We start from the raw sequence: 57671 nt of genomic DNA on the forward strand, positions 1-57671 counted from the left end.
TAAGAAAAGGGAAATACTCAATATCAAAGTTATCAGAAAGGTTTAAAAAAGCATCATTACCAAATCATGAAATTATTAATTTAAATAAAGTAAAACTCGATAAAAATTCTTGGTTATCAAACGCAGTTGTTCAAAAAGTGAATGATCATTTAAATAAAAAAGACCAAGTTTTATTTTTTTTAAATAGAAGGGGTTTTTCTCCCCACGTATTTTGTAAAAAATGTTTATATAGTTACTCTTGTCCAAATTGTTCAATTAATCTTGTGTTCCACAAAAATAAAAATTTTTTATTATGTCATTACTGTGGTTTTAAAGATCAGCTTGACAGAAAATGTAATAAAATAAGTTTTTGTGAACCTATTTTTTATGGTCCAGGCGTAGAGAGAATTACTGAAGAAGTTAAAAAAAAATTTCCTGATAAAAATATTACAATTTTCTCAAGTGATACAATGAATAAAAAAAATTCATCTGAAATTTTAAAAAAAATTATTAATAATGAAATTCAAATACTTGTTGGAACTCAATTAATATCAAAAGGTTTTCATTTCCCTCATCTCAATTGTATAATAGTGGTTGATATAGACCTTACTACAAAAGGACACGATTTAAGGGGCACCGAAAAAAACTTACAATTGTATCATCAATTATCAGGAAGAGCAGGAAGAGCTGGAAAACCTGCAACAGTTTATTTTCAAACTTATAGCAATGATACAAATTCAATCAAGACTTTGACGGATAGTGATCCAGATATCTTTTTATCAAAAGAACTTCAACTTAGGAAGTTAAATAATCTTCCTCCATTTCAAAGATTTATTTCAATTATAATAACTGGTAAAAATGAAAAAATAATTGAGCAAGAATCTAATAAATTTAAAAGTTTTGCACAAACTTATATTAAAGATAAAATTCTAGGTCCGGTAAACGCTCCAATTTTTCGGTTAAAAAGAAAATATAGGGTAAGATTATTAATTCGAGGGAGAAAATCAATGAAACTTCAAAATTCCTTATCTGAAGTAATATCAAAATATAAGTTTCCATACGGAATAAAACTGACAGTTGATGTTGACCCAATAAACTTCAATTAATCAGTAAAATAAGAACCATTTTGACAATCAGTTACTTGAACAGATTTTTATCATATGTTAATTAATCTCAACTTTTTAAATAATTCTTCATATACAAAGGTTTAAAATTGACAAAAAACAAAAACTTTTCTGAAACTTCAGTTGGAAGATATTCTCTCGCACTTTATGAGCTAGCGGACGAAACAAATATAGTCAGCGAAATTGAGAAACAGGTTGAGGCTTTGCTATCTACTATAATAAAAAGCCCAGATCTAGATTTTTTCATTAAAAATCCAACTACCAAAAAAGAGGACCAAGAAAATATTATAAAACAAATTTCAAATAAATTTAATTTGAATGAACTCCTCTCAAAATTTTTATGCTACCTCATTCATAAAAGAAGATTTTTTTATGTAGAGAAAATATTAAGTGATTTTATTGAAACATGCTCCAAAAAAAGAGGAGAAATAAAAGCAGAACTAATTGCAGCAAAAGATTTGAGCAAAGATGAGATCAAAAAAATTGAAGGTAATTTGTTAAGTACTTTTGATGCTAAAATAAAATTAAATTTTAAAAAAGATCCGAGTTTAATTGGAGGTCTAATAATTCAAGTAAATAGTACAATGATTGATACTTCAATAAGAAGCAAATTACAAAAAATAGAAAATAAAATGTTAGAGGCATAAATGGATATAAACCCTTCAGAAGTAACAAAAATATTAAAAGAGCAGATAAAAAAATTTGGAGATAAAGCTGAAATAAGTGAAATAGGTCAAGTTCTATCGGTTGGAGACGGTATTGCTCGTGTATATGGTTTAGACAATGTTCAGGCAGGTGAGATGGTTGAATTTTCAGATGGTTCTAGAGGTATGGCTTTAAACTTAGAGAGCGAGAATGTAGGAGTAGTAATTTTTGGCGATGATAAAGCTATTAAAGAGGGAGATACAGTTAAGAGAACAGGAGCAATTGTTGACACACCTGTTGGTAAAGAACTATTGGGAAGAGTTGTTGATGGATTAGGAAATCCAATTGATGGCAAAGGTGCATTAGATAAATCAATCAAAAAAAGTAGAGTAGAGATAAAAGCTCCAGGAATTATACCACGTCAATCAGTTAACGAACCAATGCAATCTGGTTTAAAAGCAATAGATAGTTTAGTTCCTATTGGAAGGGGTCAAAGGGAATTGATTATTGGAGACAGACAAACAGGTAAAACTGCAGTTGCAGTTGATACTATTATTAACCAAAAAAAAATTAATGAAAGCGGTGATGAAAAACAAAAACTTTATTGCATTTATGTTGCAATAGGTCAAAAGCGATCAACTGTTAGACAAATACAAAAAACTTTAGAAGAAGCTGGAGCAATGGATTATACAACTATTGTTGCAGCTACAGCGTCTGATGCAGCACCATTACAGTTCCTTGCTCCTTATACAGGTTGTGCAATGGGTGAATTCTTTAGAGATAATGGCATGCATGCTCTAATTATTTATGATGATTTATCCAAACAAGCTGTAGCCTATAGGCAAATGTCATTATTATTAAGAAGACCTCCAGGAAGAGAAGCTTATCCTGGTGATGTTTTTTATTTACACAGCAGACTTTTAGAGAGAGCAGCAAAACTAAGCAACGAACATGGAGGTGGATCGTTAACTGCACTTCCAATAATCGAAACACAGGCTGGAGACGTTTCAGCTTATATACCTACTAATGTAATTTCAATTACCGACGGTCAAATTTTTTTAGAAACTAATTTATTCAATCAAGGTATAAGACCGGCGATTAATGTTGGACTATCTGTATCAAGAGTTGGATCTGCAGCACAAACAAAAGCAATGAAAAAAGTTTCTGGTTCGATGAAACTAGAATTAGCTCAATATAGAGAGATGGCAGCTTTTGCACAGTTTGGTTCTGATTTGGATGCATCAACACAGAAGTTACTAAATAGAGGTTCCAAACTTACGGAATTATTAAAGCAAAAGCAATATTCTCCAATGACTGTTGCAGAACAAGTTATATCTGTTTTTTGTGGTGTGAGAGGCTATTTAGATGATGTTGAACTTAAAGATATTTCAGATTTTGAAAAAAAAATAATAGAAAAATGTAAATCTGATAAGCCTGAGATATTAGATAATATTTCAAGCGATGGTAAATTAGAGGAGAATACAGAAAAATTACTTATAGATTTAATCAAAGATTTAAAAAACAGTTTAAAATAATTATGCCAAGTTTAGATGATTTAAAAAAAAGAATAGTAAGTGTAAAATCAACACAGAAAATAACTAAGGCTATGAAAATGGTAGCTGCAGCTAAATTAAAAAGAGCTCAGGACAGCGCTGAAAAGGGAAGACCTTATTCTGAAAAAATGAATAAAATCATTTTAAATTTATCTGAAAATATTTCAGATAAAGAAAATGCACCGAAATTACTTACCGGTACTGGGTCAGAAAAAGTACATTTATGTATTATATTAACTTCAGATAGAGGCTTATGTGGTGGATTTAACTCAAATATTATTAAAAAGGCCAAGAGTTTCTTTGAAAAGATTACAAAAGAAGGAAAAACACTTAAAATAATTACAGTAGGCTCAAAAGGTTACGATCAACTCAAACGTCTATATAAAGATAAGATAATTGAAAAAATTTCTTTTAAAGAATCAAAAAATACAAACTATTTCGATGCAGAAAAAGTAGGCAACATGATTATAGAACTATTTTTAAAAAATGAATTTGATGTGTGTACAATTTTTTACAATAAGTTTAAAAATGTGATCACTCAAATACCACAAGAGCAGCAAATAATACCACTCAAGTCATCAGAGCCAGATAACTCATCATCTGAGAGTAATTATGAATTTGAGCCAGAGGAAGACGAAATTTTAGGCAATCTTTTACCAAAGAACATTTCAACTCAAATCTTCAAAGCAATGCTAGAAAATTCAGCAAGTGAGCAAGGTTCGAGAATGAGTGCTATGGATAATGCTACTCGAAATGCAGGCGAGATGGTTGATAAATTAACAATTGAATATAATAGAAGCCGTCAAGCCGCTATAACTAAGGAACTAATAGAAATAATATCAGGAGCAGAAAGTTTATAATGAGAAAAGGAAAAATTACACAAATTATTGGTGCAGTTGTCGATGTAAAATTTGAAGGTGAATTACCTGAAATTTTAACGGCATTAGAATGTAAAAATGGTGATAACAGATTAGTTTTAGAGGTTGCACAACATTTAGGTGAAACAAGTGTGAGGACTATTGCAATGGATGCGACTGAGGGATTAAAAAGAGGCGATGAAGTTGTAGACACTGGTGCACCGATCCAAGTGCCAGTAGGACCTGAGACTTTGGGAAGAATTATAAATGTAATTGGAGATCCAATCGATGAAAAAGGCTCTGTAAAAACTAAAGAGACCTGGCCAATTCACAGGCCGGCTCCAGTGTTTAATGACCAATCTACTGAAACAGAAATTCTAGTAACAGGTATAAAGGTTATTGATCTACTAGCTCCATATGCAAAAGGTGGAAAGATAGGATTATTTGGAGGAGCAGGTGTTGGAAAAACAGTTTTGATTATGGAACTTATTAATAACGTAGCAAAAGCTCATGGTGGCTTTTCTGTTTTTGCGGGTGTTGGAGAGAGAACAAGAGAAGGGAATGACCTTTATCATGAAATGATAGACTCAGGAGTAATTAAGCCTGATGGAGATGGTTCTAAAGCTGCATTAGTATATGGACAAATGAATGAGCCCCCAGGTGCAAGGGCTAGAGTTGCGCTAACAGGTCTTACTGTAGCGGAGTATTTTAGAGATCAAGAAGGCCAAGATGTATTATTTTTTGTTGATAACATTTTTAGATTTACGCAAGCGGGGTCTGAAGTTTCAGCATTATTGGGACGGATACCCTCAGCTGTGGGATACCAGCCTACTTTAGCAACAGATATGGGAAACTTACAAGAAAGAATAACAACAACTAATAAAGGATCAATTACGTCTGTCCAAGCTATTTACGTACCTGCAGACGATTTAACAGATCCTGCGCCAGCAACCTCATTTTCACACTTAGATGCTACTACTGTATTATCTAGACAAATAGCAGAATTAGGAATTTATCCAGCTGTTGATCCGTTAGACTCCACTTCACGGATTCTTGATCCAAGAATAGTAGGAGATGAGCATTATAGAGTAGCTAGAGAAGTTCAAAAAGTTTTACAAACTTACAAATCTCTTCAAGACATTATAGCAATTTTAGGAATGGATGAACTTTCTGAGGAGGACAAACTTACAGTCGCAAGGGCACGAAAAATACAAAGATTTCTATCTCAACCATTTTTTGTTGCAGAGGTTTTTACTGGATCACCCGGTAAACTTGTTGATCTTCAGGCAACAATAAAAGGTTTTGATGCGATTTGTAAAGGTGAATATGATCATTTACCTGAGGCAGCATTTTATATGGTTGGAACTATTGAGGAAGCAATTGAGAAGGCTGAAAAAATGGCAAAAGATGCGGCGTGATGAGTGAATTGTTTAATTTAGAAATTGTAAATCCTGAAAAATCTTTTTTATCAGCAGATGATGTTAAAGAGGTTGTTGTTCCTGCTTATGAGGGAGAAATGGGTATTTTGAAAAATCATATTTCAATAATTTCTTTTTTAAAACCTGGTATTATGAAAATCTATCGTAATAATGCCGAAGAAAAATTTTATATTGAAGATGGTATTTTAGAATTCAAAGATGATACTCTATCTATATTAACGAGCAAAGTTATAAAGCTTGATAAATTAGATAAGAGCTTTATTGACAATTCGATCCAAGAGGCCGAAAAAAGTCTTTTAAAAGAGGGAATAACCGATCAACAGAGATTTTTGATTTCACAAAAAATTGATAGTTTAAAGTCTATTGGTGCTAATTAGATAAAACCTTGTTTAATTCAACCTGAATTTTTTTATAAACTTCTATTTTAAAATCTACTACATTTTTTGTGATAGAATTAGATTCAATCCATCGCCACTCTAAAAACTCTGGCTTCTTTGTTTTAATATTAATTTCCGAATCATGTCCTAAGAATTTCATGATAAACCATTTTTGTTTCTGACCTTTATATTTTCCTTTCCAAATTATTCCTAATAAACGTTTAGGCAAGTTATATACGGTGTAATCATCTATCTCTTTAATTAGTTTAACACTTTTTATACTTGTCTCCTCATATAATTCTCTTATAGCAGCCTCATGATGAGTTTCTCCTGGATCCATTCCACCTTGTGGCATTTGCCAATAGTTATTCGGATTATCAATTCTTTTTGCGACAAAAACTTTGTTATCTTTATTGAGTAATACGATGCCTACGCCTTCACGCAATGGAAGATTTTTAAAATCTTTTACTGCCTTATCCATTTAATAATTTTATTGCGTAAGTTAATTGATTATCACTATCAGTATCTATTCTAAAATTATCATTATCCTCTGCTATGACTATATCAGGCGAAACACCAACTTCAGAAATAGATTCACCCGAAGGCAAATAATACTTGGAAATTGTTAATCTGATCGCTCCTTTATTTCTTAAAGGTATTATTGATTGCACAGATCCTTTTCCGTAACTATTTTCACCAACTAAAATTGCTCTTTTATGGTCTTTTAAAGCTCCAGCAACTATTTCTGATGCAGAGGCAGATCCGTTATTGATTAAAACTACTAAAGTTTCTCCATTTAATATGTCGCCAGCTTGTGCAAACCATTTTCTATTTTCATTTTCTTGTCGAGATTTAGTTGAAACGATTTCACCACTTGAAAGAAAAAAATCAGTTATTTTGATTGCTTGAGAAAGCAGTCCTCCTGGATTATTCCTTAGATCTAAAATAAATTTTTCAATATTTTCATTTTTATTAAATTCGTTAATTTTTTTTTTAATTTGATTACTACTATTTTCGTTAAATGCTGTTAGCCTTATATAACCTATATTGTTGTCAATTATTTTTGATTTGACTGATCTTACTTTTATAATTTTTCTAGTTATATTAAAAACTAGAGCCTTTTTAACTCCTTTGCGCCTCACCGTGATTTCAATATCTGATCCAACTGGTCCTCTCATTATTTCAACAGCTTCATTAAGAGTTTTTCCTTGAACCTGAATATCATTTATTTTTACAATATAATCTCCAGCTTTAACACCAGCCTCGTAAGCAGGAGAGTCGTCCAATGGAGATATAACTTTTACAACTCCTGCCTCCATGCTCACCTCAATACCTAAACCACCAAATTCTCCGCTGGTTTCAGTTTGCATATTTTCAAAAGACTCAGGTGACATATATGCAGAATATGGATCTAAGGATTGCAAAACTCCGTTTATTGCTGCATCCATTGCCTCAGATTGATCAATCTCCTCAACATATTCTTTATTTATCTTATTTAAAACTTCTCCAAACAAATCAATCTTGTCGTAAATATTTTCTTCAGACGCGGATAAAAAATTTTTAACTAAAAATAAATTCAATAAGATAAAAAATATTATGATTTTAACTCTTATCATATTAAGACTTTCTCTTTAGGTATTAACTCTGACCACATTTTTTCAAGTTCATAAAACTTTCTTTTTTCAGGGTTAAAAATATGAATTATTACATCTATGCCATCAATTAATTTCCAGTCGTTACTTTCACTCCCCTCAATTTTACAATGCTTTAAACCATTTAACTTAAGCTTTTGTAAAACCTGTTCTGAAAGAGCTTGTATGTGTCGAGATGATGTACCGCTAGCAATAATCATATGATCTGCAATTGAGCTTTTATCAGTCAAATCAATACTAACTATATCTAAAGCCTTGTTATTATCTAATGTTTTTAAGATTATTGTTTTTAAATCTGAAATTTTATCCATTAATTAAATTAAGACTATCAAATTTTTCTTAATTTAGAAGATGAAATATTTACCTTTTTAAAGTTAATAAACCTAAGCCCCTTATTAGCTAATTTTTTGTATGATTTTGATTTTAAAGATTTAGATTTATATTTTGTTCTGTCAAAAACTAGGATTTCGCATAATTTTGTGAGTTGACTCCATTTTTCCCACTTATGAAGATTTATTAAATTATCGGCCCCCATTATAAAATAGATTTTTTTTTTATTATTTTTCTTTTTAAAATATTTAATAAGATCAATTGTTCTATTAGAGTTAATTTTATTTTCGTAACATTTAATAGATATAAATTTATTTTTTTTATTAATTTTTTTTGCGTAATTTATCCTATCATTTAAACTTTTTTTGCTTTTGCTTTTAAATGGATTTTTATTGGTAACTGCCCAATAAACTTTTTCTAATTTAAACTTTTTTTTTGCTTCTTTAGATATTTTTATATGCCCTAAGTGCGCGGGATCAAACGTTCCACCCAATATTCCAATTTTTTTTATTATACTATTCAATTTATTTTCTTATTTGTCCTGAACCATAAACTTCATATTTGTAGGTAACAAGCTCATTTAAACCAACTGGTCCACGTGGAGGTATTTTATTTGTTGAAATACCAACCTCACTACCAAAACCGAACTCCTCTCCATCTGCAAATTGTGTCGAAGAATTGTGAATTGCAATTGAACTTTTTACGTTTTTAACAAAAAGTACAGCTTCTGACTTTTTGGAGGTTACTATTGCATCTGTATGCATAGTACCATACTTATTAATATGATTTATAGCTTCCCAAGTATTTTGAACTACTTTTACAGATATTTTTGGACCTAAGTATTCTCTTGACCAGTCTGACGGACTAGCTATTTTTAATTTTCCTTTGTAAATTTTTCTGATTTTATCATCAGCATAAATTTCACATCCATTTTTTTGCAAAAAACTCAAAATTGGATTGATAAAAGTTTTAATTATTTTTTCATGAAATAAAACAGTTTCAGTAGCACCACAAATTGCTGTATTTCTTAACTTTGCATTATAAATAATTTTTTTAGCCATCTCTAATTTTGCAAATTTATCAATATAGGTATGACATATACCTTCTAAGTGACCTATATACGGTACTGTCGATCTTTTTTGAACCTCTTTAACTAAGTTTTTTCCACCTCTTGGTATTATAACATCAATATACTTGCTCATTTTAGTGAGCATATAAGATACTGATTTTCTACTTTTATTTTCAATTAGTTGAACATAATTAGGATCAACACTATTTTTCTTTAAAGCTTTTTTAAATAAATAGACTAGTATTTTGTTACTATTAAATGCTTCTGATCCACCTTTTAGAATGACTGGATTACCAGATTTAAAACAAAGACTTGAAACGTCAGAAGTGACATTGGGCCTACTTTCATAAATTATTCCTATAACACCGATAGGTATTGTAACTTTTTTTATTTTAAGTCCATTAGGTCTTTTCCACATCAAAAGAGTTTTATCTACAGGATCCTTTAAATTCGCAATTTTAACAACTGATTTTTCAATTTGTTTTAATCTTGTTGAGTTTAAAATTAATCTTTCGATCATATTATTTTTAATACCTTTTTTTATCGCGTACTTTTGATCTTTTTTATTTTGATATATTATTTTTGTTCTATTTTTTTTTATTAGATTTGCAAAATCGATCAAAACTTTGTTTTTCTTAGTTGTTGTTACCGATTTAATAGATGCTTTTTTTGAATTTTTACCAATTTTATCTAAATACTTTTTCATCAGATTTCCACCATATCATCTTTATGAACAACCTCAGATTTCGAAACATATCCTAACAAACTTTGAATTTTATTAGAGTGTTTACCCTTTATTTTTAATATTTCTGAGGATGAAAATGAACTTAAGCCTCTAGCATGTTCCTTCATATTTTTATCTAGTATTTTTATATGGTCTCCCTTGTTAAAATTTCCTTTAATATCAGTTATACCAGCTGCCAATAAACTTTTACCCTTTTTTAGGGCAGAAATTGCTCCTTCATCTATAATCAAATGACCTTTAGGAGATATCGAGCTTACAATCCATTTTTTTCTCGCATCTAGTTTTGATACCTTAGGCAAAAACCAAGTACAGTTATTTTTTTCTATAATTTTCTTTATTGGTCTTAAATACAAACCATTAGCAATTGCCATGGAACAGCCTGATAATTGACAGACCCTTGCTGCATCAATTTTAGTTTTCATGCCACCCTTACCATAAATGTTAACAGTTTTGGTAGCAAAATTTTCTATTTTATAATCAATATCCTGAATTTCCTTTATTAATTTTGCATCTTTAAATAATTTAGGATTTTTATCATGAAGTCCATCTACATCTGATAAAAGTATTAAAGAATCAGCATTTGAAATTTGAGCAACTCTTGATGCAAGTCTATCATTGTCCCCATATTTTATTTCTGAGGTGGCTATACTATCATTCTCATTTACAATTGGTACAAAACTCATTTGTAACAAATTATCAATAGTTCTTTTTGCATTAATAGCTCTCCTTCGTTGCTCAGTATCCTCTAGAGTTAAAAGTATCTGAGAGAAATTTATTTTCATTTTATTGAAAATTTTCTTAAATAAATTCATCAACTCAATTTGGCCCACTGATGCGATAGCTTGGCTTTTATCAAGTTTTAAGTTTCTCATGGTTAAATTTAGCTTTTTGCAACCCAGAGCGATTGCTCCGGAGCTGACCAAAATTACTTTTTTATTTTGTTTAATTAGTTCTTTTACATCTTTAGAAAACTCTGTAAGCCATTTATTTCTAATATTCATTTTATCATCGATTAGTAAGGATGAACCTATTTTTATAACTATAATTTCTGAATTTTTAAGATACATGTTTCACTAATTTTGATTTTATAAAAGATATAAGTTTTTTATCTAAAGTCGATATAGCTATAACTTTCTTTTTTACTTTTTTCTCGAATTCTTTTACTTTGTCATTTAAATTTTTATTATCAATTAAATCTATTTTATTAAAAACAATTAATTCATCTTTTTTAATTAATTCACTGCTATATTTTTTTAACTCATTTCTTATATTTTTATAATTTTTTACCAAGTTTTCCTCATTTACATCAATTAGATGCAATAATGTTTTACATCTTTCTATATGCTTTAGAAATTTAATTCCTAAACCAACTCCACTATGTGCGCCTTCAATTAATCCAGGGATATCTGCAAGTGTAATCTCTTTATCATCATATGATGCTACACCTAGATTTGGATTAAGAGTTGTAAACCTGTAATTTGCAATTTTTGGTGTTGCACTAGTAATTGAGGCTAGTAAGCTTGATTTCCCTGCATTAGGCATTCCTATAATACCAATATCAGCAATAGTCTTTAGTTGTAACCATATCCAATATTCTTCACCTTTTGCACCTTTTGTGAATTTCCTTGGAGCCCTATTTGTTGAGGATTTAAATCTTGTGTTTCCAAAGCCTCCTTTACCACCACTAGCAGCAACAAATTCTTCATCTTCTTTTTTAAAGTCAAAAATAAGTGTTTTATTGTCTTCCTCAAAAACTTGGGTACCCAATGGAACTTTTAACAATAAATTTTTTCCACCTTTTCCAGTTTGATTTTTTCCTTTTCCATCACCACCTCGTTCTGCTTTAAAATGTTGCTGATAACGATAATCTATTAAAGTATTAAGGTTTCTCTCTGACTTTAGAATTATTGAACCACCTTTACCACCGTCACCACCATCCGGTCCTCCAAATTCTATAAATTTTTCCCGTCTGAAACTTGGCGACCCTGATCCTCCATCACCAGCTTTTATAAATATCTTTACTTGATCTAAAAATTTCATAATACAACGTTTTTATTTTTAGTTGTATTGATTAATTGGGTTTTACAGAAACAAAAGTTCTGTCTGATTTACTTTTTTTAAACTTAACTGTTCCTTTTATTTTTGAGAATATCGAATGATCTTTTCCCATGCCAACGTGCTCGCCAGGGAAAATCTTAGTTCCTCTTTGTCTTACAATTATATTACCAGGAATTACTTGCTGACCACCATACTTCTTAACACCTAGCCTTCTGCCGGCGCTGTCTCTTCCATTTCTCGATGATCCACCTGCTTTTTTTGTTGCCATAAATTACCTAATTACTTTGTCTTTGCCTCTTTCTTAATTTCTTTTTTTTTTGTATCTGCAACACTCTCTTTAACTTCAGAAAATACTTTCCCATCTTTTGAGAAAATTTTATTAATCTTAATTAATGAAAATTCCTGTCTGTGTCCATTCTTTCTTCTAGAATTTTTTCTTCTTCTTTTTTTAAAAATTAAAACAGTTCTATTTTTTCCATTCTTTACTAAGTTTGCTTCAACCTTAGCACCATCTATTTTTGGAGATCCAATTTCAGCAGTCTTATCATCTCCATAAGCAAGAACATCTTTAAACTCAATTTTTGGGCTTGTCGATTTTTTATCCAGCCTTTCTACCTTAAGTATTTCTCCAGCTCTTACTTTATACTGTTTACCACCTGTTTTAATTATTGCAAAAGACATATTTACTTTCTAATTTTTATAGGAGCAATATAGTTCTAGACCTATTTTAGTCAAGGCTAATAAACTAAAAATTATCCTTTAAATCTCTTAGTTTTGAAAACTCCGCAAGTGTTTTTGCTCTTAGGAAAATATTGCATTCTAATTCATCTTTAATTGTTGAGGGAATTGTAGGTTCTTTTTTTCTTAACTTTTTTTCAATTTCGATTATTTTTTTTTTTAACATAATATTTTCACTATCATACTTAATACAAAATAATGAATTATTATAAGTATATTCATGACCACAGTAAACTTTAGTACTTGGTGGTAAACTTTTGAATTTAGATAAAGAGTTATACATATCTTCATGCGTTCCCTCAAATACTCTACCACATCCTAAAGAAAAAAGAGTATCACCAGAAAATAAAATTTCATTCTTATAAAAATAGAAAGCAATATGACCCGATGTATGTCCTGGTATATAAATAATTTTAGCTTCAAAATTTCCCGATTTCCATACTTCGTTGTCAGAAACAGAAATATCTATACCAGGTATTCTATCCTTATCTTTTTTAAAACCCACAATCTCTGACGAATATTTCTTTTTTAATTCATCATTTCCACCAATATGATCAAAATGATGGTGTGTATTTAATATAAATTTTAAATTTAATTTTTTTTTTTCTATAATTTTTATTATTGGATCTGATTCACTAGGATCAATTACAATACTATTTCTATCACTATCAGTAATTAGATAAGAATAATTATCCTTCAAACATTTTATAATTTCGACATTCATCTATTTTTCAATAATAAAAATTCCGAGTTCTGAAAATAAATTTACATAAAATAAGTTTGGACAATCAATTTTTATTTTTTTTTTGTTACAAAAATTTACAAAGTCTCTTATCGTACACATATGTAAATTAGGTGTGTTATACCATTCATTTGGCAGATTTTCTGTGATAGGCATTTGGCCTTTAAAAAGAAGATTTAATCTGACTCTCCAATGACCAAAATTTGGTATAGATACAATAGCTTTTTTTCCAACTCTCAAGAGTTCATTTATAACATTCTCTGGGTCAAGAAAAGCTTGAAGTGTTTGGCTCAATATCACAAAATCATATGAAGAATTTGGGAATTGTCGTAAATCTTTTTCTGCATCCCCTTCTATTACCGTAAGCCCTTTTGCGATGCATTTTTGAATATTATTTTTAGAAATTTCAAGACCTCTTACGTTTTCTGTTATATTTTCAGTTATATATTTCATTAATTCGCCATCACCGCATCCAACATCTAATACCTTAGAGTTTTTTTTTAATAACTTTGATATTTCAAAAAATTCTTTTTTCATTTTAATTTTTGATATGAGGTTTCTAAAAAATTTTTTACTGCACTAAGAAAATCTGGAACATCCAATAAAAATGAATCGTGCCCTTTATCTGATGTTATTTCTATAAATCCTACATCTTTACTTATTGAGTTCAAAGCTATAACTATATCTCTATTTTCAGATGTTGGATATAACCAGTCAGATGTAAATGAGATGACAAAAAATTTAGAATTTGTCTTTTCAAAAGCTTTAGATAAGTTACCATTGAATTGTTTTGTTAAATCAAAATAATCCATCGCTCTGGTTATATATAAATAACTATTTGCATCAAATCTATCTACAAAAACAGAGCCTTGATATCTTAGGTAGCTTTCTATTTGAAAATCAGCATCAAAACCAAATTTTAAATCATCTCTTTCTTGAAGCTTTCTTCCAAATTTTTCCTGTAAACCTTTTTTTGACAAATAAGTGATATGAGCAGCCATCCTCGCAACAGCGAGCCCTTTATCAGGAACTTTTTTATTCTCCACATAAAACCCGTCCATCCAATTATGGTCAGCCATAATTGACTGCCTTCCTAATTCATTTAATGCAATATTTTGAGCAGAATGACTTGCAGTACACGCAATTGGAATTGCAGTATGTGATTTTTCGGGAAAATTTGAGACAAATTGAAGTACCTGCATTCCGCCCATAGAACCACCAATGACAGAAAATAACTTGTTAATTTTAAAAAAATCTAAGAGGTTATACTGAGCATTAACCATATCATTAATAGTTATTACTGGAAAATTTGTTCCTAAGGGTTTACCGTTATCACCTATATTGCTTGGACCATATGAGCCCATACATCCACCAATAACATTTGCACAAATCACAAAAAATTTATTAGTATCAATTGCTTTACCTGGCCCAAGAGCATAATTCCACCATCCCTCTTTATTTGTAATTGGGTTTGTACCAGAAGCAAATTGGTCACCTGTTAAAGCATGAAAAACAAGAATTGCATTATCTTTTCTATCATTTAATTTTCCATAAGTTTCATAAGCCAATGGAAAATCTTTGATAGTCTTACCACAATCGAGTTTTAGTGGTTTTTCTACGATAATTTTTTTTACTTTATCAATTTTACTCATTTTTAATATTTGTGAATTGAGAGAGAAAAAAAACTTATTTAGCGGTTTTTTTATCGCGCTCGCAATTCAGTTAAATCAGCGCCCTTTTTATGTACTAAATGATTTTTGTTATGTCAATTTTAAAAAAATATACCTAATTTTGCTATTAAATTTTGTTAATTTATTTATAAGGTTGAACTTATAATTATGAAACAGCTAAAATTTAGAAAAATTGATATAGACACGTATAAACCCGGAAAATCAAGGATTGGAAATATAAAAAATTTGATCAAACTTTCGGCGAATGAATCTGCGTTGGGTTTTAGTTCAAAAATTAAAAAAAACAGTTTCAATAACAAAAAAATAGATAAGTATCCAGATGGTAAATGTAAAATTTTAAGAAAACAAATTTCAAAGACATATAATTGCGACTTTAATAAAATTATTTGTGGATCTGGATCTGATGAAATAATTCAAATGCTTTGCCAATTATTTTTAAACAAAAATGATGAGGTAATAGTTCCAGAATTTAGCTTTTTAATGTACAGAATATATTCAAAAATAGTTGGAGCAAAAGTAGTATTTGCAAAAGAAGAAAATTTTAAAGTTTCAGTGAAAAATATTCTTTCCAAAACAACAAATAAAACTAAAATGGTTTTCATCGCAAACCCCAATAATCCAACTGGAACTTATATTACGATTAAAGAAATTAAATACTTAAGAAAAAAATTAAATAACAAAATCTTGTTGGTAATTGATGATGCTTATTTCGAATATATGAAAAATAAAGACTACCAAAATGGATTAAATTTATTCAAGAACAGTAAAAATGTTTTTATCTTAAGAACTTTTTCAAAAATATACGGCCTTGCTTCAATGAGGGTCGGCTGGGGTTATGGACCAAAAAATATAATTAATGAACTTTTCAAGATAAAGCCACCATTTAACGTTAATAAATTGGCACAACTTTATGCAACAGAAGCATTGAAAGATAAAAAATTTATAATTAAATCAATAAAACATAATTTATACTGGTCTAAAAAACTAAAAAAATTTTTTGAAAGTAAAAAAATCATTTCAAATTCACCTGGTCCAAATTTCTTCTTACTTAATTTTGATTTTTGTAAACTATCTGCTAATTATGTTTTAAAAAAATTAGAAAAAAAAGGTATTATTTTGAGAGATATGAAAATTTATAATATGAAAAATAAACTAAGAGTCAGCATAGGTTCAAGTAGAGAAAATGCACTTTTTATAAAAACTCTCAATCAAATAATATAATGATAAATAATCTTTTAATAATTGGTTGTGGGCTAATCGGGTCATCAATTCTCAGAGCATCATCAAAAAATAAGATAGCGAAAAATATTTTTGTCAAAGAAAAATCCATTGCTAATATAAAAAAATTAAAAAAGATAAAAAGTAAGTTTAAAATTGTCGAAAACTTTAAAAATATAATCTCTGATATGGATCTTATAATAATTGCAACCCACCTGTCAGAATATGAAAAAATTATTGGAAGTATTAATAAAAAATTAAGCCATAAAACAATTCTTACTGATGTTGGATCATCAAAAGAAAATAATTATAAAATTGCAAAAAAAAAATTAAAGAGAGGAATATCATGGATATCTAGTCATCCAATCTCTGGTTCAGAGGTAAGTGGTCCAGAACATGGTGATGCAAATTTATTTAATGATAGGTGGTGTATACTTATTAAAGAAAAAAAAACTGATAAAAATAAATTAAAAGTCTTATCTAAATTTTGGAAAAAGCTTGGTTCAAAAGTTGTTATTATGGATGCAAAAAAGCACGACATAATATTTTCACTAACAAGTCATCTACCCCATCTTATTGCTTATAATTTAATCCAGACCGCTACAGAATTTGAAAAAAGAAAGAGATACAATTTATTAAACTTTAGCGCTGGTGGACTTAGGGATTTCTCTAGAATAGCCGCATCTAACGAGATAATGTGGAGAGACATATTTTTTAGTAACAAAAAAAATATATCTCAAGTTATAGATTTATTTATAAAAAATTTAAAATCGTTCAAACGTAATATTCGGGCTAATAATAATAAAGTCATTATTAGAAAATTGAAAGACGCAAAAAAAGTTCGTCAAAAAATAATTAAATTAAAACAAGATATTAACAAACCAGATTTTGGAAGAAATTAGGTTTTAAGTAACTTTTCAAGTTGATTTAAATGTTTTTTAAACTTACTTGATCCCTTCAAAGAATCTTTGTAAATAGGTTTTCTAGCCTGCATAAAACTAACAGTTTTAATAGATTTTTTATTTTTATAAAATTCTAAACAATTATTTTGCCAATCCAGACCGCAGTAACTAATTATTTCTTTTATTTTATTTTCTGGATCATTAATTAAATCCTCGTAATTTAAGTCAAAAATATTGTCATCAAATTTTTTTTTCCAATAATCCATTAAATTTTTATATAAATTATAAAACTCTGCAATATCTTCGAATGTGTTTGAAAAAAACATACCTCTTTCAAATTCATTTTTAAAGATTGACCAACTACTCTCTAAGGGGTCTCGTTTACAGTGTATAATTTTACAATTCGGAAATAGATATTTTATTATTCCTATCCATCTGAAATTTAAAGGAGCTTTATCAGTTATGATTTTTGATTTTGTTATTTTATTTAAATAATTCAAATATTCTTTTTTAATTAAATTTAAATGTTCATTTATGTCCAGATTTTTATTTTTATTATTAAAAAATCTATCAAGGTAAAATGAGAGTAAACTGATTTCACCACCTCCTTCTACTTCGCTGTGATTTGATATAATTTGTTCAACCATTGATGTTCCTGTTCTTGGCATTCCAAGTATGAATATTACATTCTTCATATTTTCTTTTGAATTGTTATTTAGTTCATTTTTTTCTTGAAAGGAAATTATTTCCTCAAATAATTTTTTATCTTTTTCAATTTGATAATTCGTAATCTCTTTTTTAATGTCATTACCTTTTTTTATATACAAAAAGGATTTATCAAAATCGCCGATATCTTCATAAACTTTTCCTAATGCAAAATATAAATCCTTGTAGCTAGATTTATGTAATTCTTTATTTGTTTTACTTTCCATAATTTTAATATGGTTATTTGAAGAATCGTACTTTTCTAACATTGCTAAACCAAAATCAGCTCTGGTAAAGTTCTCGTTTATATCCAATGTTTTGTTATAAAAATGCTTAGCATCTTCAATTCTACCCACTGATTGTAAAAGTGTAGCTAGATTGTAGTTTGTTTCTATTATTTTATCATTGATTTCTAATGCCTTTTTAAAAAAAAGTTCTGCTTTATCAAAATTATTCAATTCAACATATAAATTTCCCAAATTATTTAAAGTATTTATAAATTTTGGATTCAATTTATTTGCTTCAATTAAACACTCCTCTGCCTTATTAAAATTTTTTATTTTAAGATAACCCAAACCCAAATTATTCCAAAAATTAAAGTTTTTTTTACCTTTTTTTAACGCTTCTTCTAAAATTAATATTGATTTATTGAATTCACCTTTTGCCTGGTAGGAAAGTGATAACAGATTTATAAATACCTCTTGAGCTGGATATTTTTTTGACATTAAAGTAGCCTCAAAAATAACTTCGTCAAACTTACCAAGATTAAATTTTGTTAATAGAATGTTGAATTTTTCTTGTAAATCCATTTAAATTTTCGTGATTTTTTTTACCTTAAGCTTTGCTGTTTTATATATTCTTTCTATTGTTTCATGTGTATTCATAATTATAACTTTTTTCATAGGCCCATAAGCATGTATTAATTTTTCTGAATTTATACATACTGCGACATGTCCTTTCCAATAAATAATATTACCTTTTTGAAATTTAGTTAGACTTTTTTTACCTTTTTTAGTTTTAATTTGATCTTTTGTATCCCTTGGAAAATATTCATTATTATATTGATAATATAGCTGAATTAAAGCAGAACAATCTATACCTTTGTAAGACTTTCCACCCCAAACATATTTAATATTATTAAATTTTTTTAAAATTTTGAAAAAATCTCTTTCTTTATGACCTATTTTTTTTAAATATTTCTTTTTGAGCCATCTGTTTTTTTGGAATTCTACAAATTTCTTTTTAACGCTAATTACTTTAATTCTACTATTAAATGGTAAAAAAAATTTCGTTTTGATAAAATTTTTTGATTTATTAATTTTATAAATCCTTGTTTTCAAATTAAAACATTTATGTGTGTTTTTTACTACTTTTATGTAATTATTATTTCTTATAAATCCTCTATAGTTATCAAAAGAGGAACTAATTTTGAGCCAATTTGCACTTTTTGATATAATTTTAAAATTTTCTCCATATAAAATTTGTGAGGTTATTTCCGATTTTTCAGAATTAGATTTATAAATATTTTTAGTTATTGCTTGAGAACAGTATTTAGTCATTTAAATTTATTTTATCTTTTATTTTGTAAAGTAAGAACAGTGATGGTATTACCATTAAAGCAGTTATAATAAAAAAAGTTCCCCAATCTCCATTCAACCAATCTACTAAAGCACCCGAGGAAGATGCAAGACTCGTCCTCCCAGCGGTACCAATAGATGCTAAAAGTGCATACTGGGTAGCTGTATAATTTCGATCAACTAGAAGAGATATGAAAGCAACAAAAGCAACAGTTGCAAATGCTGCTGCAACATCATCAAGAATTACGGCTAATGCAAATAGGAAATAAGATTTTTCACTCCAGGCAAGTATTGTAAAAAGAAGGTTTGTCGAAGCCATTAATATCCCAGCAAAAAACATTGACTTTATTACACCTGATCTTATTGCAAACAGGCCTCCTAATAATGTGAAAATGACAGTCGTAACCCATCCAAAAGTTTTTGAATACAATGCAATATCAGATTTAGAAAAACCTATTTCTTTATAAAAAATAACCGACATCCTTCCCAAAAATGCCTCACCTATCTTAAATAAAAAAATAAAACATAAAATACTAAGAGCTATTTTAAAACCATTTTTCTTAAAAAAATTGATTAGTGGTCCAGAAATTGTTGATGAAATCCAAGCTGTAATTCTTACAAGTATATTATTTACTTTTAAACTTTTTATTATCTTTTTATCTAACTGGTTTTGATTATTCTTTTTTGAATTAAAATCTTTTTCTTTTATAAAAAGAAGCCCGATATTAAATAATATCACTATTAAACCAAGACCAACAAAGGACATTTGCCAGTAGTTAATGATACCTAGATTTTCAAAATATTCTGCTAAATTTAAAGCTATCACACCTCCGAGTTTGTAACCTGTCCACCAACCCACTACCGCAACAGCAGCACCAGCTGCCATTAATTCTTTCTCATTTTTTGAAATTTGTTCAATTCTTAGAGCATCTACTGTTATATCTTGAGTTGAGGAGGCAATGGCAATTACTAAGCCAATTCCAATAACGAAGGTTAAGTTGTAAGTTGGATCTATTAAACTCCAGAGAAGTAAACAAATCAAAATCATTGTTTGCATCAAAAATATCCAAGATTTTCTATGTCCGATTTTTTTTGTTAAGAATGGAATATATATTCGATCAATTAAAGGAGCCCAGAGATAATTAAAAGCATAAACGGCAAAAATTAAGCCCGCCCATCCAATGGTTGTTCTTGATAGGCCATCTTCTTTTAACCATAAGCTCAAGCTACTTCCAATAATTACCCAAGGAAATCCACTTATCGCACCAAGAAGTAAAATTTTAATCATTCTCTTTTCAAAATAATAGTTAAAAAGATCTGAAAATTTTTTATGCTTTTTAAAAGTGATCATTTTTTCCAAAATGAAGGAAGAAATAGAATTAAAATCGCGAATAATTCCAATCTTCCTAATATCATTCCTATACTTAATACCCATTTAGATAAATCTGGTAAACTTGAAAAATTACCATTAGATCCTATTACAGAACCCAATCCTGGACCAACATTTGATATTGAAGTTGCTGCTCCAGAAATTGAGGTAATAAAATCAAGCCCAGTTAAAGATAATAATGCTGTTATTATAAAAAAAATTATAATGTACAAAAAAATAAAAGAAATTATTGATGCTAAAAACTTATCGTTAACAGTGCTATTTTCATATTTGATAACAAATATACCTCTTGGATAAATAAATTTTTTCAATTGATTAACAACAAATTTATAAAGTATTTGAACTCTGAAAATTTTTATACCACACGTAGTTGATCCAGCGCACCCACCAATAAACATTAAAATTAAAAAATATAGAAGTGGGAAATTTCCCCATTTATCATAATTTCCAGATACATAACCTGTTCCTGTTAATATAGATACAATATTAAAAATAATTGATCGAAAGTCTAAGAATACTACTTTCCCATTTTTTAAAAATAAATAAAGAAATAAGATTAAAATAGATATTAAAATTAATTTTAAAAAAGTCTGAATTTGGGTGTCATTGACAAATATTTTTCGATTTCCATTAATAAATTTCACGTAAGCAATAAATGGAATACTACCCATTAAAATAAAAATAATAGAAGTAAATTCAATTTTAGCACTATTAAAATGACCAATAGATTGGTTGTAATTTGAAAAACCACCAGTCGCTATGGTTGTCATCGAGTGAGTAATACTGTCAAAAATATTCATTCCAAATATCTTATAAGAAAAGCTACAAGCAAATGTTAAACCTAAATAAATCAGAATAAGTTTTATCGATATTTCTTTAGATGATGGCAAAATTTCATTTGAGGAGTCTGTATTAAGAACTTTAAATAATAGCATTCCACCAACGTTCATTATTGGCATAAGAGTTATTGCCATAACGATTATACCAATCCCTCCTAACCACTGAAGTATAGCTCTCCAAAGCAATATACTTTTTGGTGCACTTTCAAGATTTGCAATTATAGTTGAACCTGTCGTAGTTATACCTGACATACTCTCAAAAAATGAGTCTGTAAAAGATAAGTCTAAACTTGAAAAAAAAATTGGAAGTGATCCAAAAATTGCAACTGTAATCCAAGATAAAGAGGTAAGTAAAAAAGCTTGTTGCAGGTCCAGTTTTTTATCGTAATCTAAATTTGTAATAATAAAAAGTGTCCCAAATATAATGGTGATAATTAAGGCTAGGATAAATGATGAGTCAAATTCACCAAATATAAATTGTACAGTTATTGGAATAATCATAAAAATTCCAAGTATTATCTGTAAAATACCTAGTGTAAAAAAAACTGTTTTATAATTGGACATTTTGTTTGAACATTATTTTATGGTAAATAAATTTCAACATTATAAGAATTAATAAAAGTACTAAATATACGAATTTTTAAGATTGTTTGTGATAGATAAAGAAAATTTAGAAAAAACTGCAGCATGGCCTTTTATTGAGGCTAAAAAAATCCTTAGAGAAAGAAAAGCATATATAGAGAAAAAAGGGAAAATTATTTTACAAACTGGGTATGGCCCAAGCGGCTTACCACATATTGGAACTTTTGGGGAAGTTGCCAGAACCTCTATGGTGGTAAATGCCCTTGATAAAATTACCGAAATACCAAAAGAAATAATTACATTTTCTGATGATATGGATGGATTAAGAAAAGTACCAGACAATATACCTAATATAAAAATTTTAGAAGATAATTTGCATAAACCATTAACTAGTGTTCCCGATCCTTTTCAAAAATATAAAAGTTTTGGGGAACATAACAATGAATTACTAAAAAAATTTTTAAACGAATTTAATTTTAAGTATACATTTAAAAGTTCAACTGAACTTTATAGAAATGGAATTTTTAACGAAACTTTAAAATTAATTTTAAAAAATTATGATGGCATCATGTCAATTATTTTACCAACATTAGGAAAGGAGAGACAAAAAACCTATTCCCCATTTTTACCGATTTGTCCGGAAACAAACAAAGTATTAGAAATACCCGTTCTAGAAATTGATGAAAAAAAATCAAAAATCATTTTTAACAATAATGGAAAAAAATTAGAAAAAAGTATTTTAGATGGAAATTGTAAACTTCAATGGAAAGTCGATTGGGCAATGAGGTGGTATGCTCTTGATGTTGATTTTGAAATGTACGGTAAGGATTTAATTGAAAGTGCAATCTTATCTTCTAAAATAATTAAGCTAATTGGAAAAAAAAATCCCAGTGGTTTCGCTTATGAGCTTTTTTTAGACGAAAAGGGTGAAAAAATATCTAAATCAAAAGGAAATGGAATTACAATAGATGAATGGTTAAACTATGCCTCACCTGAAAGTTTATCATTATTTATGTATCAAAACCCAAAAAGGGCTAAAAAACTTTACAAAGAAATAGTTCCAAAAGCAGTAGATGAATACCTCGAGTTTATTGAAAAAGGAAAAAAACAAAACGATCTTCAAAAATTAATGAACCCAGTTTGGCATGTGCATAATGGAAATATCCCAAAAGAAAATAACATAATGAGTTTCTCAATGCTTTTAAATCTTGTTGAAACAAGTAACGCTGACTCAAAAGATTTACTATGGAAATTTGTTAAAAAATATAAAACAAATCTCAACGAAAAAGAGTTCCCAATATTTGATAAACTAGTAGATTATGCAATAAAGTATTATAAAGATGTTATTTCACCTAATAAAAAATATAAAACTCCAAATAGCGATGAAAAAAAAGTATTAATGTCATTAGTTAAAGCATTAGATGAATGTAATGATAAAATGACTCCAGAGGATATACAGACAAAAATTTTTTCTGTTGGTAAAGAAAATGGCTATAAAGATAATTTAAGAGATTGGTTCAAATTAATTTACGAAGTTGTTTTTGGTGATGAAAATGGGCCAAGGATTGGGTTCTTTATAAGTTTTTTTGGCGTGAAAGAGACTCAAAATTTAATTAAAGAAAAGATAATGTGATGTTTGGAAAAATAAGACCATTTATATTTAAGTTTGATCCAGAGACTGCTCATAATTTAGCAATACAAGCCTTAAAATTTAATTTAATGCCAAGAAATCAAAAGCAAAATTTTAAACATATAGAGACTGAAATATTCAATAAAAAAATACCAAATCCAATTGGTCTTGCAGCAGGTTTTGACAAAGATGCAGAAGTTTATAATTCAATTTTTAGATTAGGATTTGGTTTTGTTGAGGTAGGGACGATCACTCCTTTAAAGCAGTCTGGAAATCCAAAACCTAGAGTTTTTCGGCTTGAAGAAGATGAAGCTTTAATAAATAGATTAGGATTTAATAATTCAGGTGCAGATCTAATTCAGTCCAGAATCAGATTAAATCCTCCAAAAGGTTTATTTGGAATAAATATAGGTCCAAACAAAGACACAAAAGATAGAATTAATGATTATCTAATTGGTTTACGAAAATTTTATGAATTGGCTGATTATCTAACTATAAATATTTCCTCACCTAATACAGAAAATTTAAGAAGTTTTCATAATGAGAGTGAATTAAATGACTTGCTTCAAGCAATTGAACAAGAAAAAGCGTCATTAAAAACCTCGATTCCTACAGTCTTAAAAATTTCACCTGATATAAACGATCAAGAAATAGAAAAAATTTCTAAATTAATTTTAAAATATAATATACCCGCAATAATAGTATCTAACACAAGTGACAGAACAAGAGATGTTTTAAAAAATATAAATAAATTAGAAAAAGGTGGTTTATCTGGTAAGCCAATTGCAAAAAAATCAAATTTAATAATTAATAAGTTTTTTAAAAATTTGGAAAAAAAAGTCAAAATAATTGGTGTAGGTGGAGTGGACTCGGCAGATAGTGCGTATGATAAAATAATAAACGGCGCATCATTAATTCAATTATATACCGGAATGGTTTATAGAGGACCAGGTATAGCAAAAAAAATCAGCGAAGACTTAAATAATATATTTAAAAAACAAGGTGTAACAAATATATCTGAGATAGTAGGAAGTAAAAAATAATCTTGACTGGTAACTTAGTTAAGCCTATACAATCATATTTTTATGTCTAAAAAATGTGAATTAACTGGAAAAATACCTCTCAAGGGTCACAAAGTAAGCCACGCTAATAATAAAACAAAAAGAAGATTCCTTCCAAATTTAAAAAAAGTAAGATTTAAAAGTGATATTTTAAAAAAAAATATAAGACTAACAGTTTCAAATGCTGGAGTTAGATCAGTAGATAAAAAAGGTAGTTTCGATCAGTTTGTAAAATCAGCTAAATTAAGAGATTTATCTCCAAGATTAAAAAAAATAAAAAAAAGTCTATTAAGCAAATCTGCATAAGACATGAGTCGAGTATTTATAGCCTTATCTTTTTTAATGGGGTTAGTAGTTTTATCTTCTAATTACCTAGTCCAATTTCCAGTAAAATATTATGGTTTGCAAGACATTCTTACCTACGGGGCCTTTACTTATCCAATAGCCTTTTTAATTACAGATTTAGCAAATAGATCATACGGAAAACAAATAGCTAGAAAAATTGTTTACTTTGGTTTTGTGGTTGGAATATCTTTTACTCTTTTCTTTTCAACAAATTTTTCTGATCTTATTTCAGTAAGGATTGCAATAGGTTCTGGAACAGCTTTTATTGTAGCTCAACTTTTAGATGTACAAATATTTGATAAACTAAGAGAAAAAAGTTGGTATGTAGCACCATTAAGTTCCTCTGTAATAGGATCTACAGTTGATACTTTTTTGTTCTTCTCAATATCATTTTATGCAACTGGTGTGCCATGGTTTACTCTATCATTAGGAGATTTAGCAATTAAACTATTTGTAACTTTAGTCATGTTAATACCTTTCAGATTACTTTTAGGGACTTTTAAACCAGTCTAATTTAATAACTATAACAAAAATTTATATGAAAGAATTTTATAGGCTAATTTAGCCACAAGAAAGTTGTATGAATTAAAACCTTTAATTGGAGATAGTTCATTTATGTCTCCACCAACTATATTAGAATTTCTTGCTGCTATTTTTAAAATATTGAGTGTTTCATCCCAAAACAATCCCCCAGGCTCAGGCGTCCCAGTGGCTGGCATAATACTAGAATCAAATCCATCAACATCAAAGGTCAAATAAACATTTTTATTTTTAATATGTTTTTTAAAATTTTGTAAGTTCCACTTACTTTTATCTTTAGCCCAAAATATTTTTATTCTACTTTTATTTTTATTTAAATATTTAACTTCAGACTCAGATATATTTCTAATTCCAAAAGATATAATAGAAACATTTTTGTAATCTAGACACCTTCTAATAGCAGATGCATGAGAAAATTTTTCACCATTGTAGCTTTGTCTTAAATCCGCATGAGCATCAAAATGTAAAATACATAGTTTTTTAAAATTTTTAGTAAAAGGCTCTATACAACCAGGTGTAATAGAGTGTTCACCTCCTAAAGTTAAAGGAAAAAGTTTTTTTTTTAAAAGTTGGGAATTAATATTAGAAATTTTTCTTAAGGCTGCCCGAATATTTTTATCTATTTTGAAGGGTTTAAGAGTTTTTATGCCAATTTTTTTGTATGGTTCACAATTAAGTTCCTCGTCGTAAAGCTCAACTTGATGAGATGCTTTAATAATTTCTCGAGGTCCATTTTTTGTTCCTCCTCCATAACTGACTGTCTTTTCTAAACCAAATGGAACAACAACAACTTTTGGTGAAAAGTTGAATTTATTATCAACACCGAGGAACCCATTTTTATTTGATAGATAATCCAATTTTTTATCCAAATATTTTTGCAAAATTTCTTCTGTCTCTATTTTTCCAATTTCCTTTATGGTAAGCATTGCTTGCAATCAGAGGAAGAACAGATGTTGCTTCAGCGAAAACCATTTGTTCTTTAGTAATATCTACTTTTCCCCAAGAACTTGCTTCTTTCAAGGTTGAGCTACTGCATGCACCATCACGTGAGTCAGCAACGGTAATTTGAACAGCATATTTATGCATATCAACTTCTTTACCTAAAAGTTCAGCACAAATTACAGTATCTTGAATAAAATTTTTTGGTACTCCACCACCAATCATAAATAATCCTGAGCCTTTTGACCTTATTTTAATTTCTGTAAGTTCCCTAAATTCCCTAACAGAGTCTATAGTTAAATGTTTGTTAGGATTTTTTTCCTGATGCATAACCAGACCAAATCCAGCACTTGAGTCAGTAAAAGCTGGGCAAAAAATTGGAACATTATAGTCGTATGCTGTTTCAATAAGAGATTCTTTTTTTTTTGAGTTTTTTTTCAAATATTTACCCATTTCATGAATGAATTCTCGAGAGGTATAGCTTTTAGGTTCTAAATTATCTGCAATTTCACATATTTTTTTATCGCATATTTGCAACTCATCTTCATCAATATAAGTGTCATAAATCCTATCTATATAATTTTTTCTTAACTCAGTATCATCTTGAAATTGTGATCCTTGATAATGCTTAAATCCTAAAGCTTCAAAAAAATCCATATCAATTATAGATGCTCCTGTCGCCACTATTGCATCTACCATATTAAATTTTACCAAATCTTTATAAATGTTCATACATCCTGCGGCAGATGTTGATCCAGCAAGAGTTAAAAAAATTGTGCAGTTTTTGTCATTGATCATATCATTAAATATTTTCGCTGCATTTGCAGTTTCTCTAGATACAAAAGACATTTTTTCCATTGATTGGATAATTTTTGTTGAGTCAAAAGACGTTATGTCAATATGTTCTACTGGTTTTTTTAGAAAGTCTTTTTTGCTGTTATGACCTAAGTTTTTTTTGCTAGACATTTAGGCAACTAAAAACTCACTCTTAGAGCCGCCTTCATACATTGACATAATTGGTTTGTCTTCTAATTCGTAAATTTCGTCAGAATAAAAACCATTGAATTGTGTTCTGAAAGTTAATCCATATCCACCTAATTGACCAAGTTCAATATAATCACCCTCTTTAATATTGTTCGGTAAAACAAAAGGACCCTTCATATAATCCATGCTATCACAAGTAGGGCCATAAAAATCAAAAGCTGTTAGCTTTTTTGAAATTTGTCTTCCATTTGAAATCATTCTAGATGGAAAAACTAAGTTTGGAACTCCGCCGTCAAAAAGAGATCCATAGGTACCATCATTAATATAAAGTTTATTTTTTTTTCTAAGAACTACCTTAACGATTGTTGATCCACTCTCAGCAACTAGTGCTCTACCAGGTTCACAAATAACTTCAGGTTTTTTTCGTAATTGAAGTTTTGAAAGACTTTTCTCTATTTCATCAAAATATTTTTTAAGTGGTTGAGGTATAAGATCAGGGTAGATAGATGGGAAGCCGCCACCAACGTTTATATAATCAGGTTCGATTTTAGTCTTTTTTATAATATTATTAATTTCATCAATTCCTTTAACGTATGAAATTGGATGCATACATTGAGAGCCGACATGAAAACTTAAGCCTATTTTTTTTGAATGTTGTTTTGCAAGTCTTAATAACCCAATTGCTTCAGAATTAACAGCTCCAAATTTTTTTGATAAATCTATCTCTGCATGCTCATTTGAAACAGATATTCTTACAAACAACTCCAAATCTTTTGCTTTATTTGTTGAGTCTAAAATTTTAATTAGTTCATCTTTTGTATCTAAAGAAAATGACCTAATACCATAATTAAAATAAGCTTCTTTTATACTTTCTCTACTTTTTACAGTATTCATGTAATGGCACTTAGCTTCAGGAGCTATTTCCTTTATTGTTTTAATTTCTTTAATTGAGGCAATGTCAAAATTTATAATCCCAGACTCATAAAGCGTTTTGAGAACAAATTTATTTGGATTTGTTTTTACAGCATAAAGAATTTTGCCTTTAAAGTTTTTTTGGAAATATTTTGAAGCTTTTTTTAGTGTTTCACCTCTAATGCAGTAAACTGGATTAGATGGTTTAAGTTGACTTACAAGCTTATCAACATTTTTAAATTTTTCCATTTCATAGCCCCTCAAAAAAAATTTAACAAAAAAAATTTGCATATCTAATATGCAAATTTGTAATTTAAGAGTCTGATTATGAGATTAGTTGAGTAATGTAAAGCAATTATTTCATATATTTATCCACTACTTTGAACCATTGAAATAATTGATTGAAGCACTATATATTTGCCATATGAGTACAATGCAAAAAATAACTGATTTTAAAGACAATTCGTTGCTAATAGTGGACGATGACAATCCATTCAGAGAGAGATTGGCTAGAGCAATGGAAAAAAAGGGTTTCGCGGTTTCACAAGCTCAAGGTGTAAAAGCAGGTATCGAGAGTGTAAAATCAAAAAAACCAGCATTCGCTGTGGTAGATTTAAGGCTGGGAGATGGAAATGGATTAGAGGTTGTAAAAGAAATTCAAACATCAAATCCTGAAAGTAGGATTATTATGTTAACTGGGTACGGAAACATCCCCACAGCAGTTGCAGCAATTAAAGAGGGAGCAATAGATTATCTAGCAAAACCTGCAGATGCAGAGGATGTTGAAAAGGCACTATTAGCGGATCCTAAAACTAAAGCTCAGCCTCCCGAAAATCCTATGTCAGCTGACAGAGTTAAATGGGAGCACATTCACAGAGTGTTTGAACTTTGTAACAGAAATGTATCTGAAACCGCTAGAAGGTTAAAGATGCATAGAAGGACTTTACAAAGGATATTATCTAAAAGATCTCCTAAATAAAGTTTTTTAGATTTATAATTTTTTTAGCAACCAGAGTTAAAATTAGTATTTTGAATAACTCAGCATATAAAAATGGATATGCACCTAATTGCAAAATCGGTTTATCCCATCCAATTAAAATTCCAAGCCAAATTAACCCAAATATATATATAAACGAAACTACAAAAACTAACTTTGAAAAAATAATTAAAAAATTAGTTTTAAAATTTAGATATCCAGCAAAATAAGCAGTAAATAAAAAACCAATTAAATATCCCATTGTAGGGCCAGTAAAATAAACAAGTCCAACACCTTTTTCGGGAGAATTAGAAAATACTGGTAATCCAATTAAACCTTCAATTAAATATAGTCCTACAGTTGCAGTAGCTAACTTTGAACCAAAGGCAAGACCTAAAAATATTACTACAAAAGTTTGCATTGTCATTGGAACTGGATAAAAAGGTATCTTAATTTTTGCTGAAATAGTTAAAAGTAATGATCCCAAAATTAGTATAGAGACTATTTTTAAGACTTTATTATTATTTAAAATTTTAACCCTATCCATAATTTATATTACTATTTTATAATAAATAATCTAGTTTTTTGTTAGACCTAAATAAACATCTTCAATATCTGCATCGTCAGTTGTGATATCTAATATTTTAATATTTTGATTCGAAAAATATATAAAAATATCCTCAATCTTCATAAGGCTTTTATCGTAGGACACAGTAATTTTATTATTATTATTAGATATAATTTTTAATTTATTTAGATCAATCTTATTTACATCAAGTTTTTTGTCTGTAGTGAAAGTAACTATTTTTGTCTTAATTTTATCAATTAAATTTTTTGTACCATCTAAAGCTACCAAATTTCCTTTACTCAAAATTCCAATTCTATCACACATTTCCTCAGCTTCTGCTAAGTAGTGTGTCGTCAGTATTATTGTTACTCCCTGTTCATTTAAAAGTTTGACATTTTCCCACAGATTTTGTCTTAGCTCTAAGTCAACTCCTGCAGTTGGTTCATCTAAAAATAATATTGGTGGCTGATGAACTAATGCTTTTGCAATTAACAATCTTCTTTTCATTCCACCAGAAAGACTTCTTGCATAGCTATCTGACTGTTTGTCCAATGCTACCAACTTCAGAATATCATCAGTAATACGATCTTTTTTTTTGATTCCATACATACCCGCGAGTAATTCAAGAAGTTTTCTTGGGCTAAAAAAAGGATCTAAGTTAACCTCTTGTGGCACAATTCCAATTGACGCTCTAACTTGCCGTGGATTTTTATCTAAATCAAAACCCCAAACATTTACTGTTCCTGAAGTTTTGATTACGGTTCCTGCAAGAATATTTATAAAAGTTGATTTACCTGCACCGTTTGGACCCAAAAGACCAAAAATTTCTCCCTCTTTCACCTCTAAGTTTAAATTATTTAATGCGTTAATTGTTGTAGAGCCGTTTTTTGAATATATTTTGCTTAAATTTTTTACTGATAAAACGTTTTTTTTTTCCATATTAAATTATAAATTTATAACATAGATATAAACGAAGCTAAACTTTAATGACCAAAATTAAAAAAACTGATCATTTTTATTTAATTGATGGATCTGGATATATATTCAGAGCTTATTATGCACTTCCTCCATTAACAAGAAAAAGTGATGGAATGCCAACAGGCGCAGTAAGTGGATTTTGCAACATGTTATTTAAATTATTAGAGGATTCAAAGTCGAAAGAAAATTTAGACAGACCATCACATTTTGCAGTTATATTTGATTCAGCTAGAAAAAATTTTAGAAATGAGATTTATAAAGATTATAAAGCAAATAGGTCAGATGCGCCTGATGATTTAATACCTCAATTTGATTTTATAAGGAAATCAGTTTTAGCATTTAATTTACCATCTATAGAAATGCTTAACTATGAGGCTGATGATTTAATAGCAACATATGTTGATCAAATTTTAAAAATTGGAGCGAAAGTAACAATTGTTTCATCTGATAAAGACTTGATGCAACTTTATAAAAAGGGTGTTCGAATTTATGACCCAATGAAGAATAAATTTATAAAAGAGGAAGATGTGCAAGATAAATTCGGTGTAACTTCTGATAAAGTAATTGATGTTCAATCATTAGCTGGGGACAGTAGCGATAATGTACCTGGTGTGCCCGGTATAGGAGTTAAAACTGCTGCTGAACTAATTAACAAATATGGAAACTTAGAAAATCTTTTACAAAAAGCAACTGAGATTAAACAAAATAAAAGAAGGGAAACAATTATAGAAAATAAAGAAAAAGCACTTATAAGTAAAAAGTTAGTTACTCTTAAAAAAGATGTACCGGTAAAAGAAAGATTAGAAAATTTCATTTTAAAAGAAGTGGATAAAGATAAGCTTTTTAATTTTTTAAGGGAAATGGAATTTAACAGGTTATTAAGCAGCGCAATTTCAACATATGGAGAACCAAAATTTAAAAAAGATGAAACTACATCTTCGTTTGAAAAAAGTGTTAAAATTAATACAAAAAACTATAAACTTATCGACCAAATTGATGAATTAGATGAATGGATTCATGAAGCGGAGGAAAATGGTGAGTTTGCAATTGATACAGAGACTACATCATTAGACCCCCACCAAGCTGAATTAGTGGGAATTTCAATATCAACAAAAATTGGCAAAGCGTGCTATATTCCTATTTCTCATACATCTGGGAAATGTATTGATAAGAAAAAAGTCATAAATAAATTAAGACCGATCTTAGAAGATCAATCAATAAAAAAAATCGGACAAAATATTAAATTTGATTACATTATTTTTTACCACAATGGTGTAAATCTAAACTCACTAGAGGATACGATGTTAATTTCTTATGTTTTAGACGCAGGAAAAAATCGTCATAACATGGATACATTATCTGAAATTCATTTAGGTCATAAACCAATTTCTTATAAAGATCTTGTTGGAACTGGTAAAAAACAAATTAATTTTAAAGACGTAGATATAAAAAAAGCTTTAGAATATGCCGCAGAAGATGCAGATATTACTTTCAGATTATATAAAATTCTTAAAACAAATCTTAACAAAGAGAAATTATTAAATATTTATGAAATTTTTGAAAAACCTATGATTAAAATTTTAGCAAGTATGGAAATAGCAGGAATTAAAGTCGATGATAAATTTCTTAAAATTTTATCCAAAAGATTTGAAAAAAAAATTAAGGATTTAGAACAAAAAATTTTCAAAATATCTAAAAAAGAATTTAATATTGCCTCCACAAAACAATTAGGAGAAATATTATATAATGAATTAAAAATTTCTACATTAAAGAAAACAAAAAAAGGTAGTTTTGCAACTAGTGCTTCTGTTCTTGAGGATCTAGCTTTCAAAGGAAATGAGTTACCAAAACTTGTCTTAGATTGGAGACAAATATCAAAATTAAAAAATACTTATTCAGACTCACTTCAAGAACATATAAATCCAAAAACAAAAAGAGTTCATACATCCTTTCTTCTTGCAGCGACAACAACAGGCAGATTAGCATCAAGTGATCCCAATTTACAAAATATACCAATAAAAACAGAGGATGGAAAAGAGATAAGAAAATCGTTTATTGCGGAAAAAGGAAAAAAACTAATATCAGCTGACTATAACCAAATAGAAATGAGAATATTAGCAGATTTAGCTGATGTAAAAGAATTGAAAAAAGCTTTTAAAAATAATCAAGATATCCATTCACTAACAGCTAGTCAAATTTTCAATTGTGATATCAAAAAAGTAAATGCTGATATGAGAAGAAAAGCAAAAGCAATTAATTTTGGAATTATTTATGGTATATCCCAATATGGTTTAGCAAAACAAATAATGGTATCAAACCAAGAAGCACAGGAATTTTTAAATTCTTATTTTTTAAGATTTCCAGAGATAAAAGATTATATGAGTAAAACAATAAAATTTTGTAGAAAAAGTGGGTATGTTAATAATATCTTTGGAAGAAGAAGTCACATATCAGGTATAAATGACAAAAATTTCAATGTCAGAAATTTTCAAGAGAGGGCTGCAATTAATGCCCCTATACAAGGATCTGCATCAGAAATAATGAGATTGGCAATGATAAGGCTTAACAAAAAATTTGAGCAAACAAAAAATAATCAATGCAAAATGTTACTACAAATTCATGATGAATTAATTTTTGAAATACCGATAAATGAAGAGAAGAATTTAGTAAAATTGATTATTAATGAAATGGCAAGTGTCAAAGATAGCGATTTACACACATTTTCAACTCCTTTAACAGTAGATGTAAATACTGGTGAAAATTGGGGTATACTTCATTGATTAGATTTCTTGCCCAAATTAGAACAATTTAGTATTTTTAATAGTATTAATGACACAAACAATAGCATTAATAGATGATGATAGGAACATACTTACCAGTATAAGTATAGCTCTAGAAAAAGAAGGATTTAAAGTACAAACATACCTAGATGGAGAGAGTGCCTTAATTGGACTAACGAGGCAACCACCAGATTTAGCAATAATTGATATTAAAATGCCAAAAATGGACGGTGAGGAACTATTAAAAAAATTGAGAAAAAAAACATCTATGCCAGTGATATTTTTGACATCTAAAGATGATGAGATAGATGAATTGTTAGGACTTAAGTTAGGCGCAGATGATTTTGTTAAAAAATCAGGTGGATTTTCAATTAAAGTTCTAATTGAGAGAATAAGAGTTCAACTACGAAAAAAAACTCAAACTAATATTGAGGAAAATAAAAATATTATATCACATGGAAAGCTTAAACTTGACCCATCACAACTTGAGTGTGAGTGGGGTGGGAAACAGTTGCCTGACAAACTTACAACAACAGAATTTTTAATCGTGCAAGAACTTGCAAAAAGACCTGGAATTATTAAAGAGAGATCACAGTTAATGGATATTGCATATAGAGAGGATACAGATATTGAAGATAGAACAATAGATAGTCATGTCAAAAGGATAAGAAAGAAATTTAAAAAGGTTGATACAAGTTTTTCCGCAATAGAAACTCGCTATGGAAGTGGCTACAGGTGGAATGTTAGTTAAATATGGTATCTTTAATAAAGGACCTTTCTATACTAAGAAAATTTCTTTTCATTAATCTAATTGTTTTTATTATTATCGGGATTTTAACTTTGGTTTATTTAAAGAGCATACAACCAGGATTAATAAAGAAAAAAACTTCAAATCATATTAGAGTTATTGACAATACAATTGATCATTTACAAAGACTAAGTATTGAATTTAATGAAAAAGATATTAAAAAATTTCTGCTATCAACACGTTTTCTATTTCAAAATCTTGATAGAGTAATATTTATTGATGTTAAGAATAATCTAATTGCTGATACAGATACATTAGATTTGGACCCACGTTCCTTCTCCCAAAGATTAGATGTTGTAGAATTTGAAGACCTTACAAATAAGAAAAAAGTCGAAATTGAGGTTAAAAAAGATAGTGGTGGTAAAAAAATATTAACAATTAAAGAAATTGTAGATAATTATGCAGCTTCTAGAGATTATGGAAGACCTTATACGTTGACCCAGGAATTTTACGATAGATATGTTCTAACAACTATTAAAAACGTTTCGTTAAATAATGAGAACGTTGGATACATATTAATATCGGAAAACTCAAATGAAATTAAATCAGCAATAGATGAGAGAAAAATTTTCATAATAAGAACTGCAATTTTAGTTGCGATCGTAATTCTTGTATTTTCCATTGTTCTGAATAGATTTTTTCTTAAACCAATAGGAAACTTAGTTGATTATACTAAAATAATAAAAAGTAAGAGTGATAAAAAAACAAAGATTGAAAATCTTAAAAAAAGAAAAGATGAACTTGGAATATTAACAAACTCACTTGAAGATATGACCCAAGAACTTCAAAATAGAGTCAATACTGCAGAAAATTTTTCAACAGACTTAGTGCATGAAATAAGAAATCCTTTAGCGTCTCTTAAAAGTGCATCTGAAATTATATCCGAGACTGAAGATAAAAACCAAAGAGATAAATTAGTGAATATTTTGAGTCATGATGTTGAAAGAATAGAAAGATTAATCACAGATTATTCTCAAATGTTAAAAGATGAGGTAGCAATCACAAAAGAGCAAATGAATAAAATTGATCTTAAAGAAATAGTGAACTCAGTTGTTGATGATTTTAACAGTATTTATCTACCCAAACGGGGAATTAAAATATCATTAGAGATAAACAATCAATATAAAAAATTTGAGATATACGGTATTGAAAATAGAATTGAACAAATTTTAGCCAATCTTTTAGAAAATTCGATTTCTTTTAGCGAGGATAACAAGGAGATAATTGTAAAATTGAGCAAAGATAAAAATAAAAAAATTACACTTGATGTTATCGATGAGGGAATTGGATTTAAGGAAAAAGATACAAGTAAAATATTTAAAAGATTTTATAGTAACAGACCTGAAAAATTTGGTGAACATTCTGGTTTGGGTTTAAATATTGTAAAAAATTTAATAGATTTGCATGGAGGGAAAATCATCGCAGGGAATAATTTGAACAAAAAAGGTGCTAAAATTGAGATTATTTTCCCAAATGCTTAAAGTAAAGTTGATTAATCAATAATATGTTGTTAAACATTCCATCTTATGACCGATTATAAAGTTAAAGATATATCCGAAGCAGAATTTGGAAGAAAAGAAATTTCATTAGCAGAAACAGAAATGCCAGGATTAATGGCTTTGAGAAAAGAATACAAAGGTAAAAAACCTCTTAAGGGTGCAAAAATATTAGGATGCTTACATATGACTATCCAGACAGCTGTTTTGATAGAAACTCTTGTTGATCTAGGAGCCGAAGTTAGATGGTCATCATGTAATATCTTTTCTACACAAGATCATGCTGCCGCAGCTATTGCAAAAGCTGGAATACCAGTTTTCGCTTGGAAAGGTGAAACGGAGGAAGAATATTGGTGGTGTGTAAGACAAACAATTGAAGGTAAAAAGGACTGGAAGCCAAATATGATTTTGGATGATGGTGGTGATTTAACTGCATTAATGCACAAAGATTATAAAAATTTAATGAAAGATATAAAAGGCTTAAGCGAGGAAACTACAACTGGTGTTTTAGCTTTGAAAAAAATGGAAGAACAAGGAACACTTTTAGTACCAGCAATTAATGTAAACGACTCAGTTACAAAGTCTAAATTTGATAATTTGTATGGATGTAGAGAGAGCTTAGTTGACGGAATTAAAAGAGCAACTGATGTAATGATGTCGGGAAAAGTCGCAATTGTTGCAGGTTTTGGTGATGTTGGAAAAGGAAGCGCAGCTTCTTTAAGACAAAGTGGTGCAAGAGTTATGGTAACAGAGACTGATCCTATTTGTGCTCTTCAAGCAGCTATGGAAGGTTATGAAGTTGTTTTAATGGATGAGATGATTGGACAAGCAGATATCGTTGTTACTGCTACAGGTAATAAAGATATTGTTACAGCAGATCATATGAGAGCGATGAAAGATAGATCAATATTATGTAATATTGGACATTTTGATAATGAAATACAAGTAGAGGCTCTTAAAAACTACAAGTGGGATGAAATTAAACCTCAAGTTCACGAAATTACTTTTCCAGATAACAAAAGAATTATTTTATTAGCTGAAGGAAGATTGGTTAACTTAGGATGTGCAACTGGTCACCCAAGTTTTGTAATGAGTGCTTCTTTTACAAACCAAGTAACAGCGCAAATTGAACTTTGGAATAATTCGGACAAATATGAAAATAAAGTATATGTTTTACCTAAACATTTAGATGAGAAAGTTGCAAGGCTACATCTTGAGAAAGTTGGAGCAAAATTAACTCCTTTATCAAAAGACCAAGCAGATTATATAAGTGTTAAACCAGAGGGTCCGTATAAACCAGATGCATATCGCTACTAGTGGTAGCAAAATAGACATATCAAAAGAAAGCCTAACAGCTAAAATTGCTAAAAAATTCTCAAAAGTATTAAAGCATGGTGATATAGTTTTTTTGTATGGAGATATAGGAGCTGGTAAAACTACATTCGTAAGATATTTGATTAATTCTCTAGAAAAAGAAAAAAAAATTAAATTAAGCGAGATCACATCACCGACTTTTAGTATTTTAAATGAGTATGAGATCAAAGATATAAAAATTAGACATTATGATTTATTTAGAATAAAAAATTCTCAAGAGATCAAAAATATAGGTATGTTTGAAAACTCACAAAATTTTCTCACATTTATTGAATGGCCAGAAAAAATTAAAAAAAAAATTGGTAATAATTATAACCTTTTTTTTAAATACAATTTTAAGTCAGAAAAAAGATTTTTAGAATTTAGAAATAAAAAAAAGGTTCATATATTTAATGTTAAAAATAAATCATAAACTTCATAAAATAAAAGGAGATGCCTCTTTCAGAGAGTTTTATAGAAAAAAAATAAAATCGAAAAGCAGCATTATTATTTTCTCAAAAAAAGAAAAAAGAAAAAACTTATTAATTTACGATGCTATAAATAAAATCCTTATCATGAATAAATTTGTTGCTCCTAAATTAATATATCAAGAATATAAAAATAATTTTATTGAAGTAAAAGATTTAGGAAAGGAGACAGCGCTTGATGTTATCAGAAGAAAAAAAAGTAAATTTTCAATTTTTGAGAAAATAATTGAATTATTAATAAAAATGCAAGGGATAAAAACAAAAAAAATAAAAAATTTTCAAAACCAGTTTTATAAAATACCTATTTATAATAATAAAATGCTTTTCAATGAGGCAAAACTCTTTTGTGATTGGTATGTTCCTGAAAATGCAAAAAAAAATAAATCTAAAATAAACAAAATATTAGTTAAAAAAATTAAAAACCTTTTAAATAATTTGAAACTCAAAAATGATACTTTTGTGCACAGAGATTTTCATGTGTCGAACCTTATGTATTTTAAAAATAAATTAGCTTTTATTGACACTCAAGATGCGGTCATAGGCAATCAAGCTTATGATCTCGTATCTTTAGTAGATGATGTAAGATACAAAACACCAAAAGATTTTAAAAAAAAAATTTATGATTTCTATTTTAAAAAAAATAAGAAAAATATAAATAAAAATTATTTCTTAAACGATTTTGAAATTCTGTCTGTACTAAGGAACTTAAAAATAATTGGAATATTTACCAGATTAGCAAAAAGAGATAACAAGAAATTATATTTAAAATTAATACCCTACACATGGAGATTAATAGACTTGAGATGCCAAAATAACGATTTATTGAAAGATCTTAAGATTTTTCTTCACAAATATTTTTCGAAAAAAATTAGAAATAAATATGGAAATTAAAACTGCTATCATATTATGTGCTGGTTACGGAAGAAGGCTAAACCCTTTAACACTCGATAAACCAAAACCATTATTAGACTTATTTAATAAAACTTTACTTGAACATACCTTAAACCTTTTAGAAAAATTAAATATTAAAAAAGTAAAATTAAACACCTTTTATTTACCAAAAAAAATTGAAAATTTTTTTATTAATAAAAACTTTAAACTTGAAATAGACATTATTCATGATGGTGAGAAAATTTTAGATACCGGTGGTGGAATTTTTAATATGATTAAAAACCTAAATGACGAAGATTTTTTAGTTTTTAATCCTGATACTTTTTGGGATGAAAATTACTTAGAATATATAGAAAAAATGGAGAAACTTTATTTTAATCACAACATCAAAAATATATTATTAACAGTTCACAAAAATTTAAGTTTCGATAAAAATTTAAATGGGGATTTTAATTTAAATATAAATAAATTGAGCAGAGATAATCCAAGACAATTTATTTATACAGGGTGTCAAATTTTGAATAAAAAAATTTTCTCTAATTTTACAAATAGTAAATTTTCAATAAATGATGTCTGGAATACTTTAATCAAAGAAAATAATTTATTTGGTTTTGAAAGTAAAAATAAATTTATACATGTTACTGATATTAAAGTTTATAAAAGTTTATTAAAAAACAATTAAATCTTGCGATCTATCACTATCTAAATATTCACAACTCGAAATTTTTTTATTTTTATCAAATTGAATTGAGAGGGGATTCCCAGTAGGTATTTCTAGTTTAGTAATTTGTTTATTATCTAAATTAAAAAGATATTTACAAAGAGATCTTATAGAATTTCCATGAGCTGAAATTAGTACATTTTTGTTTTTATCGATTTTATCTTGGATGTTAGTTCTATAATATTGAACTACTCTATCAAAAGTATCTTTCAAGGACTCAGTGTCTGGAATATCCTCTTTTTTTAGACTTTTATAGATTGTCATATTGATAGGATGATATGGACTATTTCTATTTAATGGATCTGGCCTTAAATCCCACGACCGTCTAAATTCATGAATCTTTTTTTCTCCTAATTTTTTTTTCATTTCATCTTTATTTAAACCTGTTAACGCTCCATAATGTCTCTCATTTAACTGCCACGCCCTTTCTGGTGTCGTTTTATCTCTTAATGTATTTTGAATTAACTTTAATGTGTTAATAGATCTTATTTGAAAAGAGGAATAAAAATTATCAATATTAATATTTAAATTTTTTATAGCTTCGCCAGCTTTACATGCTTCTAATTTACCTTCAGGTGTGAGATCAACATCCACCCAACCTGTAAATTTTTTTTGAAGGTTCCATTCACTTTGTCCGTGTCTAACTAAAATTAAATGACTCATTAATTTATTTATTATATTAATTAATAAGTATGTTAAAATTATTTTTTTATTTAGTAAATCTAATATTCATCATTTTATATATTTTTCCCGGCAGTATACTGGGCAAAATAATTTATGGAGATTTTAATAAACAACCTCAATTAACAAACGATTTTAGTTTTAGTATCTTTGATTTTTCCTCAAATCATACATTTGCATTTGCGTTTATTTCATTTTTTGGATTGTTTTTATTTTATAAAGACAATTTAAAAAAAATCTCTATTTATTTATTTTCATCCTCAATAATTTTAGAGTTTTTACATATTTTTATTCCAAACAGATCTTTCCAATTTTCTGATTTAAATGGAAATCTTTTGGGTGTAATAGTTATATATCTTTTTTTATTTGTTTATCTCTATGCAAAAAAATCTATTAATTAAAATTGTATTTTTTTTATTTTTCGTAATTCCTGCAAATAGTGAAATAATTAAAGGAACCGCAGTAGTAGTTGATGGTGACACTTTAAAAATTGATAATAAGAAAATCCGACTACATGGAATAGATGCTCCTGAAATGAAACAATTATGTCAAAGAACTTTCTTAAGTATATTTATTTTTTCATTTAATAAAAACTATAAGTGCGGAGAAATTTCAAAAAAAAAACTACAAGGTTATACTAAAGATTATAACATTAAATGTAAAGTTGAGGGAATCGATAGATATAATAGAATTTTAGGAACTTGTTATAAAAATAAAATTAATATTAACTCTAGGATGGTTAGGTTGGGCTATGCAGTGGCTTATAAAAAATATTCAAAAAAATATCTGAGTGCTGAAAGAGAGGCCAAGAGGGAGGAACTTGGGCTATGGAAAGGTACATTTGATATGCCTTGGGACTGGAGAAAAAATGTTAAAAAGTAAAATAATTTTTTTAGTATTTATTTCTTTTTTGTTAACATCTTGCTCATCGATTCCTAAAAATACTCAAAGTGGTTGTTCAATTTTTTCTGAAAGATACCTTTGGTATAAATATTCAAAAAAAACAGAAAAAAAGTGGGGAACCCCAATATATATACAACTTGCAATAATAAAAATGGAGTCCGATTTTGATTGGTTAGCAAAACCTAAAAGACAAAAAATTTTTAAAGTAATTCCTTTTAAGAGACCATCAAGTTCTTTTGGTTACTCTCAAGCTGTAAAAGGTACATGGAAACAATACAAAAAAGAGACAAATAACCCATTAGCTTTAAGAACCAGGTATAAGGATAGCGTTGATTTTATAGGATGGTATACTTCAAAATCCTCTAAATTACTTAAAATCTCAATGAAAGATTCTTTTAAACAATATATTGCTTATCATGAGGGTTGGGGAAATTATAAAAATTATAAGCAAAATAAAAAAGTAATTAATTTAGCAAAAAAAGTAAAAGCGCATTCAGATAGATATAAAATTCAATTGAGCAAATGTGAAAAAAGATTAAATAAAAAAAAATATATTATATTTTAATCTAATTGTTTTTTAAGTTCTTTTTCAATGTGATTAATACTTTTAGTGTTTTTACCAATTGCCAAATAAATTGTTGGAATAACATATAGAGTAAAGAAAGTTGAAAAAATCATACCAAATAAAATTGTAATACCTACCGTTAATCTGCTTGCTTCACCTGGTCCACTACTAAAGACTAAAGGTAATACACCTATTATAGTAGATATTGATGTCATTAAAATTGGTCTTAATCTTATATTTGCAGACTCAATAATAGATTTTTCAATATCTTTTCCTTCATCCCTAAGCTGATTAGCAAATTCAACAATTAAAATTCCGTTTTTAGTAGCAAGTCCAATAAGAATTATTAGTGCAATTTGACTAAAGATATTGATTGAACTGCCAACGACTAGAAGGCCTAATATTCCACCAAAAATTGCAAGTGGTACTGTTAACATAATTGTAAATGGATGTTTGAAGCTTTCAAATTGAGCAGCCATCACCAAGTATGCAGTCAATAGAGCTAAAGCAAATATTAAATATATTTGATAACTGGTTTCTCTCAATTCTTCACTTTCGCCTTTATAAGCAATCCTAGCAGAGGGGAAATTATCATTTGTTGTTTTTTCGAGAAAATTAAGTGCATCAGATAGTGAATAGTCTCCAACAATGTTAGCTGATATGGTTATTGCTTTTTGTCTATTATATCTTGATAATATTGGGGCTATACCTTCCTCTTCAAGAGATACTAAATTAGATATTGAAACAAGCTTACCAGTATTTTTTGATCTTACATAAACCTTTGCTAGGTTAGATGGTTCTTTCCTATTTTTTATATCACCTTGTAATATTATATCATATTCACGGCCATCCTTAGTAAATTTGGTTACATTTCTTGAACCAAACATAGTTTCTATTGACCTGCCGATTTCCAAAGTAGAAACTCCTAAATCTGAAGTTTTTTCTTGGTCAATTTTTACATTTAAAATTGCTTTAGTTTGATTAAAGTCATCTTCAACATTAATTAAATTTTTATTTTTTCTAGCTTCATTTTTTATAACTTCTTTCCATTTTATTAAATCCTCATAAGTATTACCCAACAAAACAAATTGCACAGGTTTTTGCACCCCTCCTGTTCTAATACCTTGTGGCATAACTGGAAAAGCTAATACACCCGGAACTTTTGAAATTTTTCTAAAAGATTCCATCATTATTCTTTGACCATCTCTTTTCCTATCATCCCAATGTTCTAACAAAACAATTATAAATCCTGAATTAACTTGTGTGGAACTTTTTCCAAATCCGGGCACTCTTAAAAGTAATCTTCTATATTCCCCTTTTCCCACCTCAGGTAATAAAAAACCCTCGATTTCCTCAGACTTACTTGATGTATATTCAAAACCGGAACTTTCAGGAGCTTTAATAATAACAAAAAATGCCCCTCTATCTTCCTTTGGCATTAGTTCCTTTGGAGCATATAAAAATACAGAAGTAGTTAAAGCTAATATGATTATTAGAAAAATTATTATTTCTTTTTTTCTTTTTAGCCAAAACAATAATGTTCTTTTATAAAAATCTCTAAATTTATTTAAACTTACCTCAAATTTTTGAGAAACTTTTGATTTTATATTTTTTTTAACCAAAACTTTACTTGCTATCATAGGACTTAGAGACAGAGCTACGAAACTAGATATAATGACTGCAAAAGATAAAGTCACAGCTGTTTGTGTGTATAAAGTACCACTTAAACCTTTAATAAAAATAAGTGGAATAAATACTGCAACTAAAACTAATGTTGTTGCTATAATCGCAAATGACACCTGTTTTGAACCTTTGTATGCCGCAACAAGCGATGTTTCTCCTTTTTCAACTCGTCTAACAATATTTTCAAGCATAACAATTGCATCATCTACAACTATTCCAATAGCAAGAACTAATGCCATAAGAGTAAATAAGTTTATAGAAAAATCAAAAAAGTAAATTGCTAAGAAAGTAGATATTAATGAAACTGGTAAAGCAATAATTGGTACTACTAAAGCTCTAATATTACCTAGAAATAAATATATAATTATGGTCACTAAAATTAATGCTATCACAAGGGTTTTGTAAACTTCATAAATAGCTGTTGATATATAGTTACTTCTATCAAAAGATACTTCTAATGATGTTCCATCGGGTAGTGTTGGTTGGATTTCTTTTATTTTCTTTTTTAATCTATTTGCAACTTTAATGGTATTGGCATCTGATTGTTGATAAATACCAATTCCAACTACTTGTTTACCGTTACCTTTAAAAACAGTTCTTGTAGAGACAGGACCAAATTCGACTCTTGCAACGTCTGATAATTTCGTAATTGATCCGTCAAAAGATTTTTTTAGTGGTAAATTTTTGTAGGTTTCAATTTTATCGTATGCATTCTCTAATTTAATGGTTAAATCTATATCTTTTGATTCTATTCTTCCAGATGGAAACTCCAAATTTTCAGATCTTAAAGTTTGTTCAACTTCCTGTGTCGTTAAATCTCTTGCAGCTAATGCTATTGGGTCTAACCATATTCTTAAAGATATTTCTCTTTCTCCTCCAAGTCTTACTCTTCCAACGCCCTCTACAGTTGCAAAGTAATCAGTTAAGTACCTATCAGCATAATCGGTTAACTCCATATCAGACATAAAATCTGAACTAAAACTCATCCACATAGTTGTTCTAAATCCAGCAGATTGTTTATAGACCTCTGGCGCACTTGCCTCCTCGGGAAGTTCATCAACCACTCTTGCAACAAAACTTCTCACATCATTTGCAACATTGTCTAAATCTAAATCTGACTTGAAGGTCATCTCAATTCTTGATGATCCATCCTCACTCATTGACTCAATATTTATTAGTCCTGGTGTGCCTCCAACTCTATCTTCAATTTTTTGAGTTATTTGAGTATCAACTATTTCTGCCGATGCACCTTGGTAATTGGTTTGTATTGTAACAATTGGTCTTTCTACATCTGGAAGCTCATCTGTGGGTATCTCGTTAAAAACTACAAGTCCAAAAATAACAAGTATTAAACTCATTACAGTTGCAACTACTGGTCGTTTAATTGATAAATCTGTAAGATACATTATTATTGGTTAACAATTTTAACTTTCATTTTATTTCTTACTTTAGAAATACCCTCTTTGATAATCTTATCATTGATATCTAATCCTTCTAAAACCATGATTTTTCCGTAACTTCTTTTTCCTACACTTACCTCAATTTTCTCAACTGAGTTATCTTCTAAAACTTTGTATACAAAATTAGATTTTCCCTGAACTAGTATTGAGGACTCTGAAACTCCAATTGCATCAACTTTATTATAAATTATTTCTGCATTTAAAAGCATACCTGGAATTAATTCAAGTTTTGGATTTTTAACCTTAATATTACAAAGAACGGATCTTGTATTTGGATCGACTCTTGAGCTTACAGATTCTATTACTCCATTAAATTTTTTTTTATATGAATCTGATTTTATATTAACTTCCAAGCCTGTTTTTAAAATAGATAAATAACTTTCAGGTACTTTAATATCCAACATAATTGATGAGATATCATCCAAAGTAAGTATAAATGAGTCTGTTCCCAAAACTCCTTGTGCGATTTCTCTTTTACCTAAAACTCCTTTAAATGGTGCTTTTACCTTTTCATCATTTATTACAAATATTGTCTCACCTTCTTTAATAAGTTTACCAAATTTTATATTTTGATTTTTAATCTCTTCTTTTTTTACCCTATAGTTTTTCGTTTTAAGTGCTACAGCAGTCCCAAAAGTTTCAATCTTTTCAAAAAATTGAGAGTTATCAACAACTTCTATAATTACACCTGGAGGAGGCCTTTGAGAAAATTTTTTTTCAAAATGTTTACCTACAAAATATCTTGCTATAATTATTCCAAAGATAACTATAAATATTATAGAAATTAATATTGTTATTTTTTTTGATAATTTCATGAACGATATTTACCATATTCACTCCAAGATCCATCATAAATTATTGGTGAATATTTATTATTTATCAAAGATAATGCAAAAGCTAGAACAGAGGCTGTTACTCCAGACCCGCAAGTAAATACTATATTGGTGTCTTTAATATCTTTAAGTATTTCTTTAAATTTTTCCTCTAATTTTAAAATGTCTATAAATTCATTTGTTTCCTTATTTATACAATTGCCAAAAGGCAAACAAAATGAATTTGGAATTGATCCAGATCTTAAACCTTCCCTGGGTTCCTTTTCTATACCTTTAAATCTATTCAGACTTCTTGCATCTACAAGCTTAAATTCACCTGTTAGAATATTTTCATCGATCTGTTTTTTATTTTTTACTAGTATTTTCCTTTCTTTTGCTTGGTAGTTAGTTTTGTTTACTCTCTCAATATTGGTTGTTACTTCCCTTCCTTCATTCATCCATTTTTTAAAGCCACCATTTAAAATTTTAACAGACATAGGATTGTGCCCAAAGTATAAAAAATTATACCAACATCTACATGAACTTAATAAATCAGAATTATCATAAATAACTATTTCATCACTATTTTCTATACCCATATCAGAAACAATTTTTTCCCACTCGTTTATATCCACTAACATATGTGGTAGGTCAGTATTCTTTTTGGAACACACATCTATATCAAAAAACAAAGAATTTTTTATATGATTTTTTAAATACTCTTTATAGCCATTTCTTTTAGTATTTGGTAAATGCCAAGAGCTATCGATTATCTTAACATTACTTAAATTTTTCTGAAGCCATTCAGTAGAAACTAAACTCATTTAATTTTTATCTAAATATTTTTGATGATATTCTTCAGCTATGCAATAATTTTTCAATAAGGATATTTTAGTTACTACTTTTCCCGAAAGTTTCTCATTAATTTTTTTTGTGGTTTTTTCTGCAATATTTTTTTGATTGTCATTTAAATAAAATATTTCACTTCGATATTGGGTTCCAAAATCTGGTCCTTGAGAATTTAGTGTTGTTGGATCATGTATCTGAAAAAAAAATTCTAATATTTTTTCGTACGAAATTTTATTTGGATCAAATTCTAATTTAACCACCTCTGCATGATTTGTGTTACCTGTACAAACTTCTTCGTATGAAGTTTTTGAACTGTTTCCTCCACAATATCCAACCTCTGTTCTGTAAATACCTTCAAGTTTACTGAACTTAATTTCTGGACCCCAAAAACACCCACAAGCTAAAACTGCTATTTCCATTGATTATTAAATTTATTTATCTAAAGTTAACTTATGTTGTCTAAAAATCAATTAGGCTTTTTGTACATGTTTTTGTCAGTCTGTGCCTTTTCTATAATGGATTTAATAGTAAAGTGGTCAGATGATTATCCATTAGGTCAAGTAATATTCTTCAGAGGTTTCTTTGGAATAGTGCTTTATTATTTTGTTATTCCTAAAGAAAGAATTAGAGACTTTTATTTTACCAAAAGACCATTATTGCATTTTTCAAGATGTTTTTTTGGCTTAGCTGCTTTACTTTCAATATTTACCGCATTGAGAAATTTACCTTTAGCAACTGTCGTAAGCATTTCATTTGCAGCTCCAATATTCACAACAATTTTTTCAATTTTTTTTTTAAGTGAAAGAGTAGGTTACTTTAGATGGTTAGCTGTATTTATAGGTTTTATAGGGATCTTAATTATATCAGAACCCGGCTTAAGTTCACTTAATGTGTATTATATTTTCCCAGTTATTTTTGTTTTAGGAATGTCTTATGTTGCAATAAGTATTAGGCAGTTATCATCAACAGAACCCGTATGGTTAATTTCTCTATTTTTCTCTGCGGCAATAACTATTGCTGGCTTACTAACCTTGCCATTTGGGTGGATAATGCCAAGCTTTTATGATCTTACACTTTTATCTATGATAGGTTTTTTTGGCGGTGTTGCGAATTTGTGGTTAAGCCAGTCATACAAATTTTCTGAAGTTTCCTTAGTTACACCTTTAAAATATTTAGCTTTGGTTTTTGCAATTGTATTTGGGTATTTGATTTGGGGAGAAGTTCCTTCTGGAAAAACTTTAATTGGTGCAATTTTAGTTATTTCGTCCTCAATAATAATTTTTAGACGAGAAATTGCTCTAAAAAAAGAACCCACACCATCAAGACATGACTAAAAAACCTCGCTATTGGAATGTTGCAGTAAAGTATCTGTCTTCTAAAGACGTTGTGATGAAAAAACTTATAAAAAAATACGATGATAAAATACTTACTACAAGAGGAGACATATTTTTTTCTTTGTGCAAAAGTATAATTGGTCAGCAAATTAGTGTAGCTGCTGCAGACTCAGTTTTTTCTAAGTTTAAAAAAGTTTGTAGAGGAAAAATTAAACCTCATATAGTTAATGATAAAACTTTTAGTCAATTAAAAAAATGTGGCTTAAGTAAGCAAAAGGTTAAAGGCATAAAAGAATTATCAAAAAAGTTTTTAAATAAAGAATTTAATCCAAAATTAATAAACAAAATGAATGATGAAGATGCAATAGTTTATCTTTCTAGTCTAAGGCAAATAGGAAGATGGTCTGCAGAGATGATTTTACTTTTTACTTTCAACAGACAAAATATTTGGCCAATTCAAGACATAGGATTACTAAGAGCAATATCGAATAATTATAAAAAAAAATACTTACCCCCAAAAAACTTTATATTTAAACTTCAAAAAAAATTTTCACCATATTGTTCAGTTGCAACTTGGTATTTATGGAGATCAATCGACGATGAACCAATACAATATTGAAACTATTTTTTTTTAATTTGAAACATTAGTTCGTCTAAATTTTTCTTAATATTTCCTTTTGTAATAGATCTTCCTATAACTAGCCAGTCGCTTTTATATTTATAATAAGCTTCACTTGGTGTGGTAATCCTCTTTTGATCATTTTTAATTTTATTTAAACTAATACCTGGCGTAATTATCTCTTTTTTAAAAAATTTTTTTACAAATTTTATTTCATGAGCGCTGCATACTAATGCATCAAGTTTTGCTTTATTTGCTAATCTCGCTTGGTGTTTTACTAAATCTTTTACAGATTTATTATATCCGATTTCCCTTAAATTCTTATTATCAAGGGAAGTAAGAGTTGTAACACCAACTATTTTAATTTTTTTTGAAACACTTTTTACAGCTTTAAGCGCTTCGAAGCCGGAGCTTATGTGCACTGTTAAGTAATTAGGTTTTAAATCTTTTAAAGCCATAATAGCTGACCTCATTGTATTTGGAATATCATTTAATTTAGTATCTAAAAAAATGATCTTGTTTTTCAATCCTTTTATAAAATTTCTTCCACCTTTTGAATTAAGAAATTCTAAGCCAAATTTGTAACCGATTTTTATTTGTTTGTTTTTTGTATATTTTAAAATTTTTTTTACTTTTGAAATTTTGCTTGTATCGCATGCAATAAATAATTTTTTTTTATTTTTTTTCATTATTTATTTTATCAAATAACTCTTTACCAAATTTAAAATGAATAGTCTTTTTCTCAGGAGTATCAACTTTTTCACCAGTTTTTGGGTTACGAGAAATTCTAGCTTTTTGTATATGTGTCGACCACGTACCAAAACCTCTTAATTCAACTCTTTCACCTTTTTTTAAAGAATATTTTATTTCCTCTAAAATAATATTAAAGAATTTTTCGAGATCTTTTTTATAGAAATTAGGATATTTTTTGTAAATTTTTTGAAGGAGCCTAGATTTAACTATTGCCAATTTTTATTAATCTTTCTTTTTCTTTTTTTCTTTTTTATCCAACTTATCTGATAAAGAAGAAAATGGAAGCTGTCTTCCTGATAATGGGTCTGAACCCATTTCCAGAGCTTTTTTATTTTGTAATTCTTCTAATAGCTTTATACTTAAAGACACCTTCCTTTTTTTCAAATCAATTTCTTGTATTGCAGCATCAATTCTATCTCCTGTGATAAACCTTGATGGTCTTGCATCAGCTGCATTTATTGCAATCTGGGATTTTTTTATCTGCAACTCAACTTTACTTCCTTCAGGCTGAACAATAAGACCTCTATTATCTGTATTTAATATTTTGACAGTTAAAGTATCATTTACTTTTTTATCTTTAAACCATTCAAAAGGATCAGTTTGAGTTTGTTTTAAACCTATTCTTAGTTTTTGTTGATCAGGCTTTATTTCTAAAACTTTCACTTTTAATTTTTCGCCTTTCTTATACTTTTTAATTTCTTCCTCAGGATTTTTATCGTACGAAAGATCATTTGCATGTAAAAAGCCATCCAAATCAAAACCATCAATCCTTAAATAGATTGCATAATCATTCATACTACTAATTGTTCCTTCAATTATTGAGTCTACTGGAAATTTTTTTTCAAAAACCATCATTGGATTTTCTTGTGTAAGTCTATGTGATATAGAGACTCTTCTTTTTTCTTTATCAATCTCAGTAATTACACAATTTATTTCATCACCTATTTTAAACATTTTTTTTGCAGAAGGATTTTTCTTAGTCCAACTTAATTCGCTCGAGTGCAATAAAGTAGTAAGCCCAGGTTCAAGTTCACAAAATGCACCAAAATCCATTAATTTAACAACTTTAACCTTGTATTCTTTATTTAATTCATAATTAGATATGTGTTCAAATGGATCTGGGGATAATTGTTTAATTGAACAACCAACTTGTTGTTTATCTTTGTCAACCGAAATTATTAGCAAATCATGTTTTGCTCCGATACTTAATAGTTCTTCAGGATGATTTACTCTTGAATATGAAAGTTCAGAGGTATGAACAAGCACATCCAACTCAGAATTTACATCAAAAAAACATCCAAAGCTGCTATAACCTTTAACTACAGCATTTTTAATTACATCACCAACTTTATATTTTTCTATAATTTTTGCTCTATCTTCCTTTTTACTTGAAGTTATGATTTGTCTTCTTGATACACATGCATTACCTCTTATCTTATCTAGTTTAATTAAAGCAAATTTTTGAGGTTCATTTATTAAATGAGATATATCTTTTAGAGGTTTGTCCGAAATTTGAGAACCTGGACAAAACATAAGCGACCCAGTATCAATATGTTCAACGATAACACCACCTTTACACTTGTTTGTTATTTTTCCCATAATAGGCTCATTTTTTTCAAAAGCCTCTACAAGTTTATCCCAACCTTTTATTTTTAGTGCTTTACTTGCTGAGACAACAACATCACCATTCTTATCTTCTATTCTCTCCAACAGAACTGAAATCTTACTTCCAACTTTTAAATTTTCTAAAAGTCCCAAAGTTTTAATCTCATTAACATCAACAACAGGTTCTGATTTTAAACCCTCTATAAATAGAAAAATAAATTTTTCAGTTATTTTAGTTACTTTACCCTCTATAATTCTACCTTCAGCAATATTTTTTGATTTTGAAAGTTGGCCGTTTAGAAGTTCTTTAAATTCTTTTGAGGCTTTAGTTTCTAAAGAATTGTATATTTCCATTAATTTTTAGTTTCTTTCTCAATAATATTTTTTATTTTTAAAAAGCATGCACTTTTAGTTAAATTTGAGGTATTAATCAAGATAGAATCCTTAGTTCTTTTAAGGGGGGAAATACGCCTATTATAGTCGCTATAATCGCGAGTTTTAATACTTTTTTTTACATCTTTTAAAGTAGTTTTTTTGCCGAGTTTCCTTAATTCTCTGTATCTTCTTATGGCTCTTACTTTTAATGATGCAGTTATGAAAAATTTAAAATTTGCATCAGGTATTATTCTATAAGTGATATCTCTTCCATCCAAGCAACTACCATTAAACTTTTTTGGAAATCTATACGCGCAACTAATTTGAAAATTATGGACTAATTTTCTAACTTTTTTATCTTTAGCTATTATTGAGGCAATGGTACTGATATCATCATTTAATAATACCTTTCTTTCTAAGTCTTTTAATTTAAGACCTTTAATTTTTCTTTTGATAAATTTGTAAGAGTACTTTCCAGGAAATTTAATTTTTAAAAAAGCTATATATCTATAAATTTTCCCTGTGTCTAAATAAAGAAGATTAAAATATTTAGATATAGCTTTGGCTACAGTTCCTGCTCCAGCTGCCGCAGGAGAGTCAATTGCAACTTTAATTTTTTTTATCATTTGATAATACCACCAATTTCTCTTATTTTTTTAAAAAATGAAGGAAAAGAAGTTTTTACAGAGATCGGATCATATATTTTCCATTCCCCACCAAATGATAATGCTGATATAACAGACATCATAAATATTCTATGGTCTTTTAAAAAATCCTTAATTACAATTTTTTTCTTTAACTCTAAATTGGGATTTCCATAAATTTTTATTGAATTATCATCATATCTTAATTTTACTCCCATATTTTTTAAAACTCTCGCTGCAATTTTTAGTCTTGGACTTTCTTTTTGATTTAATTCAGATAGATCTTTAAAATAGGAAATTCCATTTGCTTTTGCGGCAACAAGAAAAATAATCATAAATTCATCTATCGCTGCAGAATTTAAATAAGTAGGGCATCTTATACTCTTTAATTTCTTTACACTTTTTACCTCAATATCTGAACATTTTTCTCCATTTATGATTTTTGCATTTTTAAATTTAATTTTAGCACCCATCATATTTAAAATTTTTATAAGACCAATTCTCGTTGCATTAATATTAATATTTTTTAAAATAATTTTGGAGTTATTGGAAAGTACTGTAAGTACTATAAAAAAAGAAGCAGAGCTTATATCCCCAGGAATATTAAAATCAAATTTTTTAATTAATTTTGGTTTAGATAATGTGATAAAATCATAATTGAATATCTTTTTTGTTTTAATTGGAATTTTGAGGGCTTTAAACATATTTTCAGTATGATTTCTTGAGCTTTTAGCCTTTATTTTTATTTTACCTGGAACATTTAAAGAGGCTAACATTACACAAGTTTTACATTGTGCAGATCCTTTGTTTTCAATATATTTGATTGGCCTCAAATAATTTGAGCCTTTTATAAAAATTGGCAATTTAGATTTATTTGCAGGATAAAAATTCACCCCAATATTTTTTAGTGGTTCAATTACTCTTGAAAAATCCCTTTTTGATAAACTTTTATCACCAACTATTTTTATTTTGTAAGGAGATTTAATTAGAAGGGAGAGTATTAATCTCCCTAAAGTACCTGAGTTTCCAGCATTTAATATTATATTTTTTTTAAAAATAAAACCATTTAGACCTCTCCCTGATATTGAGCAAATATTTTGTTTTTGAATTACTTTAATACCGAGCTTTTTTAGACAGTTTAAAGTATTCTGAACATCTTCTGATTTTAATAAATTTTTTGCTGTTGATATTCCTATTGCCTGAGAGGCTAACAATGCCCAACGAATAGATAAGCTTTTATCACCATCTACATATATTTTTTTGTTATAATCTTTTATTTTTTTATCAATTAGAACAAAATTTTTTGACATTTAATTTTAATTGATTTTAAAAGTCTCTCCAAAATAAGCATTTTTAGCTTCTGTGTTATTAATAAGTTCTTTAGGTGTACCTTGGGCAATTATTTTACAATTTGATAAAATCATCGCTATATCTACACATGTAAGCAAATCTCTAGCTTGATGATCACAAATGATTATTCCTATTCTCTCCTCTGTTTGTAAATTTACTATTATTTTTTGCAACATCTGAATTGTCAATACATCTAAGGCTGCAAAACACTCATCCAATAGAAGTATTTTTGGATCCCCAAGCAATGCAATTGCAATAACTAATTTTTTCTTTTGCCCACCAGATAAGAAAGATGCTTTAATATTTCTAATATAATCTAGTTCAAATTTTGATATTAAATATTCTATTTTACTGTTTTGTTCTCTACTGTCTTTTATCAAAATTTCTGCAACTGCCTTTAAATTTTCATATGTTGTTAAGTCTGAAAAATATCCACCATATTGAGGAACGTAACCAATTTTATATTCTCTAGTTCTTATGTAGATTGGAAAATTAGTTGCATCTTTGTTTCCAAATACAATTTTCCCATAATCAGGCTTTATTAGACCAGTAATTAGATTAAAGATTGTTGATTTTCCTGCACCATTTGGACCTAACAAGCCAAGTATCTCTCCTCTGTTAACTTTGAGTGAAACATTGTCCAAAATTTTTCTTTCACCAAATGACTTTGATACGTTTTGAAGCTCTAGTAACGACTCACTTTTTTTAAAAGATTTAATCCTGAATTTTTTAATTACTGCCATTTTGTTTTAATTCAACTTTAACTTTTTTTTGTTTATCTAACATATAAATCTTTGAGAATTTAGTTACAAGATCAATTTCTACTATATCAGCATAAAGTTTATTATTAAGACCTTTGTAGCGAACGTTATTCTTAATGTTAATATTTTTATCAATATAATTCATAAACAATTCATCAGAGTTGATTGAATGTCCATCATATGACAATCTCACATTATCGTAGAAATAAGTATCTAGAGTAGTTTTATTGTAATTCGCAAAGTCTGACAAAATAATTATATCTTCTGAGTTTTTAATTTTGATTACTCCTGTGACTTTTTCTAGAATAAGTAAGTTTTTTTCTTTTTCGGACACTTTTCCTGCAGCAGATTCTATTACATAGCTGTTTCCATCTTCGTCGATTGCATTATATTTTAAATCTAGAATTTTATTATCAACCTTATTGTCGATTTCAGCTTCATTTATTTTAACCAAGTCTTCATTTTTGTTAAAAAAAATTGAATAAATCACAAGCAAAATAACTAAAATAACTAAAAATATTCCAGATTGAATTAATGATTTGGATGACATTAATCTAATTTATGTTTGCATTTAAAATATTATGAATATGTATTAATCCGACTGTTTGGTTTTTTTTCTTATTTTTGTAAACACATAGACTTGTAATTTTTTTATTTGAGGTCATTAAGCTTAACGCTTTTGCAGCAAGCTCATTTTGATCTATTGAAATAGGATTTTTAGTCATTATTTTCTTTAACTTAATATCTTTAATATCATTATTCTTTTCAATCGCTCTTTTTAAATCGCCATCAGTTATGACACCTATTGTTTTTTTAATTTTGTTTCTAATAATCAAAACTCCTAAATTTTTTTTTGATAATATTTTTAAAGCATTTTTCATAGTAGAATTTTCATCAATAAAAGGAATTTTATTTCCCTTTATCATAAGGTCTTCAACTGTTTTAAGTTTAGTTGCCAAATTTCCCGATGGGTGAAATTTTTTAAAATCTAATTTGCCAAAATTTTTATAGTTCATAGATGCAATAGCTAACGCATCACCTAACGCTAATTGAGAAGTAGTAGATGAAGTAGGAACAATACCATGGCCTGATTCTTTTACCTCTGGTATAAATAGTTTAAAATCAGATGATTTATATAATATAGAATTTTTTTTTGAAACGATACCAACCAAAGTAATTTTATTCCTTTTAGCGTATTGTATCACGGGCTTAAGTTCATCTGTTTCTCCAGAATTACTTATTAATACTAACAAATCTTTTTTAGTTATACTTCCAAGGTCTCCATGTGTGCATTGGCTTGCAGAAATTGCGAAAGAAGGACTTCCTACAGATGAAAGAGTGCTACTAATTTTCGATGCGATAATAAAACTTTTTCCGACACCACAAAAAACAATTTTAGATTGACAATTTACGATTAAATTTACAACTTTATTAAAATCATTATTGATGGAATTTTTGAGTTTTCTAAGTGCTAGAATTTCAAGATCAATTACATTTTTTGCAATCTTTTTTAAATTGTTTTTTCTCATGTTTAATGTTCGAAAGTATTTATTTTATAACCTGCAATTTCCATATCAACAAGAATAGGTAAAACTTTTATACTCTTTTCATAAAGCTCATTTCTTTTTTCTCGTTCCAACATAGTTTTTAATTTTTTTCTAATTTCAAATAAGAACTCTGTATCTTGTGCAGCATAACTAATTTGTTTCTCAGAAAGATTAGGATCACCCCAATCACTTTGTTGTTCTTTTTTTGAGATATCTTTTCCGCAAATTTCTTTGACCAAATCCTTATAACCATGAAAGCTTGAAGCTGTTCTTGCTATTTTTGATGCAAGTTTGGTACAAAAAATATTCTCAACTTTTACTCCTAGATGATATTTTAACCAGAGCAAATCTTGTCTGGCATAGTGCATAATAAATTGAATTCTATTATTTAATAGTAATTTCTTTAAGTTTGGTGCATTATAATTATTTCTATTAAGTTTAACCAAAAAATACTTTTTTGACTCTAAGCCTAATTGAACTAAAGTCAGAGGGTCTCTTCCTAATACAAGGCCGAGAGCCTCACAGTCCAAACCAATAGCTTTTTCATTTGACAAATCAATTTCACTAGGCAGGTCTTGATCAAATATTTTGATGTTATTCATTTTAAGTTATATATATAAAGACCTAACAAAAATGTCTATTTTTTGATAAATGATTAAAAAAAAAGTACTTATCTTCGGCGCAAGTGGTCAAATTGGCAGATATTGCATCAGAAGACTAGTTAAAGATAATTATAAAGTAATTGCAATAACTAGAAATAAACATCAAAAAGCCTATATATTAAAAACCCAGGCACCAATAGGATACCTTGATATTGAAGAAACTGACATTTTTAACGAAGAAAAGATCACTAAATTTATATCTGAAACAGATATTTGTATTAATTTAATTGGCATTTTATTTGAAAAAGGAAAAAGAAATACTTTTGAAAATATTCATGACAAATTTCCAAAGCTTTTATCTAAAATTTGTTCAAAACATAATAAAAAATTAATACACTTGTCTGCTTTAGGTTTAGAAGATGCTAAAGACTCACTATATGCTTTAAGCAAATTAAATGGTGAGGAAAGTATAAAAAATAACCTTCCTTCTGCTACAATTTTAAAACCTTCAATAGTTTACAGTGTAGATGATAAGTTTACCACTAAGTTTATGAGTATGCTTAGTTTATTACCTATTTTCCCTTTATATTATAACGGAGCTACAAAATTTTGTCCTGTTCATGCATCAGATGTCTCAGAAGTAATATTTAAGGTAATTTCAAACGAAATATATTCAAAAAGTATAGAGGTTATTGGTCCAGAAGTAATAACGTTCAAAGAAATACTACAAAAATTACTTATTGCAATAAATAAAAAAAGAGTTTTATTGCCATTACCTTTATTTATCGCAAAAGCGACTGCTTCAATTTTTCAACTTTTACCGACACCATTAATCACTAATGATCAACTAAAATTACTAAAGTATGATAATATAAAGTCAAAAAATGGGGTCACAAACTTTGATATTGGAGTACCTAGTAAGATTTTTTTTGATAAAGGTATTAAACAATATGCGTATAACTGGCGAGAGGGAGGAAAATTTTCTTTAGAGGAAAATAATTAAAATAAAATGTTAATAAATTTAGTTTATTTGGTTATCTTTTTAATACTAATTTACGTAATATATATTGCGGTAAAAGCGATAAATACAGGTATGCAGGCTAAAAATTCAAATAAGTTATCAGACAATATTAAAAACGCCGACTACACTTATACTGAAAATGGGAGTATTAGTGATGAACTTATAAGGCTGAATGATTTATTTGAGTCGGAGGTGATTACAAAAGAAGAGTTTGAAAAAGCTAAAAAAAAATTATTGGATAAATAAAATTATGCTGACTTAATTTTTTTGGCTATAAATTTTGGAACTTCCTCACTCTTATCCGCTGCATCCTCTTTTTTGCCTTTTGGTTGAAATGCATACAATAAATGTAATTTACAATACGAAAAATCTTTTAGAGACGAACGACCACAAAAATAAAAAGATTTCTCATTTGGGTGACCAAT

At 28.3% G+C, this 57671-nt stretch carries 62 protein-coding genes (1 of these 62 running past the window's edge); 26 read left to right on the forward strand and 36 right to left on the reverse strand.

Annotated elements, in window-relative coordinates; all coding sequences use genetic code 11:
- The 6 genes from priA to atpC form a co-directional block, all read left to right on the forward strand.
- The coding region (gene priA / locus AMN73_RS02330) for a replication restart helicase PriA (RefSeq protein WP_075534677.1) at positions 1 to 1085 on the forward strand (1085 nt) is incomplete at its 5' end.
- A 107-nt stretch (positions 1086 to 1192) separates the two neighbouring features.
- Positions 1193 to 1750, forward strand: coding sequence for an ATP synthase F1 subunit delta (gene atpH / locus AMN73_RS02335; RefSeq protein ID WP_075534678.1), 558 nt, complete (start codon positions 1193 to 1195; stop codon positions 1748 to 1750).
- A complete protein-coding gene (gene atpA, locus AMN73_RS02340; protein ID WP_075534679.1) occupies positions 1751 to 3283 on the forward strand; it encodes a F0F1 ATP synthase subunit alpha in 1533 nt (510 codons plus the stop codon). It abuts the gene before it with no gap.
- A 2-nt stretch (positions 3284 to 3285) separates the two neighbouring features.
- Positions 3286 to 4161, forward strand: a complete 876-nt coding sequence (locus AMN73_RS02345) for a F0F1 ATP synthase subunit gamma (protein ID WP_075534680.1) — start codon at positions 3286 to 3288, stop codon at positions 4159 to 4161.
- Positions 4161 to 5576 (forward strand): F0F1 ATP synthase subunit beta, encoded by a 1416-nt coding sequence (atpD, locus tag AMN73_RS02350; protein ID WP_075534681.1) that lies wholly within the window; start codon positions 4161 to 4163, stop codon positions 5574 to 5576. The genes AMN73_RS02345 and atpD overlap by 1 nt, the downstream gene beginning before the upstream one ends.
- Complete coding sequence (gene atpC / locus AMN73_RS02355; RefSeq protein WP_075534682.1) at positions 5576 to 5974, forward strand: ATP synthase F1 subunit epsilon; 399 nt, start codon at positions 5576 to 5578, stop codon at positions 5972 to 5974. Before atpD ends, atpC begins: the two co-directional genes overlap by 1 nt.
- Here the strand turns inward: atpC and AMN73_RS02360 are convergent.
- From AMN73_RS02360 to metX, 12 genes are all read right to left on the reverse strand, one after another.
- Entirely contained in the window at positions 5967 to 6455 is a 489-nt protein-coding gene (locus AMN73_RS02360) for an RNA pyrophosphohydrolase (RefSeq protein WP_075534683.1), read from the reverse strand. The genes atpC and AMN73_RS02360 overlap by 8 nt on opposite strands.
- Positions 6448 to 7590 carry a S41 family peptidase gene (locus AMN73_RS02365; RefSeq protein WP_075534684.1) on the reverse strand — a complete coding sequence of 381 codons (1143 nt, stop codon included), beginning with the start codon at positions 7588 to 7590 and terminating at the stop codon, positions 6448 to 6450. The genes AMN73_RS02360 and AMN73_RS02365 overlap by 8 nt, the downstream gene beginning before the upstream one ends.
- Positions 7587 to 7937: a ribosome silencing factor gene (gene rsfS / locus AMN73_RS02370; RefSeq protein ID WP_075534685.1), complete on the reverse strand. Its 351-nt coding sequence runs from the start codon at positions 7935 to 7937 to the stop codon at positions 7587 to 7589. Before rsfS ends, AMN73_RS02365 begins: the two co-directional genes overlap by 4 nt.
- Before the next feature lie 17 nt (positions 7938 to 7954).
- Positions 7955 to 8479, reverse strand: a complete 525-nt coding sequence (gene nadD, locus AMN73_RS02375; RefSeq protein ID WP_075534686.1) for a nicotinate (nicotinamide) nucleotide adenylyltransferase — start codon at positions 8477 to 8479, stop codon at positions 7955 to 7957.
- A 1-nt stretch (position 8480) separates the two neighbouring features.
- The gene (locus AMN73_RS02380; protein WP_075534687.1) at positions 8481 to 9731 is read right to left on the reverse strand and encodes a glutamate-5-semialdehyde dehydrogenase; all 1251 of its coding nucleotides are present in this window, start codon (positions 9729 to 9731) and stop codon (positions 8481 to 8483) included.
- Positions 9731 to 10837 (reverse strand): glutamate 5-kinase, encoded by a 1107-nt coding sequence (gene proB, locus AMN73_RS02385; protein ID WP_075534688.1) that lies wholly within the window; start codon positions 10835 to 10837, stop codon positions 9731 to 9733. Before proB ends, AMN73_RS02380 begins: the two co-directional genes overlap by 1 nt.
- Entirely contained in the window at positions 10827 to 11810 is a 984-nt protein-coding gene (gene cgtA / locus AMN73_RS02390) for an Obg family GTPase CgtA (protein ID WP_075534689.1), read from the reverse strand. Before cgtA ends, proB begins: the two co-directional genes overlap by 11 nt.
- Before the next feature lie 31 nt (positions 11811 to 11841).
- Positions 11842 to 12096 carry a 50S ribosomal protein L27 gene (gene rpmA / locus AMN73_RS02395; RefSeq protein ID WP_075534690.1) on the reverse strand — a complete coding sequence of 85 codons (255 nt, stop codon included), beginning with the start codon at positions 12094 to 12096 and terminating at the stop codon, positions 11842 to 11844.
- Positions 12097 to 12107: 11 nt separating this feature from the next.
- Positions 12108 to 12509 (reverse strand): 50S ribosomal protein L21, encoded by a 402-nt coding sequence (gene rplU / locus AMN73_RS02400; protein ID WP_075534691.1) that lies wholly within the window; start codon positions 12507 to 12509, stop codon positions 12108 to 12110.
- Between the two features lie 64 nt (positions 12510 to 12573).
- The gene (gene gloB, locus AMN73_RS02405) at positions 12574 to 13290 is read right to left on the reverse strand and encodes a hydroxyacylglutathione hydrolase (protein WP_075534692.1); all 717 of its coding nucleotides are present in this window, start codon (positions 13288 to 13290) and stop codon (positions 12574 to 12576) included.
- The gene (metW, locus tag AMN73_RS02410; RefSeq protein ID WP_075534693.1) at positions 13291 to 13845 is read right to left on the reverse strand and encodes a methionine biosynthesis protein MetW; all 555 of its coding nucleotides are present in this window, start codon (positions 13843 to 13845) and stop codon (positions 13291 to 13293) included.
- Entirely contained in the window at positions 13842 to 14960 is a 1119-nt protein-coding gene (metX, locus tag AMN73_RS02415) for a homoserine O-acetyltransferase MetX (protein ID WP_075534694.1), read from the reverse strand. The genes metW and metX overlap by 4 nt, the downstream gene beginning before the upstream one ends.
- Before the next feature lie 186 nt (positions 14961 to 15146).
- Between metX and hisC the strand changes: the two genes are divergently transcribed.
- Together hisC and AMN73_RS02425 are read left to right on the forward strand one after the other, a co-directional pair.
- Positions 15147 to 16220: a histidinol-phosphate transaminase gene (gene hisC / locus AMN73_RS02420; protein ID WP_075534695.1), complete on the forward strand. Its 1074-nt coding sequence runs from the start codon at positions 15147 to 15149 to the stop codon at positions 16218 to 16220.
- Positions 16220 to 17119: a prephenate dehydrogenase gene (locus tag AMN73_RS02425; protein WP_075534696.1), complete on the forward strand. Its 900-nt coding sequence runs from the start codon at positions 16220 to 16222 to the stop codon at positions 17117 to 17119. Before hisC ends, AMN73_RS02425 begins: the two co-directional genes overlap by 1 nt.
- On the opposite strand, the gene AMN73_RS02430 is transcribed toward AMN73_RS02425, so the two are convergent.
- The 4 genes from AMN73_RS02430 to AMN73_RS02445 are packed head-to-tail and all read right to left on the reverse strand — an operon-like array spanning position 17116 to position 22194.
- Complete coding sequence (locus AMN73_RS02430; RefSeq protein ID WP_075534697.1) at positions 17116 to 18633, reverse strand: tetratricopeptide repeat-containing sulfotransferase family protein; 1518 nt, start codon at positions 18631 to 18633, stop codon at positions 17116 to 17118. The two genes, AMN73_RS02425 and AMN73_RS02430, sit on opposite strands and share 4 nt — an antisense overlap.
- Positions 18634 to 19383 carry a C40 family peptidase gene (locus AMN73_RS02435; protein WP_075534698.1) on the reverse strand — a complete coding sequence of 250 codons (750 nt, stop codon included), beginning with the start codon at positions 19381 to 19383 and terminating at the stop codon, positions 18634 to 18636.
- On the reverse strand, positions 19376 to 20752 hold the full coding sequence (locus AMN73_RS02440; RefSeq protein ID WP_075534699.1) for an AmpG family muropeptide MFS transporter: 1377 nt from the start codon (positions 20750 to 20752) through the stop codon (positions 19376 to 19378). Before AMN73_RS02440 ends, AMN73_RS02435 begins: the two co-directional genes overlap by 8 nt.
- Positions 20749 to 22194, reverse strand: coding sequence for a TrkH family potassium uptake protein (locus AMN73_RS02445; protein ID WP_075534700.1), 1446 nt, complete (start codon positions 22192 to 22194; stop codon positions 20749 to 20751). Before AMN73_RS02445 ends, AMN73_RS02440 begins: the two co-directional genes overlap by 4 nt.
- 88 nt (positions 22195 to 22282) lie before the next feature.
- On the opposite strand from AMN73_RS02445, the gene AMN73_RS02450 reads away from it, so the two are divergent.
- From AMN73_RS02450 to AMN73_RS02465, 4 genes are read left to right on the forward strand one after another with little or no spacing between them, the layout of a single operon-like run.
- Positions 22283 to 23845, forward strand: a complete 1563-nt coding sequence (locus AMN73_RS02450; protein ID WP_075534701.1) for a lysine--tRNA ligase — start codon at positions 22283 to 22285, stop codon at positions 23843 to 23845.
- Complete coding sequence (locus AMN73_RS02455) at positions 23845 to 24885, forward strand: quinone-dependent dihydroorotate dehydrogenase (protein ID WP_075534702.1); 1041 nt, start codon at positions 23845 to 23847, stop codon at positions 24883 to 24885. Before AMN73_RS02450 ends, AMN73_RS02455 begins: the two co-directional genes overlap by 1 nt.
- Before the next feature lie 42 nt (positions 24886 to 24927).
- The gene (rpmB, locus tag AMN73_RS02460; protein ID WP_075534703.1) at positions 24928 to 25209 is read left to right on the forward strand and encodes a 50S ribosomal protein L28; all 282 of its coding nucleotides are present in this window, start codon (positions 24928 to 24930) and stop codon (positions 25207 to 25209) included.
- Positions 25210 to 25212: 3 nt separating this feature from the next.
- Entirely contained in the window at positions 25213 to 25761 is a 549-nt protein-coding gene (locus tag AMN73_RS02465) for a queuosine precursor transporter (protein WP_075534704.1), read from the forward strand.
- Between the two features lie 8 nt (positions 25762 to 25769).
- Here AMN73_RS02465 and speB read toward each other — a convergent pair whose 3' ends face one another.
- Genes speB through AMN73_RS02480 form a run of 3 tightly spaced genes read right to left on the reverse strand, consistent with a single transcriptional unit; the run spans position 25770 to position 28872 of the window.
- Complete coding sequence (speB, locus tag AMN73_RS02470; protein ID WP_075534870.1) at positions 25770 to 26645, reverse strand: agmatinase; 876 nt, start codon at positions 26643 to 26645, stop codon at positions 25770 to 25772.
- A gap of 4 nt (positions 26646 to 26649) precedes the next feature.
- Positions 26650 to 27693: a 1,9-bis(guanidino)-5-aza-nonane synthase gene (locus AMN73_RS02475; protein WP_075534705.1), complete on the reverse strand. Its 1044-nt coding sequence runs from the start codon at positions 27691 to 27693 to the stop codon at positions 26650 to 26652.
- Positions 27694 to 28872: a type III PLP-dependent enzyme gene (locus tag AMN73_RS02480; protein ID WP_075534871.1), complete on the reverse strand. Its 1179-nt coding sequence runs from the start codon at positions 28870 to 28872 to the stop codon at positions 27694 to 27696.
- A 175-nt stretch (positions 28873 to 29047) separates the two neighbouring features.
- Here AMN73_RS02480 and AMN73_RS02485 point away from each other — a divergent pair, with 175 nt between their 5' ends.
- The gene (locus tag AMN73_RS02485; protein WP_075534872.1) at positions 29048 to 29602 is read left to right on the forward strand and encodes an ActR/PrrA/RegA family redox response regulator transcription factor; all 555 of its coding nucleotides are present in this window, start codon (positions 29048 to 29050) and stop codon (positions 29600 to 29602) included.
- Here AMN73_RS02485 and AMN73_RS02490 read toward each other — a convergent pair.
- Positions 29595 to 30146: a biotin transporter BioY gene (locus AMN73_RS02490; protein ID WP_075534706.1), complete on the reverse strand. Its 552-nt coding sequence runs from the start codon at positions 30144 to 30146 to the stop codon at positions 29595 to 29597. The genes AMN73_RS02485 and AMN73_RS02490 overlap by 8 nt on opposite strands.
- A 30-nt stretch (positions 30147 to 30176) precedes the next feature.
- Positions 30177 to 31106 carry an ABC transporter ATP-binding protein gene (locus tag AMN73_RS02495; RefSeq protein ID WP_075534707.1) on the reverse strand — a complete coding sequence of 310 codons (930 nt, stop codon included), beginning with the start codon at positions 31104 to 31106 and terminating at the stop codon, positions 30177 to 30179.
- A 47-nt stretch (positions 31107 to 31153) separates the two neighbouring features.
- Here AMN73_RS02495 and polA point away from each other — a divergent pair, with 47 nt between their 5' ends.
- From polA to AMN73_RS02530, 7 genes are read left to right on the forward strand one after another with little or no spacing between them, the layout of a single operon-like run.
- Entirely contained in the window at positions 31154 to 33925 is a 2772-nt protein-coding gene (gene polA / locus AMN73_RS02500; RefSeq protein ID WP_075534708.1) for a DNA polymerase I, read from the forward strand.
- 49 nt (positions 33926 to 33974) lie between these two features.
- On the forward strand, positions 33975 to 34676 hold the full coding sequence (locus tag AMN73_RS02505) for a response regulator transcription factor (protein WP_075534709.1): 702 nt from the start codon (positions 33975 to 33977) through the stop codon (positions 34674 to 34676).
- Between the two features lie 2 nt (positions 34677 to 34678).
- Complete coding sequence (locus tag AMN73_RS02510; RefSeq protein WP_075534710.1) at positions 34679 to 36214, forward strand: sensor histidine kinase; 1536 nt, start codon at positions 34679 to 34681, stop codon at positions 36212 to 36214.
- 45 nt (positions 36215 to 36259) lie between these two features.
- Positions 36260 to 37546, forward strand: coding sequence for an adenosylhomocysteinase (gene ahcY, locus AMN73_RS02515; protein ID WP_075534711.1), 1287 nt, complete (start codon positions 36260 to 36262; stop codon positions 37544 to 37546).
- Complete coding sequence (gene tsaE, locus AMN73_RS02520; RefSeq protein WP_075534712.1) at positions 37530 to 38015, forward strand: tRNA (adenosine(37)-N6)-threonylcarbamoyltransferase complex ATPase subunit type 1 TsaE; 486 nt, start codon at positions 37530 to 37532, stop codon at positions 38013 to 38015. The genes ahcY and tsaE overlap by 17 nt, the downstream gene beginning before the upstream one ends.
- Positions 37996 to 38961 (forward strand): phosphotransferase, encoded by a 966-nt coding sequence (locus tag AMN73_RS02525; protein WP_075534713.1) that lies wholly within the window; start codon positions 37996 to 37998, stop codon positions 38959 to 38961. The genes tsaE and AMN73_RS02525 overlap by 20 nt, the downstream gene beginning before the upstream one ends.
- Positions 38951 to 39643: a sugar phosphate nucleotidyltransferase gene (locus AMN73_RS02530; RefSeq protein WP_075534714.1), complete on the forward strand. Its 693-nt coding sequence runs from the start codon at positions 38951 to 38953 to the stop codon at positions 39641 to 39643. The genes AMN73_RS02525 and AMN73_RS02530 overlap by 11 nt, the downstream gene beginning before the upstream one ends.
- Here AMN73_RS02530 and AMN73_RS02535 read toward each other — a convergent pair.
- The gene (locus AMN73_RS02535) at positions 39629 to 40345 is read right to left on the reverse strand and encodes a 2,3-bisphosphoglycerate-dependent phosphoglycerate mutase (RefSeq protein WP_075534715.1); all 717 of its coding nucleotides are present in this window, start codon (positions 40343 to 40345) and stop codon (positions 39629 to 39631) included. The genes AMN73_RS02530 and AMN73_RS02535 overlap by 15 nt on opposite strands.
- Positions 40346 to 40741: 396 nt before the next feature.
- On the opposite strand from AMN73_RS02535, the gene AMN73_RS02545 reads away from it, so the two are divergent.
- Complete coding sequence (locus AMN73_RS02545) at positions 40742 to 41245, forward strand: thermonuclease family protein (RefSeq protein WP_082254576.1); 504 nt, start codon at positions 40742 to 40744, stop codon at positions 41243 to 41245.
- Positions 41232 to 41831, forward strand: a complete 600-nt coding sequence (locus AMN73_RS02550) for a transglycosylase SLT domain-containing protein (RefSeq protein ID WP_075534718.1) — start codon at positions 41232 to 41234, stop codon at positions 41829 to 41831. Before AMN73_RS02545 ends, AMN73_RS02550 begins: the two co-directional genes overlap by 14 nt.
- On the opposite strand, the gene AMN73_RS02555 is transcribed toward AMN73_RS02550, so the two are convergent.
- Genes AMN73_RS02555 through msrA form a run of 4 tightly spaced genes read right to left on the reverse strand, consistent with a single transcriptional unit; the run spans position 41828 to position 47054 of the window.
- Positions 41828 to 44920, reverse strand: a complete 3093-nt coding sequence (locus AMN73_RS02555; protein ID WP_075534719.1) for an efflux RND transporter permease subunit — start codon at positions 44918 to 44920, stop codon at positions 41828 to 41830. The genes AMN73_RS02550 and AMN73_RS02555 overlap by 4 nt on opposite strands.
- A gap of 2 nt (positions 44921 to 44922) precedes the next feature.
- A complete protein-coding gene (locus tag AMN73_RS02560) occupies positions 44923 to 45789 on the reverse strand; it encodes an efflux RND transporter periplasmic adaptor subunit (protein ID WP_075534720.1) in 867 nt (288 codons plus the stop codon).
- Positions 45786 to 46610 (reverse strand): sulfurtransferase, encoded by an 825-nt coding sequence (locus tag AMN73_RS02565; RefSeq protein WP_075534721.1) that lies wholly within the window; start codon positions 46608 to 46610, stop codon positions 45786 to 45788. Before AMN73_RS02565 ends, AMN73_RS02560 begins: the two co-directional genes overlap by 4 nt.
- Positions 46611 to 47054 carry a peptide-methionine (S)-S-oxide reductase MsrA gene (gene msrA, locus AMN73_RS02570; protein WP_075534722.1) on the reverse strand — a complete coding sequence of 148 codons (444 nt, stop codon included), beginning with the start codon at positions 47052 to 47054 and terminating at the stop codon, positions 46611 to 46613. It abuts the gene before it with no gap.
- 33 nt (positions 47055 to 47087) lie between these two features.
- Here msrA and AMN73_RS02575 point away from each other — a divergent pair, with 33 nt between their 5' ends.
- Together AMN73_RS02575 and AMN73_RS02580 are read left to right on the forward strand one after the other, a co-directional pair.
- Complete coding sequence (locus tag AMN73_RS02575; protein WP_075534723.1) at positions 47088 to 47969, forward strand: DMT family transporter; 882 nt, start codon at positions 47088 to 47090, stop codon at positions 47967 to 47969.
- Positions 47962 to 48588: a DNA-3-methyladenine glycosylase family protein gene (locus AMN73_RS02580; RefSeq protein ID WP_075534724.1), complete on the forward strand. Its 627-nt coding sequence runs from the start codon at positions 47962 to 47964 to the stop codon at positions 48586 to 48588. Before AMN73_RS02575 ends, AMN73_RS02580 begins: the two co-directional genes overlap by 8 nt.
- A 2-nt stretch (positions 48589 to 48590) precedes the next feature.
- On the opposite strand, the gene pyrF is transcribed toward AMN73_RS02580, so the two are convergent.
- The 9 genes from pyrF to AMN73_RS02625 are packed head-to-tail and all read right to left on the reverse strand — an operon-like array spanning position 48591 to position 56225.
- Positions 48591 to 49277, reverse strand: a complete 687-nt coding sequence (gene pyrF, locus AMN73_RS02585; protein WP_082254577.1) for an orotidine-5'-phosphate decarboxylase — start codon at positions 49275 to 49277, stop codon at positions 48591 to 48593.
- The gene (locus tag AMN73_RS02590; protein WP_075534726.1) at positions 49264 to 49557 is read right to left on the reverse strand and encodes an HU family DNA-binding protein; all 294 of its coding nucleotides are present in this window, start codon (positions 49555 to 49557) and stop codon (positions 49264 to 49266) included. Before AMN73_RS02590 ends, pyrF begins: the two co-directional genes overlap by 14 nt.
- Before the next feature lie 6 nt (positions 49558 to 49563).
- Positions 49564 to 51300 (reverse strand): S1 RNA-binding domain-containing protein, encoded by a 1737-nt coding sequence (locus AMN73_RS02595; protein WP_075534727.1) that lies wholly within the window; start codon positions 51298 to 51300, stop codon positions 49564 to 49566.
- On the reverse strand, positions 51300 to 51947 hold the full coding sequence (locus AMN73_RS02600) for a (d)CMP kinase (RefSeq protein WP_075534728.1): 648 nt from the start codon (positions 51945 to 51947) through the stop codon (positions 51300 to 51302). The genes AMN73_RS02595 and AMN73_RS02600 overlap by 1 nt, the downstream gene beginning before the upstream one ends.
- Positions 51944 to 53275 carry a 3-phosphoshikimate 1-carboxyvinyltransferase gene (gene aroA, locus AMN73_RS02605; protein ID WP_082254578.1) on the reverse strand — a complete coding sequence of 444 codons (1332 nt, stop codon included), beginning with the start codon at positions 53273 to 53275 and terminating at the stop codon, positions 51944 to 51946. Before aroA ends, AMN73_RS02600 begins: the two co-directional genes overlap by 4 nt.
- 6 nt (positions 53276 to 53281) lie before the next feature.
- Positions 53282 to 54058 (reverse strand): ATP-binding cassette domain-containing protein, encoded by a 777-nt coding sequence (locus AMN73_RS02610; RefSeq protein WP_075534729.1) that lies wholly within the window; start codon positions 54056 to 54058, stop codon positions 53282 to 53284.
- A complete protein-coding gene (gene lptC / locus AMN73_RS02615) occupies positions 54045 to 54626 on the reverse strand; it encodes an LPS export ABC transporter periplasmic protein LptC (protein WP_075534730.1) in 582 nt (193 codons plus the stop codon). Before lptC ends, AMN73_RS02610 begins: the two co-directional genes overlap by 14 nt.
- A 4-nt stretch (positions 54627 to 54630) precedes the next feature.
- Entirely contained in the window at positions 54631 to 55605 is a 975-nt protein-coding gene (locus AMN73_RS02620; protein ID WP_075534731.1) for a KpsF/GutQ family sugar-phosphate isomerase, read from the reverse strand.
- Between the two features lie 2 nt (positions 55606 to 55607).
- Entirely contained in the window at positions 55608 to 56225 is a 618-nt protein-coding gene (locus AMN73_RS02625; protein WP_075534732.1) for a ribonuclease D, read from the reverse strand.
- 49 nt (positions 56226 to 56274) lie between these two features.
- Here AMN73_RS02625 and AMN73_RS02630 point away from each other — a divergent pair, with 49 nt between their 5' ends.
- Together AMN73_RS02630 and AMN73_RS02635 are read left to right on the forward strand one after the other, a co-directional pair.
- A complete protein-coding gene (locus AMN73_RS02630; RefSeq protein WP_075534733.1) occupies positions 56275 to 57228 on the forward strand; it encodes a complex I NDUFA9 subunit family protein in 954 nt (317 codons plus the stop codon).
- A 6-nt stretch (positions 57229 to 57234) separates the two neighbouring features.
- A complete protein-coding gene (locus AMN73_RS02635) occupies positions 57235 to 57492 on the forward strand; it encodes an SHOCT domain-containing protein (RefSeq protein WP_075534734.1) in 258 nt (85 codons plus the stop codon).
- 2 nt (positions 57493 to 57494) lie between these two features.
- On the opposite strand, the gene AMN73_RS02640 is transcribed toward AMN73_RS02635, so the two are convergent.
- Positions 57495 to 57671 carry the final stretch of a GcrA family cell cycle regulator gene (locus AMN73_RS02640; RefSeq protein WP_075534735.1) on the reverse strand. Its footprint extends 324 nt past the window's final position, so only the last 177 of its 501 coding nucleotides appear in the window; its start codon lies off the right edge, out of view — the gene reads right to left on this strand; the stop codon is at positions 57495 to 57497.

Source organism: Candidatus Pelagibacter communis, from assembly GCF_001179965.1.
In the GTDB taxonomy this organism is placed as follows: Bacteria; Pseudomonadota; Alphaproteobacteria; order Pelagibacterales; family Pelagibacteraceae; genus Pelagibacter.

Coding starts and splice junctions, on each gene's coding strand:
- atpA (WP_075534679.1), top strand. CDS start 1,751: ATGGATATAAACCCTTCAGAAGTAACAAAAATATTAAAAGAGCAGATA.
- AMN73_RS02345 (WP_075534680.1), top strand. CDS start 3,286: ATGCCAAGTTTAGATGATTTAAAAAAAAGAATAGTAAGTGTAAAATCA.
- atpD (WP_075534681.1), top strand. CDS start 4,161: ATGAGAAAAGGAAAAATTACACAAATTATTGGTGCAGTTGTCGATGTA.
- atpC (WP_075534682.1), top strand. CDS start 5,576: ATGAGTGAATTGTTTAATTTAGAAATTGTAAATCCTGAAAAATCTTTT.
- AMN73_RS02360 (WP_075534683.1), bottom strand. CDS start 6,455: ATGGATAAGGCAGTAAAAGATTTTAAAAATCTTCCATTGCGTGAAGGC.
- AMN73_RS02365 (WP_075534684.1), bottom strand. CDS start 7,590: ATGATAAGAGTTAAAATCATAATATTTTTTATCTTATTGAATTTATTT.
- rsfS (WP_075534685.1), bottom strand. CDS start 7,937: ATGGATAAAATTTCAGATTTAAAAACAATAATCTTAAAAACATTAGAT.
- AMN73_RS02380 (WP_075534687.1), bottom strand. CDS start 9,731: ATGAAAAAGTATTTAGATAAAATTGGTAAAAATTCAAAAAAAGCATCT.
- proB (WP_075534688.1), bottom strand. CDS start 10,837: ATGTATCTTAAAAATTCAGAAATTATAGTTATAAAAATAGGTTCATCC.
- cgtA (WP_075534689.1), bottom strand. CDS start 11,810: ATGAAATTTTTAGATCAAGTAAAGATATTTATAAAAGCTGGTGATGGA.
- rpmA (WP_075534690.1), bottom strand. CDS start 12,096: ATGGCAACAAAAAAAGCAGGTGGATCATCGAGAAATGGAAGAGACAGC.
- rplU (WP_075534691.1), bottom strand. CDS start 12,509: ATGTCTTTTGCAATAATTAAAACAGGTGGTAAACAGTATAAAGTAAGA.
- gloB (WP_075534692.1), bottom strand. CDS start 13,290: ATGAATGTCGAAATTATAAAATGTTTGAAGGATAATTATTCTTATCTA.
- metW (WP_075534693.1), bottom strand. CDS start 13,845: ATGAAAAAAGAATTTTTTGAAATATCAAAGTTATTAAAAAAAAACTCT.
- metX (WP_075534694.1), bottom strand. CDS start 14,960: ATGAGTAAAATTGATAAAGTAAAAAAAATTATCGTAGAAAAACCACTA.
- hisC (WP_075534695.1), top strand. CDS start 15,147: ATGAAACAGCTAAAATTTAGAAAAATTGATATAGACACGTATAAACCC.
- AMN73_RS02425 (WP_075534696.1), top strand. CDS start 16,220: ATGATAAATAATCTTTTAATAATTGGTTGTGGGCTAATCGGGTCATCA.
- AMN73_RS02430 (WP_075534697.1), bottom strand. CDS start 18,633: ATGGATTTACAAGAAAAATTCAACATTCTATTAACAAAATTTAATCTT.
- AMN73_RS02435 (WP_075534698.1), bottom strand. CDS start 19,383: ATGACTAAATACTGTTCTCAAGCAATAACTAAAAATATTTATAAATCT.
- AMN73_RS02440 (WP_075534699.1), bottom strand. CDS start 20,752: ATGATCACTTTTAAAAAGCATAAAAAATTTTCAGATCTTTTTAACTAT.
- AMN73_RS02445 (WP_075534700.1), bottom strand. CDS start 22,194: ATGTCCAATTATAAAACAGTTTTTTTTACACTAGGTATTTTACAGATA.
- AMN73_RS02455 (WP_075534702.1), top strand. CDS start 23,845: ATGTTTGGAAAAATAAGACCATTTATATTTAAGTTTGATCCAGAGACT.
- rpmB (WP_075534703.1), top strand. CDS start 24,928: ATGTCTAAAAAATGTGAATTAACTGGAAAAATACCTCTCAAGGGTCAC.
- AMN73_RS02465 (WP_075534704.1), top strand. CDS start 25,213: ATGAGTCGAGTATTTATAGCCTTATCTTTTTTAATGGGGTTAGTAGTT.
- AMN73_RS02475 (WP_075534705.1), bottom strand. CDS start 27,693: ATGTCTAGCAAAAAAAACTTAGGTCATAACAGCAAAAAAGACTTTCTA.
- AMN73_RS02480 (WP_075534871.1), bottom strand. CDS start 28,872: ATGGAAAAATTTAAAAATGTTGATAAGCTTGTAAGTCAACTTAAACCA.
- AMN73_RS02485 (WP_075534872.1), top strand. CDS start 29,048: ATGAGTACAATGCAAAAAATAACTGATTTTAAAGACAATTCGTTGCTA.
- AMN73_RS02490 (WP_075534706.1), bottom strand. CDS start 30,146: ATGGATAGGGTTAAAATTTTAAATAATAATAAAGTCTTAAAAATAGTC.
- AMN73_RS02495 (WP_075534707.1), bottom strand. CDS start 31,106: ATGGAAAAAAAAAACGTTTTATCAGTAAAAAATTTAAGCAAAATATAT.
- polA (WP_075534708.1), top strand. CDS start 31,154: ATGACCAAAATTAAAAAAACTGATCATTTTTATTTAATTGATGGATCT.
- AMN73_RS02505 (WP_075534709.1), top strand. CDS start 33,975: ATGACACAAACAATAGCATTAATAGATGATGATAGGAACATACTTACC.
- AMN73_RS02510 (WP_075534710.1), top strand. CDS start 34,679: ATGGTATCTTTAATAAAGGACCTTTCTATACTAAGAAAATTTCTTTTC.
- ahcY (WP_075534711.1), top strand. CDS start 36,260: ATGACCGATTATAAAGTTAAAGATATATCCGAAGCAGAATTTGGAAGA.
- tsaE (WP_075534712.1), top strand. CDS start 37,530: ATGCATATCGCTACTAGTGGTAGCAAAATAGACATATCAAAAGAAAGC.
- AMN73_RS02525 (WP_075534713.1), top strand. CDS start 37,996: ATGTTAAAAATAAATCATAAACTTCATAAAATAAAAGGAGATGCCTCT.
- AMN73_RS02530 (WP_075534714.1), top strand. CDS start 38,951: ATGGAAATTAAAACTGCTATCATATTATGTGCTGGTTACGGAAGAAGG.
- AMN73_RS02535 (WP_075534715.1), bottom strand. CDS start 40,345: ATGAGTCATTTAATTTTAGTTAGACACGGACAAAGTGAATGGAACCTT.
- AMN73_RS02545 (WP_082254576.1), top strand. CDS start 40,742: ATGCAAAAAAATCTATTAATTAAAATTGTATTTTTTTTATTTTTCGTA.
- AMN73_RS02550 (WP_075534718.1), top strand. CDS start 41,232: ATGTTAAAAAGTAAAATAATTTTTTTAGTATTTATTTCTTTTTTGTTA.
- AMN73_RS02555 (WP_075534719.1), bottom strand. CDS start 44,920: ATGTATCTTACAGATTTATCAATTAAACGACCAGTAGTTGCAACTGTA.
- AMN73_RS02560 (WP_075534720.1), bottom strand. CDS start 45,789: ATGAAATTATCAAAAAAAATAACAATATTAATTTCTATAATATTTATA.
- AMN73_RS02565 (WP_075534721.1), bottom strand. CDS start 46,610: ATGAGTTTAGTTTCTACTGAATGGCTTCAGAAAAATTTAAGTAATGTT.
- msrA (WP_075534722.1), bottom strand. CDS start 47,054: ATGGAAATAGCAGTTTTAGCTTGTGGGTGTTTTTGGGGTCCAGAAATT.
- AMN73_RS02575 (WP_075534723.1), top strand. CDS start 47,088: ATGTTGTCTAAAAATCAATTAGGCTTTTTGTACATGTTTTTGTCAGTC.
- AMN73_RS02580 (WP_075534724.1), top strand. CDS start 47,962: ATGACTAAAAAACCTCGCTATTGGAATGTTGCAGTAAAGTATCTGTCT.
- pyrF (WP_082254577.1), bottom strand. CDS start 49,277: ATGAAAAAAAATAAAAAAAAATTATTTATTGCATGCGATACAAGCAAA.
- AMN73_RS02595 (WP_075534727.1), bottom strand. CDS start 51,300: ATGGAAATATACAATTCTTTAGAAACTAAAGCCTCAAAAGAATTTAAA.
- AMN73_RS02600 (WP_075534728.1), bottom strand. CDS start 51,947: ATGATAAAAAAAATTAAAGTTGCAATTGACTCTCCTGCGGCAGCTGGA.
- aroA (WP_082254578.1), bottom strand. CDS start 53,275: ATGTCAAAAAATTTTGTTCTAATTGATAAAAAAATAAAAGATTATAAC.
- AMN73_RS02610 (WP_075534729.1), bottom strand. CDS start 54,058: ATGGCAGTAATTAAAAAATTCAGGATTAAATCTTTTAAAAAAAGTGAG.
- lptC (WP_075534730.1), bottom strand. CDS start 54,626: ATGTCATCCAAATCATTAATTCAATCTGGAATATTTTTAGTTATTTTA.
- AMN73_RS02620 (WP_075534731.1), bottom strand. CDS start 55,605: ATGAGAAAAAACAATTTAAAAAAGATTGCAAAAAATGTAATTGATCTT.
- AMN73_RS02625 (WP_075534732.1), bottom strand. CDS start 56,225: ATGAATAACATCAAAATATTTGATCAAGACCTGCCTAGTGAAATTGAT.
- AMN73_RS02630 (WP_075534733.1), top strand. CDS start 56,275: ATGATTAAAAAAAAAGTACTTATCTTCGGCGCAAGTGGTCAAATTGGC.
- AMN73_RS02635 (WP_075534734.1), top strand. CDS start 57,235: ATGTTAATAAATTTAGTTTATTTGGTTATCTTTTTAATACTAATTTAC.